The sequence below is a fragment of the Faecalibacterium gallinarum genome (assembly GCF_022180365.1).
GTDB classification, from domain to species: domain Bacteria; phylum Bacillota; class Clostridia; order Oscillospirales; family Ruminococcaceae; genus Faecalibacterium; species Faecalibacterium gallinarum.
Genome location: NZ_BQKV01000007.1, coordinates 1 through 56154 on the forward strand (window position 1 = coordinate 1; position 56154 = coordinate 56154).

The 56154-nt window shown below is 63.8% G+C and carries 53 protein-coding genes, 1 tRNA gene, 1 other RNA gene and 1 riboswitch (1 of these 56 only partly in view); of the genes, 37 read left to right on the forward strand and 18 right to left on the reverse strand.

Annotated features, from left to right (window positions below; all coding sequences use genetic code 11):
* Window positions 1-67: 67 nt before the first annotated feature.
* Window positions 68-153 (reverse strand) — tRNA-Tyr (locus JCM17207_RS00550).
* A gap of 144 nt (window positions 154-297) precedes the next feature.
* A complete protein-coding gene (locus JCM17207_RS00555) occupies window positions 298-1161 on the reverse strand; it encodes a patatin-like phospholipase family protein (RefSeq protein WP_238315504.1) in 864 nt (287 codons plus the stop codon).
* A gap of 364 nt (window positions 1162-1525) precedes the next feature.
* Between JCM17207_RS00555 and JCM17207_RS00560 the strand changes: the two genes are divergently transcribed.
* Window positions 1526-2119, forward strand: a complete 594-nt coding sequence (locus tag JCM17207_RS00560; protein ID WP_238315505.1) for a xanthine phosphoribosyltransferase — start codon at window positions 1526-1528, stop codon at window positions 2117-2119.
* 1 nt (window position 2120) lies between these two features.
* Here the strand turns inward: JCM17207_RS00560 and JCM17207_RS00565 are convergent, their stop codons facing one another.
* Window positions 2121-3998 carry a peptidoglycan D,D-transpeptidase FtsI family protein gene (locus tag JCM17207_RS00565; RefSeq protein WP_238315506.1) on the reverse strand — a complete coding sequence of 626 codons (1878 nt, stop codon included), beginning with the start codon at window positions 3996-3998 and terminating at the stop codon, window positions 2121-2123.
* 144 nt (window positions 3999-4142) lie between these two features.
* Between JCM17207_RS00565 and JCM17207_RS00570 the strand changes: the two genes are divergently transcribed.
* From JCM17207_RS00570 to JCM17207_RS00585, 4 genes are all read left to right on the forward strand, one after another.
* On the forward strand, window positions 4143-5303 hold the full coding sequence (locus JCM17207_RS00570; protein ID WP_282449807.1) for an FtsW/RodA/SpoVE family cell cycle protein: 1161 nt from the start codon (window positions 4143-4145) through the stop codon (window positions 5301-5303).
* Window positions 5304-5442: 139 nt separating this feature from the next.
* Complete coding sequence (locus JCM17207_RS00575; protein ID WP_238315507.1) at window positions 5443-6699, forward strand: UDP-N-acetylglucosamine 1-carboxyvinyltransferase; 1257 nt, start codon at window positions 5443-5445, stop codon at window positions 6697-6699.
* A 175-nt stretch (window positions 6700-6874) separates the two neighbouring features.
* Complete coding sequence (ftsZ, locus tag JCM17207_RS00580) at window positions 6875-8023, forward strand: cell division protein FtsZ (RefSeq protein ID WP_238315508.1); 1149 nt, start codon at window positions 6875-6877, stop codon at window positions 8021-8023.
* 46 nt (window positions 8024-8069) lie between these two features.
* The gene (locus JCM17207_RS00585) at window positions 8070-8696 is read left to right on the forward strand and encodes a hypothetical protein (protein WP_238315509.1); all 627 of its coding nucleotides are present in this window, start codon (window positions 8070-8072) and stop codon (window positions 8694-8696) included.
* 68 nt (window positions 8697-8764) lie between these two features.
* Here JCM17207_RS00585 and JCM17207_RS00590 read toward each other — a convergent pair whose 3' ends face one another.
* The 9 genes from JCM17207_RS00590 to JCM17207_RS00630 form a co-directional block, all read right to left on the reverse strand.
* Window positions 8765-9346 carry a hydrolase gene (locus JCM17207_RS00590; RefSeq protein WP_238315510.1) on the reverse strand — a complete coding sequence of 194 codons (582 nt, stop codon included), beginning with the start codon at window positions 9344-9346 and terminating at the stop codon, window positions 8765-8767.
* 1 nt (window position 9347) lies between these two features.
* A complete protein-coding gene (locus JCM17207_RS00595; protein WP_238315511.1) occupies window positions 9348-9578 on the reverse strand; it encodes a YdbC family protein in 231 nt (76 codons plus the stop codon).
* A 110-nt stretch (window positions 9579-9688) separates the two neighbouring features.
* The gene (locus tag JCM17207_RS00600) at window positions 9689-10135 is read right to left on the reverse strand and encodes a hypothetical protein (protein WP_238315512.1); all 447 of its coding nucleotides are present in this window, start codon (window positions 10133-10135) and stop codon (window positions 9689-9691) included.
* 123 nt (window positions 10136-10258) lie between these two features.
* Window positions 10259-10732 (reverse strand): peptidoglycan-binding domain-containing protein, encoded by a 474-nt coding sequence (locus JCM17207_RS00605; protein ID WP_238315513.1) that lies wholly within the window; start codon window positions 10730-10732, stop codon window positions 10259-10261.
* A 58-nt stretch (window positions 10733-10790) separates the two neighbouring features.
* Complete coding sequence (locus JCM17207_RS00610) at window positions 10791-11447, reverse strand: stage II sporulation protein R (protein WP_238315514.1); 657 nt, start codon at window positions 11445-11447, stop codon at window positions 10791-10793.
* An 80-nt stretch (window positions 11448-11527) separates the two neighbouring features.
* The gene (ispE, locus tag JCM17207_RS00615) at window positions 11528-12421 is read right to left on the reverse strand and encodes a 4-(cytidine 5'-diphospho)-2-C-methyl-D-erythritol kinase (RefSeq protein ID WP_238315515.1); all 894 of its coding nucleotides are present in this window, start codon (window positions 12419-12421) and stop codon (window positions 11528-11530) included.
* Between the two features lie 21 nt (window positions 12422-12442).
* Window positions 12443-13618: a DUF362 domain-containing protein gene (locus JCM17207_RS00620; protein WP_238315516.1), complete on the reverse strand. Its 1176-nt coding sequence runs from the start codon at window positions 13616-13618 to the stop codon at window positions 12443-12445.
* The gene (locus JCM17207_RS00625; protein ID WP_238315517.1) at window positions 13615-14802 is read right to left on the reverse strand and encodes a pyridoxal phosphate-dependent aminotransferase; all 1188 of its coding nucleotides are present in this window, start codon (window positions 14800-14802) and stop codon (window positions 13615-13617) included. Before JCM17207_RS00625 ends, JCM17207_RS00620 begins: the two co-directional genes overlap by 4 nt.
* Window positions 14802-15275 (reverse strand): Lrp/AsnC family transcriptional regulator, encoded by a 474-nt coding sequence (locus JCM17207_RS00630; protein ID WP_238315518.1) that lies wholly within the window; start codon window positions 15273-15275, stop codon window positions 14802-14804. The genes JCM17207_RS00625 and JCM17207_RS00630 overlap by 1 nt, the downstream gene beginning before the upstream one ends.
* 233 nt (window positions 15276-15508) lie before the next feature.
* On the opposite strand from JCM17207_RS00630, the gene JCM17207_RS00635 reads away from it, so the two are divergent.
* The 3 genes from JCM17207_RS00635 to JCM17207_RS00645 all read left to right on the forward strand — a co-directional run bounded on the left by JCM17207_RS00635 (window position 15509) and on the right by JCM17207_RS00645 (window position 17438).
* Window positions 15509-15778, forward strand: coding sequence for an ACT domain-containing protein (locus JCM17207_RS00635; protein WP_238315519.1), 270 nt, complete (start codon window positions 15509-15511; stop codon window positions 15776-15778).
* A 17-nt stretch (window positions 15779-15795) separates the two neighbouring features.
* Window positions 15796-17163: a PFL family protein gene (locus JCM17207_RS00640; RefSeq protein ID WP_238315520.1), complete on the forward strand. Its 1368-nt coding sequence runs from the start codon at window positions 15796-15798 to the stop codon at window positions 17161-17163.
* Window positions 17164-17231: 68 nt separating this feature from the next.
* Entirely contained in the window at window positions 17232-17438 is a 207-nt protein-coding gene (locus JCM17207_RS00645) for a DUF378 domain-containing protein (RefSeq protein ID WP_238315521.1), read from the forward strand.
* 69 nt (window positions 17439-17507) lie between these two features.
* Here the strand turns inward: JCM17207_RS00645 and JCM17207_RS00650 are convergent, their stop codons facing one another.
* The 3 genes from JCM17207_RS00650 to JCM17207_RS00660 all read right to left on the reverse strand — a co-directional run bounded on the left by JCM17207_RS00650 (window position 17508) and on the right by JCM17207_RS00660 (window position 18863).
* Complete coding sequence (locus JCM17207_RS00650) at window positions 17508-18185, reverse strand: AhpC/TSA family protein (protein ID WP_238315522.1); 678 nt, start codon at window positions 18183-18185, stop codon at window positions 17508-17510.
* Window positions 18186-18331: 146 nt separating this feature from the next.
* Window positions 18332-18536: non-coding RNA, 6S RNA (gene ssrS, locus JCM17207_RS00655), on the reverse strand.
* 12 nt (window positions 18537-18548) lie between these two features.
* Complete coding sequence (locus JCM17207_RS00660; RefSeq protein WP_238315523.1) at window positions 18549-18863, reverse strand: DUF1292 domain-containing protein; 315 nt, start codon at window positions 18861-18863, stop codon at window positions 18549-18551.
* Between the two features lie 262 nt (window positions 18864-19125).
* On the opposite strand from JCM17207_RS00660, the gene JCM17207_RS00665 reads away from it, so the two are divergent.
* Window positions 19126-19854 (forward strand): peptidylprolyl isomerase, encoded by a 729-nt coding sequence (locus JCM17207_RS00665; RefSeq protein ID WP_238315524.1) that lies wholly within the window; start codon window positions 19126-19128, stop codon window positions 19852-19854.
* Between the two features lie 73 nt (window positions 19855-19927).
* Here the strand turns inward: JCM17207_RS00665 and ruvX are convergent, their stop codons facing one another.
* Entirely contained in the window at window positions 19928-20359 is a 432-nt protein-coding gene (gene ruvX, locus JCM17207_RS00670) for a Holliday junction resolvase RuvX (RefSeq protein WP_238315525.1), read from the reverse strand.
* A gap of 147 nt (window positions 20360-20506) precedes the next feature.
* Here ruvX and JCM17207_RS00675 point away from each other — a divergent pair, with 147 nt between their 5' ends.
* From JCM17207_RS00675 to JCM17207_RS00795, 25 genes are all read left to right on the forward strand, one after another.
* Window positions 20507-23881, forward strand: a complete 3375-nt coding sequence (locus JCM17207_RS00675) for a PD-(D/E)XK nuclease family protein (protein WP_238315526.1) — start codon at window positions 20507-20509, stop codon at window positions 23879-23881.
* Window positions 23878-27558, forward strand: coding sequence for a UvrD-helicase domain-containing protein (locus JCM17207_RS00680; RefSeq protein WP_238315527.1), 3681 nt, complete (start codon window positions 23878-23880; stop codon window positions 27556-27558). The genes JCM17207_RS00675 and JCM17207_RS00680 overlap by 4 nt, the downstream gene beginning before the upstream one ends.
* Before the next feature lie 232 nt (window positions 27559-27790).
* Entirely contained in the window at window positions 27791-28351 is a 561-nt protein-coding gene (gene infC / locus JCM17207_RS00685; protein WP_238315528.1) for a translation initiation factor IF-3, read from the forward strand.
* 20 nt (window positions 28352-28371) lie between these two features.
* Entirely contained in the window at window positions 28372-28575 is a 204-nt protein-coding gene (gene rpmI, locus JCM17207_RS00690; RefSeq protein ID WP_238315529.1) for a 50S ribosomal protein L35, read from the forward strand.
* Between the two features lie 63 nt (window positions 28576-28638).
* The gene (gene rplT, locus JCM17207_RS00695) at window positions 28639-28989 is read left to right on the forward strand and encodes a 50S ribosomal protein L20 (protein WP_238315530.1); all 351 of its coding nucleotides are present in this window, start codon (window positions 28639-28641) and stop codon (window positions 28987-28989) included.
* 157 nt (window positions 28990-29146) lie between these two features.
* The gene (locus JCM17207_RS00700; protein ID WP_238315531.1) at window positions 29147-29929 is read left to right on the forward strand and encodes a TrmH family RNA methyltransferase; all 783 of its coding nucleotides are present in this window, start codon (window positions 29147-29149) and stop codon (window positions 29927-29929) included.
* Between the two features lie 11 nt (window positions 29930-29940).
* Window positions 29941-31065: a DNA-processing protein DprA gene (gene dprA, locus JCM17207_RS00705; protein ID WP_238315532.1), complete on the forward strand. Its 1125-nt coding sequence runs from the start codon at window positions 29941-29943 to the stop codon at window positions 31063-31065.
* Between the two features lie 77 nt (window positions 31066-31142).
* Window positions 31143-33230 carry a type I DNA topoisomerase gene (gene topA, locus JCM17207_RS00710; RefSeq protein WP_238315533.1) on the forward strand — a complete coding sequence of 696 codons (2088 nt, stop codon included), beginning with the start codon at window positions 31143-31145 and terminating at the stop codon, window positions 33228-33230.
* A gap of 5 nt (window positions 33231-33235) precedes the next feature.
* The gene (gene trmFO, locus JCM17207_RS00715) at window positions 33236-34624 is read left to right on the forward strand and encodes a methylenetetrahydrofolate--tRNA-(uracil(54)-C(5))-methyltransferase (FADH(2)-oxidizing) TrmFO (RefSeq protein WP_238315534.1); all 1389 of its coding nucleotides are present in this window, start codon (window positions 33236-33238) and stop codon (window positions 34622-34624) included.
* A 21-nt stretch (window positions 34625-34645) separates the two neighbouring features.
* Window positions 34646-35659 (forward strand): phosphate acyltransferase PlsX, encoded by a 1014-nt coding sequence (plsX, locus tag JCM17207_RS00720; RefSeq protein WP_238315535.1) that lies wholly within the window; start codon window positions 34646-34648, stop codon window positions 35657-35659.
* Between the two features lie 57 nt (window positions 35660-35716).
* Window positions 35717-36391 carry a ribonuclease III gene (rnc, locus tag JCM17207_RS00725; protein WP_238315536.1) on the forward strand — a complete coding sequence of 225 codons (675 nt, stop codon included), beginning with the start codon at window positions 35717-35719 and terminating at the stop codon, window positions 36389-36391.
* Between the two features lies 1 nt (window position 36392).
* Window positions 36393-39950, forward strand: coding sequence for a chromosome segregation protein SMC (gene smc, locus JCM17207_RS00730; RefSeq protein WP_238315537.1), 3558 nt, complete (start codon window positions 36393-36395; stop codon window positions 39948-39950).
* Between the two features lie 63 nt (window positions 39951-40013).
* Window positions 40014-40934 carry a signal recognition particle-docking protein FtsY gene (gene ftsY, locus JCM17207_RS00735; RefSeq protein ID WP_238315538.1) on the forward strand — a complete coding sequence of 307 codons (921 nt, stop codon included), beginning with the start codon at window positions 40014-40016 and terminating at the stop codon, window positions 40932-40934.
* 16 nt (window positions 40935-40950) lie between these two features.
* The gene (gene rdgB / locus JCM17207_RS00740) at window positions 40951-41586 is read left to right on the forward strand and encodes an RdgB/HAM1 family non-canonical purine NTP pyrophosphatase (RefSeq protein WP_238315539.1); all 636 of its coding nucleotides are present in this window, start codon (window positions 40951-40953) and stop codon (window positions 41584-41586) included.
* 41 nt (window positions 41587-41627) lie between these two features.
* On the forward strand, window positions 41628-41924 hold the full coding sequence (locus JCM17207_RS00745) for a YhbY family RNA-binding protein (protein ID WP_238315540.1): 297 nt from the start codon (window positions 41628-41630) through the stop codon (window positions 41922-41924).
* The gene (nadD, locus tag JCM17207_RS00750) at window positions 41921-42544 is read left to right on the forward strand and encodes a nicotinate (nicotinamide) nucleotide adenylyltransferase (RefSeq protein ID WP_238315541.1); all 624 of its coding nucleotides are present in this window, start codon (window positions 41921-41923) and stop codon (window positions 42542-42544) included. The genes JCM17207_RS00745 and nadD overlap by 4 nt, the downstream gene beginning before the upstream one ends.
* A gap of 28 nt (window positions 42545-42572) precedes the next feature.
* Entirely contained in the window at window positions 42573-43151 is a 579-nt protein-coding gene (yqeK, locus tag JCM17207_RS00755) for a bis(5'-nucleosyl)-tetraphosphatase (symmetrical) YqeK (RefSeq protein WP_238315542.1), read from the forward strand.
* A 143-nt stretch (window positions 43152-43294) separates the two neighbouring features.
* Window positions 43295-44626 (forward strand): LCP family protein, encoded by a 1332-nt coding sequence (locus JCM17207_RS00760; RefSeq protein WP_238315543.1) that lies wholly within the window; start codon window positions 43295-43297, stop codon window positions 44624-44626.
* Between the two features lie 67 nt (window positions 44627-44693).
* Entirely contained in the window at window positions 44694-45080 is a 387-nt protein-coding gene (rsfS, locus tag JCM17207_RS00765) for a ribosome silencing factor (protein WP_238315544.1), read from the forward strand.
* 121 nt (window positions 45081-45201) lie between these two features.
* A complete protein-coding gene (gene leuS, locus JCM17207_RS00770) occupies window positions 45202-47751 on the forward strand; it encodes a leucine--tRNA ligase (RefSeq protein ID WP_238315545.1) in 2550 nt (849 codons plus the stop codon).
* A 156-nt stretch (window positions 47752-47907) separates the two neighbouring features.
* A complete protein-coding gene (gene rpsU / locus JCM17207_RS00775; protein WP_040917814.1) occupies window positions 47908-48084 on the forward strand; it encodes a 30S ribosomal protein S21 in 177 nt (58 codons plus the stop codon).
* Between the two features lie 115 nt (window positions 48085-48199).
* Window positions 48200-48703: a YqeG family HAD IIIA-type phosphatase gene (locus JCM17207_RS00780; protein ID WP_238315546.1), complete on the forward strand. Its 504-nt coding sequence runs from the start codon at window positions 48200-48202 to the stop codon at window positions 48701-48703.
* Window positions 48700-49572: a TIM barrel protein gene (locus tag JCM17207_RS00785; protein WP_238315547.1), complete on the forward strand. Its 873-nt coding sequence runs from the start codon at window positions 48700-48702 to the stop codon at window positions 49570-49572. Before JCM17207_RS00780 ends, JCM17207_RS00785 begins: the two co-directional genes overlap by 4 nt.
* A 119-nt stretch (window positions 49573-49691) precedes the next feature.
* Entirely contained in the window at window positions 49692-50249 is a 558-nt protein-coding gene (efp, locus tag JCM17207_RS00790) for an elongation factor P (RefSeq protein ID WP_238315548.1), read from the forward strand.
* A gap of 79 nt (window positions 50250-50328) precedes the next feature.
* Window positions 50329-50883: a CD1247 N-terminal domain-containing protein gene (locus tag JCM17207_RS00795; RefSeq protein WP_238315549.1), complete on the forward strand. Its 555-nt coding sequence runs from the start codon at window positions 50329-50331 to the stop codon at window positions 50881-50883.
* 65 nt (window positions 50884-50948) lie between these two features.
* Here the strand turns inward: JCM17207_RS00795 and JCM17207_RS00800 are convergent, their stop codons facing one another.
* Window positions 50949-51248 (reverse strand): hypothetical protein, encoded by a 300-nt coding sequence (locus tag JCM17207_RS00800; RefSeq protein WP_238315550.1) that lies wholly within the window; start codon window positions 51246-51248, stop codon window positions 50949-50951.
* Window positions 51249-51466: 218 nt separating this feature from the next.
* Between JCM17207_RS00800 and JCM17207_RS00805 the strand changes: the two genes are divergently transcribed.
* Window positions 51467-52492: a GDSL-type esterase/lipase family protein gene (locus tag JCM17207_RS00805; protein ID WP_238315551.1), complete on the forward strand. Its 1026-nt coding sequence runs from the start codon at window positions 51467-51469 to the stop codon at window positions 52490-52492.
* A 72-nt stretch (window positions 52493-52564) separates the two neighbouring features.
* Here the strand turns inward: JCM17207_RS00805 and JCM17207_RS00810 are convergent, their stop codons facing one another.
* Complete coding sequence (locus JCM17207_RS00810; RefSeq protein ID WP_238315552.1) at window positions 52565-54226, reverse strand: formate--tetrahydrofolate ligase; 1662 nt, start codon at window positions 54224-54226, stop codon at window positions 52565-52567.
* Between the two features lie 77 nt (window positions 54227-54303).
* Window positions 54304-54387: riboswitch (ZMP/ZTP riboswitch) on the reverse strand.
* 167 nt (window positions 54388-54554) lie between these two features.
* On the opposite strand from JCM17207_RS00810, the gene JCM17207_RS00815 reads away from it, so the two are divergent.
* Window positions 54555-55706 (forward strand): cysteine desulfurase family protein, encoded by a 1152-nt coding sequence (locus JCM17207_RS00815; protein ID WP_238315553.1) that lies wholly within the window; start codon window positions 54555-54557, stop codon window positions 55704-55706.
* Between the two features lie 18 nt (window positions 55707-55724).
* A protein-coding gene (gene thiI, locus JCM17207_RS00820) for a tRNA uracil 4-sulfurtransferase ThiI (protein WP_238315554.1) crosses the window boundary here: on the forward strand, window positions 55725-56154 show its start. Its footprint extends 767 nt past the window's final position; 430 of the gene's 1197 nt are visible here — the first part of the coding sequence; it begins with the start codon at window positions 55725-55727; the stop codon falls past the right edge of the window.

Sequence of the window (56154 nt, forward strand, 5' to 3'; positions counted from 1 at the left end):
CCCCGCTTCTGTGATTCTGTAGGTTAAAAACACAAAACCCGATGCTTTTTACAAAGCATCGGGTTTTTGGTGGGCGCGGGTGGATTCGAACCACCGAAGCTGAAAAGCAGCAGATTTACAGTCTGTCCCCATTGGCCACTCGGGAACACGCCCAGATTCACTTCAGGACCGGCAGCGCCGGACCGCCTATACATATTAGCACGGATTTAAACGGTTGTCAACTGTTTTTTGGGACTTTCCACCCGCAAAAACAGGCCCCCGCTGTTTTGGCGGAGGCCTGGCGCAATTTTATATGGATTATTCGGTGGCTTTGGCGCTGGCCAGGAACTCCTGCACCCGATCCAGCTGTTTTTCCGCCACGGCCCGGCCGGTCTCGTAGACCCGGCGCAGCTGGATGGGGTCCCGCTCCACCGCGCCGATCTCCAGGGGTACCGGCGGCCGGATCACCAGGGCGGTGCCCGCCTCTTCCTGCATGGCGATGTAACCGAGGGTTTCGTTGTACCGCTCGTGGCGGTCTGCCGCCGCCGCCAGGAACGCCGGGTACCGGAACAGCCGGGCCTGCATCAGGGGCAAAAGCTTATTCTTCTTTTTCTCGTAGCCCTTGGGCTGGGTCAGGATAATGACGTTCCGCCGGTAGCCGATGGACTCGAAGAACCGCACCGGGATCGAATCGGCCACGCCGCCGTCCAAAAGGGAATAGGGCCCGATTTTGACCACCCGGGCTGCCAGCGGCATGGAGGCCGAGGCCTGCATCCAGCGCAGATCGTCGGCATCGCCGGTGCGGCATTTGTGGTAGATGGGGCTGCCGGTCCGCAGATCGGTGCAGACCACATAGAACTCCATGGGCGAATTGCGGAACGTTTCCGTGTCGAAGGGGTCCAGATGCTCGGGGATCTCGTGGTAGCAGAAGGTCTCGCTGTATACGTCGCCGGTGCGCAGCCAGTTCTTCAAACTGGCGTAACGGCGGTCGTTGCAGTATGCGAGGTTGTAGCGGATGACCCGGCCCGGCTGATGGGATTTGTAGTTGCAGCCGAACACCGCCCCGGCCGAAACGCCCACAGCGCCGTCAAAGGTGACGCCGTGCTCCATCAGTACGTCGGTGACGCCAGCGATGAACATCCCCCGCATGGCGCCGCCTTCCAGAACCAACCCGGTTTTCATGGTTTTTTCCTCCTCCAGTTGTGCCGGCCGGACACCCCGCCGGCCCCGCTGCGCACCGCAGAGCGCAGCCCAAACCGGGCCCCTGGCCCGGATTTTTTGAATGTTGTTTCGAGTATACTCAAAATGCGACAAAAGTACAAGAGATAACAAGCTGAAAATTATTCCCGCCCGGAGGCCGGTTTCTGTAATTTTCGGCAAAGTAAGACTTTTATCCCCCTGGCCTAAAATCCGGGAAAGTTTTATGTCAAATTTAGGCGGATTCCGGTATTGCAAAGACCTGTGCCCATCAAGTATACTGTTGTTATAAATACATCCCTGCACAGACAAATCCAAAAATGGTTTATACCGGGAGGATATAGGATTTATGAAACTGCTCGAAGATCGGATCCGCAAAGACGGCATCATCCGCGAAGGCAACGTGCTGAAGGTGGACAGCTTCATCAACCACCAGATGGATATCGCGCTGTTCCGCGAGATGGCCCGGGAGTGGAAGCGGCTGTTCGCCGGCAAACCCATCAACAAGGTACTGACCATCGAGGCCAGCGGCATCGGCATCGCTGCGGTGGTGGCCAGCGAGCTGAACGTCCCGGTGGTTTTTGCCAAGAAATCCATGAGCATTAACCTGGATTACGACAACTACGAGACTCAGATCCAGTCCTTCACCCACAAGAAGATCTACAACGTCATCGTCTCCAAAAAGTTCCTCACCCCCGAGGATCATCTGCTGATTGTGGACGACTTCCTGGCCAACGGCTGCGCCCTGATGGGCCTTTTGGAGCTGGCCGCCGAGGCCGGAGCCACCGTGGAAGGCATCGGCATCGGCATCGAGAAGGGCTTCCAGGCCGGCGGCGAGCTGGTCCGCAGCAAGGGCGTCCAGCTGGAGTCCCTGGCCATCATTGAGTCTATGGACTCCACCACCGGCGAGATCGTCTTCCGCCCCCAGCCCCACCAGAGCTGATTCAAGCGCCGTAAAAACTGTCCCCGTCGGCGGGCAGCTCGGCCGCCGTCTCGGCGGTGTTCTGGGCTTCGTCCTCAGCGGGGGCCCGGGGCACGCCCTTATAGACCAGGGTCTGTTCCAACACTTCGGCGCAGACCGGGGCCGACAGACTGCCGCCCGCCGTGGTCCAGCTGTGGGGTTCGTCCAGACAGACCAGGCAGAGGAACTGCGGGTCGTCGATGGGCGCCACCGCCACAAAGCTGGCGATCCGGGCGGTTTCGTCCTCGCTGTCCAGCTTTTGGCTGGTACCGCTCTTGCCCCCCACACGATACCCGGCGATTTTGGCGTTCTGACCGCCTCCGCCTTCAACAACGGCCTCCATCATCTTTCGCATGGTGATGGAGGTCTCTTCTTTTATCACCCGGCGGGTGCAGACCGGCTCGATTTTGTCCAGGGTCTCGCCCTCGGGGTCCCGGATTTCGGAGACCACATAGGGCCGCATGAGGTTTCCCCCGTTGACCACGGCGCAGACCGCCGCCGCCATCTCGATATAGGACACCTTGCTGCTCTGGCCGAAGGCACAGGAGGCCAGCTCCACCGGGCCCATCTGCTCGGCGGTGTAATAAAGGCTCTTTTTGGGTTCGGCGGGCAGATCAATGCCGGTGGCCTCCCGCAGGCCGAAGGCCGCGAAGTAATCGCAGAAAGCCTCCTTGCCCAGCCGGGCGCCGATTTGGATGAAACTCTGGTTGCAGGAGTTCATCAGGGCCAGGGTGACGCTCTGGGTGCCGTGGCTCCTGTGGTTGGCGCAGTGGAATTTGGTCCCCGCCACCGAGATGGACTCGCCGCAGTAGAAGGTGGAACCCGCCTGGATTACCCCGGCGTCCAGCCCGGCGGCGCAGGTGATGAGTTTAAAGACGCTGCCCGGCTCGTACAGATCGCTGACGGCTTTGTTCCGCCACTGGGTCTGCTGGGCCAGTTGGAGGGCGGCGGCCCGCTCCTCCCCCGAGAGGGCGTCCACCGCCGCCCGAGTAGCCTCATCGTAGATCACCCGGGGCTGGTTGGGGTCATAGGCGGGGGTGGTGGACATGGCCAGCACCGCCCCGGTGTTCACGTCCATCACGATCCCCACCGCCCGGGCCGCCACATTGTGCTCCTGCACCGCATAGTTCAGGGCGTTTTCCAGATACCGCTGGATGTTGGCGTCGATGGTCAACACCAGGCTGTTGCCCTCCACCGGGTATTGTTCGGTGGCGTAGCTCTGTTCCAGCGTATAGCCCCAGGCGTTGACGGCGGTCAGAACCACCCCGTTTTCCCCGGTGAGCACGTCATCGTATTCCAGTTCCAGCCCCGAAACCCCGGCATTGTCCACGTTGGTGAACCCCAGCACCGAGGCCAGAAACTCCCCTTCCGGGTACCAGCGCTTGGAGTCCTGGTTGATCCGAATGCCGGTGATCTGGTTTTCCTCGCAGAAATCCCGCACCGCGTCGGCCATGGTCCGGTCCACCCGGTAGCGGAGCAGACAGTCGTTGGAGCTGCGCTGCTGGAATTTTTCCAAAAGATCGGCCTCGTCCAGTTCCAGAATTTGGGCGAGTCCCCGGGCGGCCAGTTCCAGTTTATCCTCGGGCATCTCCCGGGGGCTGGCCCGCAGGGTCCAGCAGCTGCTGTTGGCGGCCAATAAGGTGCCGTCGGCGCTGTAAATTTTGCCCCGGTCGGCGGGTACCACCGTATCCTGTAATTGCTGGCCCAGGGCCCGCTCGGAATACCAGCCGCTGCCCACCAGCTGCAAATAAAACAGCCGCACCGCCAACCCTAAAAAGCAGACCGCGCAAAACAGACCGGCCACCAGCCGGGCCCGGGTGCGCAGTGCCCGCTCCGGTACGGGGCGGATCCAATCACCCATAGACAAGACGCCTCCTTTCCCGCAACAATCTATGCGGCCGGGCAGGGGGGATATGCCGGGATGACTAAGCCGGGTTTTTCCTGCGTAAAATACTAGGGGTGCCCGGCCGGGCATCCGGTTTTTTGCGAAAGGAGGCGGCCGCAGATGCAGGAGCCTGTCACGGCCCGCTGGACTCCGCCCCGGAAAAAGCGGGGCTTTATCCGGCTTTCGGTCCAGCCGGCGGTGGACCTGCCCTTTTTGATTCTGGTGCTGACCCTGGTGGCCTTTGGGCTGGTGATGCTGTTCAGCGCCAGCTACGCGGTGGCGCTCTACCGCCGAGGCGACCCGTATACCTATATCCGGCCCCAGCTGCTCTATGCGGCTCTGGGGCTGGCGGCCATGTGGGTGGCCAGCCGGGTGGACTATCATATCTACCATAAACTGGCCTGGCCCCTGCTGGCTTTGTCCCTGGTGCTGCTGGTGGTGGTGCTCTTTATGCCCGAGTACAACGGCTGCAAACGCTGGCTGGTGATCCCCGGGGTGGGCACTCTCCAGCCCAGTGAGATCGCCAAATTTGCGGTGGTGCTCACCTTTTCCCATATCATTTCCCTAAACCATACCCGGATGAAGGAATTCTCGGTGGGGGTGCTGCCCTTTGGTCTGGTGTTGGGGGTGGTGGCGGCCCTGATGCTGCTGGAACCCCACCTCTCGGGCACTCTGCTGATCCTGGGCATCGGGGCGGTGCTGATGTTCGTGGGCGGCACCGGAATCAAATGGTTTTTGATGGCAGGGGCCGGGGGCGCGGCGGCCATCGCCGCGGCGGTGGTCATTATGCCCGACCTGGTGCCCTACGCCGCCGACCGTCTCAACTCCTGGCTGGACCCCTTTGCCGACCCCCTGGGGGACGGCCACCAGACCATCCAGAGCCTTTATGCCATTGGTTCGGGCGGGGCCACCGGCCTGGGGCTGGGCAACAGCCGGCAGAAACATCTCTTTGTGCCGGAACCCCAAAACGATTTTATCTTTTCCATCGTCTGCGAGGAGCTGGGGTTCATCGGGGCCTGCGCGGTGATCCTATTGTTTGTCCTGCTTTTGCTGCGGGGCATCACCCTGGCGGTCAACGCCCCCGACCGGTTCGGGGCTCTGTTGGTGGTGGGGTTTGTGGTCCAGGTGGCCCTTCAGGCGGTGCTGAACATCGCCGTGGTCACCAATACCATCCCCAACACCGGCATCAGCCTGCCCTTCTTTTCCTCCGGCGGAACCAGTTTGATGATGCTGTTGGGGGAGATGGGAATTGTCCTCTCGGTCTCCCGCGGAGAAACCTAGTTTTACCCCCTGAAATTCGACAAATTACACAAGAAATGCGCCCCCGGTTTGTACGGTGGGCGGTTTGTGGTCCATTTGGCACAGAATTCCCCCGTTTTGCATACCGTAGGGTATCTTTTGCGAAACGGGGGATTTTTCTATGAGTGGGACGATGACAGTGGTGGGCGGTCAGCCTTTGTATGGAACAGTGCGGATACCGGCGGCCAAGAACAGTGTGCTCCCGCTGCTGGCGGCGTCCCTCCTCTGTGAGGGGACGGTGCGGCTGTGCGGGGTGCCCCGCCTGTTGGATGTGGAGGCCAGCCTGGCCCTGCTCCGTGGGGTGGGCTGTGAGGCCCGCCGGAAGGGCAGTGATCTGGTGGTGGAGGGGCCGCCCCAGCGCTGCCGCCTGCCCGAACAGGAGGCCGGGCAGATGCGCGCCTCCATCCTGTTTGCCGCCCCGCTGCTGGCCCGGCTGGGCCGGGTGGAGACGGTGTTCCCCGGGGGCTGCTGCATCGGCGCCCGGCCCATTGACCTGCACATCGATGGGCTGCGGCAGATGGGGGCCCAGATGCAGCCCGGCGGAGCAGGGCGGCTGGTGCTGACGGCCCCCGGCGGGCTCCACGGGGTGGAGTACACCCTCCGTCTGCCCAGCGTGGGGGCCACCGAAACGCTGTTGCTGGCGGCGGCCACAGCCCGGGGGCGGACCACCCTGCGGGGGGCTGCCTGTGAGCCGGAAATTGTCGATCTGGCGGATTTTTTGAATCTCTGCGGCGCACGAATCGAGGGAGCGGGCAGCCCGGTGATCCGGGTGGAGGGACGCCGCTGTCTGATGGGGACGGTGTTTGCCCCGCTGCCCGACCGGATTTTTGCCTCCACCATCGCCTGTGCGGTGGCTGCCGCCGGGGGCCGGGTGAAGATGGAGGGCTGCCGCCCGGTCACCTTCCGCCCGGTGCTGGGGCTGCTCAGTCAGATGGGCTGTACCGTGGAGCGGGCCGGCAGCCGGGCGGAGGTCACCGTCGCCCGGCTGGGCCGGCTGCACGGGGTGGGTCAGGTGAGCACCGGGGTCTACCCGGGGCTCGCCACCGACGCGGCCCCCCTGCTGGCGGCAGCCCTTTTGCGGGCCGACAGCCCCAGCAGCATCCGGGACCAGATTTTCGAGCGCCGGTTCGGCTGCGCCGAGGGGTTCGCCCGGATGGGGGCCCGGGTGCGGGACGAGGGGCGGATCCTCCACATCGAACCCACCCGAACCCTCTGCGGCGCCCGGGTGGAAGCGCCCGATCTGCGGGGCGGCGCGGCCCTGGTGGTGGCGGCTCTGGGGGCCCGGGGAACCAGCCGGATTGAGGGAATGGAATACATCCAGAGGGGTTATGCAGATTTGGGGGATACTCTGTCGGCCCTTGGGGCACGAATTGCCTGAGTAACCCCGCCGGGGCCACTTCAATTCAAAAAAAGAATTTCAAAAAGGAAAAAATGGCTTGCAATCAGAGTCAAAAGATGATACGATACAACTATATAGCTGTACTATGATAAAAAATCTGTGCCATTTAGGGGCAGTGCGCAGTTTGCGATATTCTCACATGGAGGACAAAATTATGGCTTTGATGCTTGATGAAGAATTGGACGAAAACGTTACCACAATTAAGGTAATCGGCGTGGGCGGCGGTGGCGGCAACGCTGTGAATCGAATGGTTGCTGACGGTCTGCAGGGTGTTGAGTTCATTGCGATGAACACCGACCAGCAGGCCCTGGCCAAAAACCACGCTACTGTGAAAGTTCAGCTGGGTTCCAAGCTGACCAAGGGCCGCGGTGCGGGCGCAGACCCTGACGTGGGCCAGCGGGCTGCCGAGGAGAGCAAGGACGAGATCGCCAACGCGCTCAAGGGCTCCCAGATGGTGTTTATTACCGCCGGCATGGGCGGCGGCACCGGTACCGGCGCCGCCCCGGTGGTGGCTGAGGTGGCCCACGACCTGGGCATCCTGACGGTGGGCATCGTCACCAAGCCCTTCTCTTTTGAGGGCAAGCGGAAGATGGGCCTGGCCGAGCAGGGCATCGCCAACCTGCTGATGCACGTGGACAGCCTGATCGTGATTCCCAACGAGCGGCTGAAGATGATCAGCCAGGAGAAGATCACCCTGATGAACGCCTTCCAGGCGGCCGATAACGTCCTGCGCCAGGGCGTCGAGTCCATCTCGGCCCTGATCAACGTGCCCGCCTTCATTAACCTGGACTTCGCCGACGTGCGCTCCATCATGAAGGACGCCGGCTACGCCCATATGGGCGTGGGCAGCGCCAAGGGCGCGGGCAAGGCCGAGAACGCCGCCAAGGCTGCTGTTTCCAGCCCGCTGCTGGAGACCAGCATTGCCGGCGCCCACGGCGTCATCATCAACATCACCTCCAGTCCCGACATCGGCCTGGAGGATGTGGAGACCGCTGCCGGCCTGATCACCCAGAGCGCTCACCCCGATGCGAACATCATCTGGGGTACTGCCTTCGATGAGAACCTCTCCGACGAGATGAAGATTACCGTGGTGGCCACTGGCTTTGAGAACAAGGTCAGCGACGCCCTGCGCTCCACCATCAGCAACGCTGTCAGCAGCCAGACTGCGTCTACCGGCGCGGTCTTTACCGCCGACGGCACCGCGCCCGGCTCCGCCAAACCGGCCAGCCAGCCGGTGGAGGAGGAGAGCAGCGACAACCGTTACTACGACGAGCTGCTGGCCATCCTGAACAAGCGCAAGTGATCTGACGCCCGGAGGCGCCTTTGCGGCGAGGCGGGAGGAAATGGCTATGGCACGAGAGGAATTGCGGTTCCGGACGGCGTTGTTCGGCTACCGGAAATACGACGTGATCCGCTGTGTCAGGAACCTTCAGGCCGTCGGCGACGCTGAGCGCCGCCTCGCTCAGGAGAAATTTTCTGCATTGGAGAGGAGGATGGCGTTGGTGGAACAAGAAAACAGCGCGCTGCGGCAGAACCTGGCCCAGCACAACGCGGTAGAGACCATCGCGGCCGCCAATGCAGAGCGTGCCGAGAGCGAGGTTGAGGTCCTGACCCGGAAACTGGCCGCCGCCCAGGCGGAGATTCGCCGGTACCAGACCCAGCTGTTCGCCTACGAGCGGGCGATGCTGTCTCTCCGGCGGGAAAACGCCGAGATGGAGGAGCTTTGCGAGCAGGCCCGGGAACGAGGCGTCTCCCTGAAACAAAAGCAGGAACTGCCCCATTTTGAGGCCATCGAGGAAGAACCGCGCCGTGCGGTGGCGGAACGTGTCGAAACGCCCCGTTGTACCCAGGCTCCGGCGGCCCGGCCCGCAGATTCGCAGACACCGGCCAACAAAAGCGAGCTGGAGGATCTCTCTCTCCAGCTGCTGGACGAGATGGAGCGGCTGATGGAGCAAGAGGGCATCCCCTTACATTAAACGAAACCCAAAATACCCCCCGGCAGCCTTGGGCGCCGGGGGGTATTTTTTGCGTGTTGGGGGGCAGGTCAGCGGGCAGCGCTGGTGCCGTGCTCCATCAGATAGGTGGCCTGAAGATCGGCGATGTGGAGCTTGACGGCCAGGGGGTAGCGGTCGTAAGCCTCTGAGATGGCGTAGCAGCCGCCCCGGGCCGCGTCATCGAAGCCGCCCATATGCCAGCGGATGGCCACAGCCTCCTCGACCCGCAGATGCATGAACCGTTCGATCAGAAAGACGCTCTTCTCCCCGTGGCCATAGGGGAACAGATCCTCTACGGTGTAGGTGGGAACCTTCTCCCACTGGCCGGTGGCCTCGTTTTTGACGTTTCGGGTGCCGGGCTTGTAGTAGTTGGCCTTGCACAGGTCGTGGAGCAGCGCGCAGATGGCGAAGCTCTCCTCGCTGTCTCCCTCCTGGAAGAAGGTGTCGTGCAGCGCATGGTAGACGTTTAAACTGTGCATGCACAGCCCGCCCTCACAGGCCCCGTGGAACCGGGTGGAGGCCGGCGCACGGAAAAAGTCGGTCTTGTTCTCCAGCCAGTACAGCAGCTTGTCGGCCCCGGGGCGGGTGACATGCTGGCGGAAAATCTGGAGGAATTCTTCCCGGTCCGTCATCTCACGGCTCCAGATCGTCCAGGTCGTTGAGGATGCCCTTCAGGATGGCCAGCTCGTCGTGGCTCAGGGAGATTCCCTTGCCCATCCGGGTGCCGTCCGGCGACCAGTCGCGGATGTCATATTTCGGCTCGGCGTCGTTCCAGCTGATGAGATTGAGCTGGCGCTCCCAGCCTCTGGGGCGCTGGGACAGCACAGCGATGCGCTGAACCACTTCGTATTTGATCTCTGCCATAATGCGGTACCTGCCTTTTATTGTGATTTTATATCATAATAAAAGAAGCGCCGCGAGATTGCAACCGGAAAATCAAAATATTCAGAAAAAATTCCTTTCATCCGGCGGTTTTAGCCGTAGGGGGCCTCCTCCCGCCATTCCACCAGCCGCTGGACTGTCTCGTCGTCCTGCTGGGCGGGGCGGGCCCGGCGGGGGTCGGTGTCTTTGGACTCCACCCGGTTGTTCTCCGGCATATAGGCGGCCATGACGCCGGGGGTGGTCCCGGCCAGGAAACTCTCAGCGTTTTTCTGGCGGCTGGCGGCGGGGGTGCCGTCGGTATAGGGCACGGCCCCCCGGGGAATACTGTCCGGCCCGGGGTGAGGGGTCTGCCCGGGCCCTGCCGGGGGATGGGGCGCCGGGGCCGGAGCGCCGCCGGGCTGGTTGGGATCGGCCGGAGCGGCAGAAACCGGGGCCCGGCCCAGGGGCGGGCTGTTGCGGCTGCTGGCGGCCCCTGGGCGGGCCTTGGGGCCGGGCAGGTTGTCCATTTCGTGGCGGATGAATGGGGTCAGAGAATTCATAGCATACACCTCCGCCTTTAGGTTGCCCGGCATACGGGCGGAAATACCCCCGAACAAAAAGGGCCGCGGATGCAGCGCATCCGCGGCCCGCCTGCTCACTCGGAGCAGGCAGAAGGGAAAATCTTAGGCGTAGAGCTTCGCCCAGGTGTTCTGGCCGATGACGCCGTCCACACTCAGACCATTGATGCTCTGGAAGTTGCGGACCGCCGTAGTGGTTTTGGAGCCGAACTTGCCATCGGCGCTCAGGGTGGCGCCCTTGAGGTTCAGCCGCTGCTGGGCGCTCTTAACAGTGGCGCCGGCCTGGCCGTTCCGCATGGCGATGCCGGGGTACTGCTCGGCGCTGCTGTGGTTCTGGATGTACCGGTTGTACAGTGCATTCCAGGTGTTCTGGCCTACTTTTCCGTCTGCGGTCAGGTTGTTCTGGGTCTGGAACTGGCGGACCGCGTCGTTGGTTTTGGAGCCAAAGCCTCCGTCCACGGTCAGAACCGGGTAGTTGAGGCAGTTGCCCCGCACGCCGTTCAGCCAGATCTGGACCAGAGCGACGTCGGGGCCGTTGGAGCCGTTTTGAAGCATTGCGTAATATTCAGGTTTTGCCATAGTGTAAACACACCTCCTATGCCCCAGTGTATGCGGGGCCGGGGCGGGATGTGCCGATTCACTCCACCACCAGGAGGGGACGGTCTTCCCGGGAGGCGGTCAGGCTCTGCCACCAGTCCACCACCCGGAACCGGATAACATAATCCCCGCAGACCAGATCGTTCTCGGCGGGGGTGTCGTAGCTGGCGCAGGCCGAGAGGCAGAGCCCCGGGTAGAGCACACACCACCAGTTCCGGCCGTAGGTGTCCGGGGCACCCAGATCCACCCGCAAAGCGTCGTACCGCCCCGCCGGCAGCCGGAAGCTGCCGTAATCCGCGGCGTCAAAGTACATGTTCTGGAGAGAGACTTTCACCGGTACTGATACCCCCAGCCGGGCCAGGGCATGGCGGGCAGTCAGCTGGAACCGAACCAGGTTCCGGGAGGCACAGATCAGTGCCTCCTGCTGGGTGTCTGCATCCCCCCAGAGGGTTTCGGTGAGCTGGAGCAGGGCGTCCCGCACCATCAATTTAAGGGTCTGGTCCCGCACCCCGTCGCTGTCGGCCCGGACGTGGAGCCGGAGGGTGTCGGCCCGGAGCGCTTCGCCGGTGGATTGCTGGGCCGCAAACCAGCGGCCCGGGGCGGCTGCCAGCAAAAGACCCAGCAGCAGGGATGTACATAAAAGACCCATCTGCCTGCGGGACAGAAGGTGGGAGGAATCAAAGGGCAGAGCAAACATAAAAACGGCAGATCCTTTCTTCGGTGTTGTTACCGAAAGTCTGGGTCTGCCGTTTGGGCTTTATACAATTTCTGGAAATTTCAGCGCCCGGCGCGGTACGCCCGCAGAACCCGGGCCCCGCCCCGGTCGGGCCGGGCGATGTACACCTGAGGGTATTGTTTTTTCAGCTGTTCCGCTGCGGCCCGGGCCTGGGACTCCTGGGCGAAGATGCCAAACACCGCTGCGCCGCTGCCGGTCATTAGGGCGGTGAGGGCGCCGTTTGCCCGCAGGGCGGCCTTGATGGCGGCGGTATCCTTAGCGCCGCTGCACTCTTCCAGGGCGTTGCCCGCGGCCTCACAGAGCCCGGCCAGATCCCCGGCCCGGATGGCGGCTTCCTGAGCGGCGCAGTCGGGGTGGACCGAGGAGCCCACCCGGTCATAGGCCGCGAACGCCTCGGGGGTAGAGATGCCGTAGTCGGGCATAACGACGGTGAACCAGCAGTCGGGGCAGGGGGGCAGAGGTTTCAAAAGATCTCCCAGCCCCTGGACCCGGCAGGTGCCCCCCATCAGGGCAAAGGGAACGTCTGCCCCGATCCCCGCGCCCAGGGCGCAGAGCTCGCTCATGGAGAGGCCCGCCCCATACAGGGCGTTCATCCCCACCAGCACGGCGGCGGCGTCGGCGCTTCCGCCGGCCATCCCCGCCCGCACGGGGACGCTCTTATAAATGGTAATGTCCACCCCGGCCAGCAGTCCGGTGTAGTGGAAGAAAGCCATGGCCGCCTTGATGGCGGTGTTCTTGTCGTTGACGGCCACCCGGCTGCCCGGCATCTGCAAGGTCAGGTTCTGGCTGCGGTGCAGGTTGACCCGCTCATAGAGGGTGATGGCCTGCATGGTCATGTCCAGGTCGTGGTAGCCGCTGGGCAGAAGGCCCACCACGTCGAGAGCCAGGTTCAGCTTGGCGGGGGCCAGCACGGTGACGCTTTGGCAGGGTTTCATAGAGGGGCCTCCTTTGGCGGTTTAATGGCGGAAGATGCTGCTCTGCTGGACGGCGATGGCCTTGACGGGGCACATCTCGTGGCAGCAGAAGCAGCGGATGCAGTCCCGGGAGCGGATGTGAGCCCGGCCGTTCAGGATGCGGATGGTGTGCTGGGGGCAGATCTCGGCGCACTTGCCGCAGCCGATGCACTTGTCCGCCCGGATCACCGGGTGGGGGGCCAGCAGATGCTCGGCGGCCTTGGCCGCCGGGCGGAGCAGCCCCGGGAATCGCATGTCGGCAAAATCGGTGCTCCCTTCGCCCCCCTGGGCGAAGCTGACGGGCAGCTTCCAGGCCGGGGTGGGGGGAACAAAGGCGGCGGTGTCCCCGGCCAGCTGGCCGGGCTCAAAGGCGGTACCGCAGAGCCCCCGCCGCTGGGCGGCCGCCAGATAGGGCACCCGCATGGGGTCCAGGCCGATCAGATAAGCCGCCGCCAGGTCCAGGGCGGGCAGGTCCTCGCTGGCCAGCAGCAGACCCAGAGAGCGGGGCTCGCCTCCTGAGGGGCCGTCCCCCTCCATCCCCACGACGGCGTCCAGAAGGGCCATCCGGGGCTTGACGGTCTCCAAAAGGTCGATCAGCATCTCACCGAACCGCTCCCGGTCGGGGTAGCGCATATGCCACTCGGCCTTTTTGAGGCCGGGAATCACCCCGAACAAATTTTTGCAGGCGGCGGTCAGGCCGGTCATCACATGGGTTTTCAGCTTGGGCAGATCGATGATGAAATCTGCCTGGGCCACCGGCCGCAGAATCTCGAACTGCTGGGCCGCCTTGCCCTGGGCGGGGACGATCACCGTCTCGCAGGTGGTGTAGGCGCAGACCCCTTCTTCGGCGCAGACGTCGGCCAGCCCGCTGACCCGGTAGAGGGCCTCCATCTGGCCGGGGTTATAGATGCCGCCGGCCGAGTCGGCCACCGTGATATTCTCGCACAAAGCGCCCCGCCGCTTGCAGGCTCGGATCACCGCCCGCACAATCTCGGGGTGAGTGGTGACGGCCTGGTCGGGGTCGGCCTTGGCCAGGAGGTTCGGTTTCAGCAGGATTTTGGTCTCGGGGCCGATCTCCCGGGTGCAGTCCAGGGAGGCAAAGAGGGATTCCACCGCCGCCTCACAGAGGGCGGGGTCGTACCGATCCGCCCTCTGGACCCATACCGGCGCGCCGGTCATTGCTCTGCGCAGGGGGCGCCGATCTCCTGCAAAAATTCGCCGATCCGTTTCAGGGCTTCTTTCAGGTGCTCCACCGAGTAGGCGTAGGACACCCGGCAGTACCCCTCACCCGAGTCGCCGAAGGCGTCGCCGGGCACCAGGGCCACATGCTTTTGTTCCAGCAGCCGAGTGCAGAACTCCTGGCTGGTCATGCCGGTGGACTGGATGCAGGGGAAAGCGTAGAACGCGCCCTTGGGCTCAAAGCAGGTCAGGCCCAGGTCGTTGAACCCCTTGACCACCAGGCGGCGGCGCATGTTGTACTCGTCCCGCATCTGCTCGATTTCCTTGTCGCACTCTTTCAGGGCCACGATGGCGGCGTACTGGCTGGTGGTGGGGGCGCTCATGATGGCGCTCTGGTGGATCTTGGTCATGATCTGGATGATGGGGGCCGGGCCGCAGGCGTAGCCCAGCCGCCAGCCGGTCATGGCGTAGCTCTTGGAGAAGCCATTCACCACCACCGTCCGCTCCTTCATCCCGGGCAGGGAGGCAATGGAGATATGGCGGTTGGCGCCATAGGTCAGCTCCGAATAGATCTCATCGGACAGGACGATCACATTGGTGCCCCGCAGCACCTCGGCAATGGCCTCCAGGTCCTCCCGCTCCAGCACTGCGCCGGTGGGGTTGTTGGGGAAGGGCAGGATCAAAAGCTTGGTGCGGGGGGTGATGGCCTGGCGCAGGGCCTCGGCGTTCAGGCGGAACTCATCCTCCAGCCGGCAGGGCAGGTGGACCGGCACACCCCCGGACAGGGTGGTGATGGGCTCATAACAGACAAAGCAGGGCTCGGGGATGATGACCTCGTCCCCCGGGCTCACCAGGGCCCGGACGCACATATCAATGGCCTCGCTGCCGCCCACCGTGACCAGCACTTCGTGAAGGGGATCATAGTCCAGCTCGAACCGGCGCTTGAGGTAGCGGCAGATCTCCACCCGCAGCTCTTTCAGGCCGGCGTTGGAGGTATAGCGGGTGCGGCCGTGTTCCAGACTGTCGATGCCCGCTTCCCGGATGGCCCAGGGGGTTTTGAAATCCGGCTCGCCCACCCCCAGGCTGATGCACTCAGGCATCTCGGCGGCCAGATCAAAGAATTTGCGGATGCCGGAGGGGCGCATGGCCGCCGCAGCAGGCGCAATCAATTTTTCGTACTCCATTACAGCAGCTCTCTTTCGTCAATTTCATCCATCTGATACAGCTTGCCCTCCCGCTTGTAGGTGCGGAGCACAAAGTGGGTGGCGGTGGACAGAACGTCGTCCAGGGGGGACAGGCGCTTGGCCACAAAGAGGGCGATCTCCTGGAAGGTCTTGCCCTTGATGACCAGCTGCAAGTCGTAGCCGCCGCTCATCAGAAGGACGCTCTCCACTTCGTCGAAGGAGGCGATGGTGTTGGCGATCTCATCAAAGCCGCGGCTCTTTTTGGGGGAGACGTGGAGCTCGATGACGGCCTCCACCCGGTCGACGCCGGCCTTCTCCCAGTCCACCAGGGTCTTGTAACCCTTGATCAGGCCCTGGGCCCGGGCCAGGTCCATCATGGCCGAAACCTCGGCCGGGGATTTGCCCAGCATGGCGGCGATATCCTCCACAGGGAGCCGGGCGTTGTTTTCCAGAATCTTCAAAAGCTGTTCCATAGCACAAACACTCCTTGTATTGCATCGATCGTATGCCCCAGTATAACACAGCCCGCGCGGGATTGCACCCCCTGTTTTTAGGAGCATGAAGCGGCGATCCGCGCTTTTTTCCAAAAAGAGTGTTCAAAATTCGTCAAATCTGCTATACTGTAAAGACATGGGGCGGGCCCCATGCCAAAGCCGCAGAACATCTCGCCGTTACAGGCCCAAAAAACAGAAAAGGGATGGGAATTATGAAAGCGTTTATTACCGTTGTTGGCCGTGACACCGTGGGTGTCGTTTCCAGGGTGTCCACCCTGTGCAGTGAGCTGAACATCAACATCGAGGATATCTCCCAGAGCATTCTGCAGGGGATGTTCGCCATGATTATGCTGGTGGATCTGGCCGGGTGCAACGTCACCCACGAGGAGCTGCGGGCCCGGGTGGAGGCTCTGGGCCAGGAGATGGAGATGCAGATCAACCTCACCCGGCAGGAAGTCTTTGACGCGATGCACACCATTTGAGGGAGGGCACAGAAGGAATGAGCATGTTTAACAAGGGGGACATCCTCGAAACCATCGAGATGTTCACCCAGGAGAATTTGGACGTCCGGACCGTGACCATGGGCATCAGCCTGCTGGACTGCATTGACCCGGACCCCGAAAAAGCCTGCCAGAAAATTTACAATAAGATCATCGCCAAGGCCGCCAACCTGGTGCCCGCGGTGGAGCACATCAGCGCCGAGTACGGCATCCCCATCATCAACAAGCGGATCAGCGTCACCCCCATCGCCATGCTGCTGGGGGCCTGCCCCGACGCCGACCCCGTCAACTTTGCCAAGGCTCTGGACGCCGCCGGCAAGAAAGTGGGGGTCAACTTTGTGGGTGGCTACACCGCCCTGGTCCAGAAGGGTTTCTCGGCCGGCGACCTGCGGCTGATTGATTCCATCCCCCGGGCCCTGGCCCAGACCGACATTGTGTGCAGCTCGGTGAACATCGGAGCCACCAAAGCCGGTCTGAATATGGACGCCGTCAAGCGGATGGGCCAGGTGGTCCGTCAGACCGCCGAGATGACCGCCGACCGCCAGTGCATCGGCGCGGCTAAGTTGGTCATCTTCTGCAACGCGCCGGAGGATAACCCCTTTATGGCGGGTGCTTTCCACGGCCCCGGCGAGCCCGACTGTGAGATCCATGTGGGTGTCTCGGGGCCCGGCGCAGTCCGCGCCGCTCTGGCCCGCCTGCCCAAGGACGCCCCGGTGGACCAGGTGGCCGAGCTGGTCAAGCGGACGGCCTTCAAGATCACCCGGGTGGGCCAGCTGGTGGCCCGGCTTGTCTCCCAGGAGCTGGGAGTGCCCGCCGGCATCATCGACCTGTCCCTGGCCCCCACCCCGGCCATCGGCGACAGCGTGGCCAACATTCTGGAGGAGATGGGCCTGGCCCAGTGCGGCTGCTGCGGCACCACCGCCTGCCTGGCCCTGCTGAACGACGCCGTCAAGAAGGGCGGCGTCATGGCCTCCAACCATGTGGGCGGCCTGTCCGGCGCCTTCATCCCCGTCAGTGAGGACGAGGGGATGATCCGGGCCGCCGAGTCCGGCAGCCTGACCATCGAAAAGCTGGAAGCCATGACCGCCGTGTGCAGCGTGGGCATTGATATGGTCATCATCCCCGGCGACACCAGCGCCGCCGTTATCAGCGGCCTGATTGCCGACGAGGCGGCCATCGGCATGGTCAACTCCAAGACCACTGCCGTCCGCGTCATTCCTGCCATCGGCCGGAAAGCCGGCGAGGTGCTGGACTTCGGCGGCCTGCTGGGTTACGGCCCCATCATGCCGGTGAACCAGCGTGACCCCTCGATCTTTATCAACCGGGGCGGCCGTCTGCCCGCCCCCATGCAGTCCCTGAAAAACTAACCGCTCGGCGGCAATGAATAAACTTCCTTCCCCCAGGGTATCCTATCTGCGGGAAGGAGGTCTTTTTTGTGCAGACCTTTTATAAAATTTGTATCCTGCTTACGATCGTCGGCGGCATCAACTGGGGCCTGATCGGGCTGTTCCAGTTCGATTTTGTGGGCTGGCTGCTGGGCGGCAGCGCGTCGGTGTGGTCACGGATCGTGTTCACACTGGTGGGCGTGGCGGCCATCTGCGGCATCCCCACCCTGTTCTCGGAACAAGTCGGCGAGGAATAACAAAAAAACCGGCACTGCCCCACGGCCAGGGGCCGCAGACAGTGTCGGGAAGTACATGGAAAATATCAATCAGAAAAACAGGGAGGACATGGCGTCCGATTCCTCTTCTTCCGGGGAGCGGCCCAGCGCCTGGGCCAGATCGGGCAGGGTCAGGGTTTCGTCCGAGCGGGCGGGGTCGGATTTTTTGCCCGCAGCTTGAGACACCCGGCGCACCTCCTCGCAGATGGAGCGGATGGTGCCGCAGTCTTCGGGCAGGTCGGTGAGGCTGCGGCCGTAGTGGGCGAAAAGGATTTTCCCCTCCGGGCCGATCACCAGGGTCAAGGGCAGCATCTGGGGAGCGTTTTTGTCGTAGGAGAACCCCTGGGCCCGGGCGTTTTTGAAGATCCGCTGGGCCGCAAAACTCCAGCTCTGGAGGATGCCCGCCTGTTCCACCCCCATAAAGTTATACAGCACCCCCTGGCCGTCGCAGATCAGCGGGAAGGGGAAGTCCCGCCCTTCCAGCACCGAGGCAACCTCCTGGGAGCTGGAGCGCACCACACAGGCCAGCCGCACCCCTTTGAGCTGGCCGAGGCTTTTCAGGTAACGGGCGATGTACTCCCGGGCGATGGGGTGGCCGAAGGCAGGCAGGAAGATCATGGCCAGCAGCTCGCTGCCCTGGCACAGGGCATAGAAATCGTTGCCCGGCGCAAGGGGAGTGTCGTAGGTGAAACGGGGGATGGATGTACCGATCAGGTGTTCTGACCGCATGGCCTTGCACTTCCTTTCCGGCCTGCGCCGCCGCAACCGGGCGCGGGCCGCCATATTATAAAAAATCCGTCCAAAACTCCCGGGGAGCCTTCGACGGGTTCCGAGTCAAAAGGTACAGAAACAACAAAAAAACAAACAAATAAAAAGAAAATCCCGCCCGGTCGTCTGCGGCTAATCAAACCTACCCTTACGGACAGGTGGGTGCCCTGCCGCCGGTTTCGCGCTTCCTCATCGAGCCTCTAGGGTCGAGCCCTAACGGGGAGGTCTGCAATCTGCCGGCGGACGCCAAGCTCCCAATGATTGATTAGTAGGATCATATAAACCGCAACAAGTCGAGCCGGGCAGGATTCTGCCATAGGGATGTTACTCGATATCGAAGTTCTCGCTCAGACGCTGCTCAAACAGCTTGCTGACCTCGATCAGAGTTTCGTCGTCTTCCACGACGTCGAGATATTCGCCGTTCTCGTCCTCGCCGACGCTCAGGATAACCAGCTGAGCATCCTCGTCGAGCTGGGATTCATCTTCCACATACTCGACCACGGCCAGGTAATGGACGCCTTTGTGGTCCAGCGCGTCGATCACCTCAAAGGTGACCTCGTTGCCGTCCTCGTCTTCCAGCGTCATGAGATCGGGCTCGTATTCCTCTTCGGGAGTGATATTCTTGTTTTCCTCTGCCATAAGACAATTCTCCTGTCCTTGTGGGGGATTGGGCCTTTGGCCGGCCCCTGTTACGAGTATAGTGTAGCGTTTTTTGTTCCGCTCGTCAAGATGGGAATTGCGGAAAAACCGGCCCTCAAATTTTACCGGGACAGACCCTCGCGTCCCACCGTTTTTTATGCTATACTAAAAAATACACCGGCTTTGCGGGGCGCTCCCGCCGGGCCGGGCGGGTCCGCTTTCTGGCGGACACAATACAAGGATATGAAGCAAGGTGAAAATTATGCATCCTAAAATTCGCTGGCTGGCCCTGGGGCTGGCCCTGGCGGCGGCGCTGGCCCTGGCCGGCTGCGGCAAAACCAGCGAGGGGAATACCAAGATCGACCGCCCGACGGTCCAGTCCGCCGAGCGCCAGTTCGCGGGCCCGTCGGCGGGGGATACCATCGCCATTTTTGATACTTCGGCGGGGCAGTTCCGGGCGGTGCTCTACCCGGATCTGGCGCCCCAGGCCTGCGAAAACTTCATCGGCCTGGCCCAGGGGGGCTACTACAACGGCCTGACCTTCACCCGCACCGAATCGGGCTTTGTGATTGGGGCCGGGCAGACCGCCGACGGCCAGGTGACCACCCTTTGGAACGGCAAGGGTTACCCGGTGGAGGCCACCGACCAGCTCCACCACTATTCGGGGGCCCTCTGTGCGGCCACGGCGGAGGACGGGCTGGGGTACAGCGTCTTTTATGTGATGCAGACCCTGCCCGGCGGGCTGGATCAGGAACTCACCGACCAGATGACCGCCCAGGGCTACCGGCAGGAGGTCATGGACGCCTACCAGGCCGCGGGGGGCGCGCCTTATCTCGATTACACCGACACCGTTTTTGGTCAGGTATATGAGGGGATGGAAGTGGTGGACGCCATCGCCCAGACCCAGCTCCAGACCGATGAGTCGGGCCAGACCACCGGGGTGGTCACCATCAACAGCGTGACCATCGCGTCCTATCAGCCCGAAGGATAACAAAAGACAAAGCAAGGGGCCGCCTGGTGAATTTTCCACCGGGCGGCCCCTTGTTGGTTGAAAAAAGCTGGGGTTATTCCTCGCCGGGGTGATTCTTCCGCCAGGCGAGATAATTTTCCAGGATGACCGAGGCGCTCACCGCGTCCAGAATGGCCTTCCGTTTTTTGCCAAAGGTGCCGTTCTCGCTCAGGATGCCTGCGGCGGTGATGGTGGTTTGGCGCTCGTCCCACATCCGGACGTGCAGGCCGCTCATCTCTTCCAGCATGGCCCCCAGTTTCCGGCTCTTTTGGGCCCGGGCGCCCTCGGTGCCGTCCATGTTCCGGGGCAGGCCCAGAACGATCAGCTGGGCCCGGTTTTCCTTGGCGGCCTCGCAGACCTTGGCGGCCACCTTGGCCATGGATTTTTCTTCAATCTGGGGTTTCAGGGGGGTGGCCAGCAGCTCGCTGGGGTCGCACACCGCCAGCCCGGTGCGGCTGTCGCCGTAATCTACTGCTAAAATCTTCATGGATGTCCTTTCTGTCGCTGCCGTTGCGGCGGGGGAAATATAGTTTTATCTTACCACAGATAAGCCCCGGGTGCAAAGAAAAACGGGTGTTTTTCTCCGCTTTGTGGTACAATAGGGGCCGAAATTGATTTCTCAGGGAGGGCTGTTATGTTAAAACTGGTTTTGGGCGGGTCTGGCAGCGGAAAAACCACCCACCTCTACGCCCAGCTGCGGGCCCGGGCCGAGGCGGGGCAGCCCAGCATCCTGCTGGTGCCCGAGCAGTTTACCTCCAGCACCGAGGCCCGGCTCTACCGGGAGCTGGGGGACGAGCTGTCCGGCTGGGTGGAGAGTTTCTCCTTCACCAGCCTGGCGGAGCGGATTCTGGAACAGGAGGGCGGCGCGGCGGTGGAAACCCTGACCGACGCGGGCCGGGCGGTGCTGGTGCGCCGGGCGCTGGAGGAATTGCAGGACAACGTCCACTACTACTACCGTCACCGGCGGAGCGCAGCCTTCTGCCAGATGGCGGCCCAGACCATCGACGAGCTGAAAAGTGCCGGGCTCACCGGGGGCCAGCTCTACGATCTGGCCCAGAACTGCGGCGCCGAAAAAACCAAACTCACCGAACTGGCCCTCATTTTCCAGGGATACGAAACCTTACTCTCCCAGACCGGCATGGACCCTTCCGACCGGCTGGAGTTGGCCGCCCAGCGGCTGGAGGATGCGGCGGGCCGGGGTCAGCTGCCCGAATTCCTCGAAGGGCGGGCGGTATTCATCGATGAGTTCGATACCTTCAACGCCCCCAAAAAGCGACTGATGGGGGCCATGCTGGCCGCCCTGCCCGAGGTGACGGTGGCCCTCTGCGACGATGGCGCCCCCCTGGCCGAGGGGGACCTGAGCCTTTTCTCGGGGGCCAAGCGGGTGGCGGCCCAGCTGAAAACCCTGGCCCGGAAAAACGGGGCCGAGGTGGCCGCTCCCCTCTGCCTGCGGGAGGATCTGCGCCACAGAGAGGCCCCCGGTCTCGCGGCAGTGGGCCAGCTGATCGCCTGGGACAGCTGCAATCCCGTCCCCACCCCGGCGAAGGAGATCCGGCTCTACCCGGCCCCCAGCCGGGAGGAGGAAGCCCGGGCCGCCGCCGGGGCCATCCGCCGTCTGATGCGGCAGGGGGTTCGGTGCGGCAAGATTGCGGTGGTCTGCCGGGATCTCGAAAAATACCGGGCCGCCCTGCGGTATGAGTTCCGGATGGCGGAGATCCCCCTCTATTGTGACGAAGCCACCACCCCCGAATTCAGCGCCCCGGCCACGGCGGTGCGGGCGCTGCTGGATCTGGTCCGGGGGATGGATTACACCGAAAATCTCACCGCTCTGGCCAAAACCGGCCTGTGCAAGCTGGAAGAGGCCGAGGTCTGCGCCCTGGAAAACTACGCCTATACCTGGTCCCCCGGCGCAGCGGCCTGGCGCCAGCCCTTCGAGAAAAATCCCCGGGGCTTTGGGGCGGCGGACAACCTGACCGAAGAAGAACTCGAAACCCGGGACGCCGCCGAAAGAGCCCGGGCCTTCCTCATCGAGCCGGTGGAGCAGCTGCGGGCCAAAGCCAAAAACGGCAACGCCGAGCAGTTGAGCCGGGCGCTCTATTTCTGCCTGACCGCCCTCGGGGCCGAGGAGCAGCAGGCTGCCCAGGTAGAGGAGATCCGCCGCCTGCGAGGGATTCCCGCCGCCGAGGAGGCCGCCCGGGAGTGGAACGTGGTAATGGGCCTGCTCAACCAGATGGCGGGCCTGCTGGGGAGCCAGACCGTGACGGTGGCCGAGTACGCCGATTTGTTCGGGCTGCTGCTCCGATCCTCCGACCTCGGGCACATCCCCCAGAGCCTGGACGCAGTGATCCTGGCCTCGGCGGGCAAGATGCGGCTGGACGAGCCGGACTATGTCTTTGTGTTGGGCCTGGCGGAGGGGGAATTCCCCGCTGCCCCGGGGGAGAGCGGCCTTTTGGGCCACGCCGACCGGGACGCCTTAATCCGCCAGCAGATCGAGCTGCCCGACTGCTTTGAAAACCGGGTGGTCCGGGAACAGGTCTGTTTTTACAAGGCCCTCACCGCCCCGGCCAAGGGGCTCTGGCTCAGCTGGCCCCAAGGGGCCGGGCTGACCCTCTGCGCGGCGGCCCAGCCCATCGTGGAGACCCTGGCCCCGCCGGCCCCGACTCTAGAATTAACGGACATGACGGCCACCCCCGCCGCGGCTCTCGACTGCCTCGGGGGTGGCTGGCCCCTGGCGGGGGGCGAAAAGGCCAGCCTCACCCAGGCGCTGGAGGAATACGCCCCCGCCCGGGCGCGGGCGGCCTCGGGCCTCGCCATGCTCCGCCGGATGGAGGAGAACCCGCCCCGCCGGGTCCAGAACCTGCCGGCTCTGGCGGGGCTTTTGGGGAGCCGGATGCAGGTTTCCCCCAGCCAGATGGAACAATATTACAGCTGCCGCTACGGCTATTTTCTGCGGTATGTGCTGGGCTTGCGCCCCCGCAAACGGGCTGAGCTCTCCGCCGACCAGAGCGGCACCCTGATGCACTGGGTGCTCCAGATGGCCCTGGACCCCGACCCCCATCCCGGCCCCGACGGCCCCTGCGAGACCCGGCGGCCCGGTCCTTTTGCTGAATTGGACGACGGCCAGATTGCCGATCTGGCGGCGGCCCTGGTGGAGGAATACGCCCGGAAGTTTCTGCCCGAGGACACCGCCCGGCTGCGGTATCTGCTCTCCCGTCTGGTCAAGAGCATGGCCTCGATTCTCTGCTACCTGCGGGACGAGCAGCGCCAGAGCGGCTTTGCCCCGGTGGCCTGTGAGCTGAAAATCGGGGAGGGGGGCGTCACCCCCCAGGTTTACCAGCTCTCCAACGGCCGGACGGTCCGGCTGGTGGGCACCGTGGACCGGGCCGACGAGTGGGTGGAGGCCGACGGCACCCGCTGGGTGCGGGTGGTGGATTATAAAACCGGCACCAAAAAGCTGGACCTGAAAGAGGTCTACTGCGGCCTGAACTGCCAGATGCTCCTGTATCTCTTCAGCCTGACGAGGGACGAGAGCGGACGGTTCACCGGCGCACAGCCTGCGGGGGTGCTGTATCTCTTGGCAGACCCCGCCCCCAAACTGGCCACCCGGGCGGATGCGGCCCGGGCCGGGGGCTGCGAGCTGGACGGCCTTTTGCTGGACGAGACCAAAATCTTTGAGGCCATGGACGCCGACCAGACCGGCCGGTATCTGCCTTTCAGCTGCAAGGACGGCAAACCCAGCTCCCACCCCAGCCACAAGGCCAAGCGGGCCGACAGCGCCAAGCTCGGCCGGATCGAGGAACACCTGGACGAGCTGGTCCGCCAGATGGGAGAGCAGCTCTACGGCGGTCAGATCGAGGCCGCCCCCCTGGTGGGGAGCCGTTCTCCCTGTGCCTGGTGCGATTACAGCTTTATCTGCTGCCACGAGGAAGGGGTGGGCGAGCGGGAGCTGAACGCCCCCGACCATCCCTTTGAGATTACACCCGAGACGGAGGAGGAAAAACAGCCATGAGCACCCCCAACTGGACCCCCGCCCAAAAGGCTGCCATCGAGGACCGGGGCGGCGCGCTGCTGGTCAGCGCAGCGGCGGGCAGCGGCAAGACGGCGGTGCTCACCGAGCGGGCCGTCCGCCTCATCACCGACCCGGAGCGCCCTCTGGACGCCGACCGGCTTTTGATCGTCACCTTTACCAACGCCGCCGCCGCCGAGCTCCGAGCCCGGATCGGCGAGGCGCTGTTTCAGCGCAGCCTGGCCCAGCCCGGCAGCGCCTGGCTCCGCCGCCAGCGGATGCTCTTGCAGCGGGCCCCCATCTGCACCATTGACGCCTTTTGTTTGGATTTGCTCCGCCGGTACTTCCAGGCCCTGGACATCCCCCCGGACTTTACCCCCGCCGACCCGGGCAGTGTCCAGACCCTGCGGGCGGCGGCCCTGGCCGACACCCTGGAACAAGCCTACCAGGACCCCGACTTCTGCGCCTTTGCCGACCTCTACGGCAAGGGCCGCACCGACCGGGCAGCCGGGGAGGCCGTTTTGCAGGTCTACGATTTCCTTCGGGCCCTGCCCGATTACCGCCGGAGGTTAGAGGAATACCTGGCTCCCTGGCAGGCGGAAAACGGCTTTTCTTCCACCGGCTGGCACGACCTGCTTTTAGCCGAGGCGGCCCGGTGCGCCCGAGCTGGGGGCGAGCTGGTGGCAGCGGCCCTGGCCGACTGCAAGATGGATTTCGCCCAGGCTCAGCTGGACGCCGCCGAGAGCAAAAAGACCCCCGCCGCCAAGGAGAAAGCCGTCCGGGCCGAGAACGAGCGGTTCGCCGAGCCCCTGGAACGGCTGGAAGCAGCCCAGCAGCTTCTGGGCCGGGTGGCCCGGCTGGCGGAGGGGGGCCAGTGGGAGGAGCTCTACGATCTGTTGACCCCCTATGTGCTGGGGATGAACCCCCTGCCGGGGCTGAAAGGGATGAAAAAGCGGCTGGTCGGGGAACACAAAAACGCCGTGAAAACCCGGGCCGAAGAGGCCGCCGGGCTGTTCGGCCAGATTCTCGAGCTGATCCCCTGCAGCCTGACCGAGGCCGAGGCCGACCGTCAGGCCGCCCTGCCCCGGCTGCGGGCCCTCTTCGCCGCGGTGCGGGATTTCGACGACCGCTTCACCGCCAAAAAGCGGGAGCGGAAACTATTGGAGTTCAGCGACTTCGAGCACCTGGCCCTCCGGCTTTTGCGGGGGGAGGACGGCCAGCCCACCCCCCTCTGTGGAGAGATCCGGGCCGGGTTCGGCGCGGTGATGGTGGACGAATACCAGGACACCAACGCTTTGCAGGATGCCATTTACCGGTGCCTCGCCAGCCCCTCGGGAGATAACCGCTTTTTGGTGGGGGACCTGAAACAGAGCATCTATCGCTTCCGCCAGGCCGACCCCAGCATCTTCCGGGAAAAACTGGATTCCTGGCCCCTGCTGCCCGGGGGCTTGGCCCGGCCCCGCCCGGCGGAGGGGACAGAGGGCGAAAACGCCCTGCTGGCCCTGGACGCCAACTTCCGCTCGGCCCCCCGGGTAGTGGCCGGGGTGAACTATTTCTTCGAGCAGCTTATGAGCCCCGAGCTGGGGGACACCGCCTACGGCGACGGCCAGCGGCTGGTCTGCGGTGCGCCGGGGGAATACACCGGCGGGGTGGAGGCCCAGTTCCTGCCCGACGACACCCCCGAGACCGACGCGGCCTGGATTGCCGACCGGATCGCCGCTCTGGTGGCGGAGGGATTCCCGGTGCGGAGCGGGGGCTCTACCCGCCCGGTCCAGTACCAGGACTGCTGCATCCTGCTGGCGGCCCGGGGAGAGTTCGCCGCCTACACCTCGGCGCTCGAGGCCCGGGGGATCCCGGTCTATGCCGACACCCGGGAGAACCTGATGGAGGCGGCCCACATCCGGCCCCTGATCGCCCTGCTGCGGGTCATCGACAACCCCGCCCAGGACGTGTATCTGGCGGCGGCCATGCTGGGGCCTTTGTTCGGCTTCACCGAGGACGATCTGGTCCGGCTGCGGGCTGCCCGGCGGAAAACCAGCCTCTACGGCGCGGTGGTCCAGCTGGCCCAGCAGGAGGACCCTGACCCCTTCGCCGAAAAAATCCGCATCTTTTATGAGCGACTGCGGGAGCTTCGGCGGCTCTCCCACAGCGTCCCCATGGAGCGGCTTTTGGAGGAGATCTTCGCCTCCACCGGCTACCTGGCGGCCCTGGGGGCCATGCCGGACGGCATCCGCCGCCGGGAGGACGCCCGCCGGTTCGCAGCCTTCTGCGCCGGGACCGGCGCCGGGGGCGTGCCCGCTTTAGTGCGGGCCATCGATGCCGCCGAGGCCGCTGGGGGCGAGACCGGCCAGGACACCACCCCCGGTTCGGCCCGGCCCGGCTGTGTCACCATCATGACCATCCACCGTTCCAAGGGGCTGGAATTCCCGGTGGTGTTCCTGGCCAACACTGGCCGTCGGTTCAACAGCGCCGACACCCGCCAGCCGGTGCTGCTCCACCGGGAATATGGCGTGGGCCTGCGCCTTCGCCCCGAGGAAGGGGAGGGCCTTTACAAAACAGCAGCCTATACCGCCCTTTCCGCCGTCCACACCCGGGAGCTCAAGAGCGAGCAGATGCGGCTTTTATATGTGGCCCTGACCCGGGCCAAGGACCGGCTGATTCTCACGATTCCTCTGGGCATCTCGAAGGCCGCGAACCCCCTGGCGAGGGCGGCGGCCTTCCTGGCGGCGGGGGCCGGGCCCACCCTCTACCAGCAGGGGAATAGCTTTGCCGACTGGCTCCGGGTGGCGTTGCTGGTCCACCCCTGCGGCGGCAAACTGCGGCGGCTGGCCGAGGACCTGGAACTGTCTTTTGTCCGCACCGACAGCGTCATCGAGATCACGGTGCAGGAGGACGCCGCCGAGCCCGGGGAAGAAGCCCAGCCCGCCGCCCCCGAGCTGGCCCCCGCAGACCCGGCCCTGACCCGGGCACTGCTGGAGGGCTTCGGCTGGCAGTACCCGGCGGCGGGGTTGGCCCAGGTGCCCGCCAAGGTCAGCGTCACCAGCATCGTCCACGCCGCCGACGAGACCACTCTGGAGCGCCCGGCCTTCCTCTCGAAAGACGGCCTCACCGCCGCCGAGATGGGCACCGCCCTCCACGCCTTTTTGGAGCACGCCGACTTTTCCGCCCTGGCGGCGGGGCTGGCGGGCGGCCCCGAGGCCCTGGCGGAAGCCATCCGGGCCGAGGGGGAGCGGCAGGTGGCCGAAAAGCTTACCCCGCCCCAGATCGCCGAAAAGCTGGACGAAAAACGGATCGCCGCCTTTGTCCGCAGCGAGGCCTTCGACCGGATTCGCTCGGCGGAAAAGGTGTTACGGGAATATGCCTTCATCACCGCTCTGCCCGCCCCGGCGGTGCTGGCGGCCCAGGGCAAAGAGCCCCCCGTCGGGGCCGAGGGGGCCCGGGTGCTGGTCCAGGGCATCGCGGATCTGTTGCTCATCTACCCCGACCACCTGGAACTGTTGGACTACAAGACCGACCGGCACAAGACCGAGGCGGAGTTCCTCGCCGCCTACCGCCCCCAGCTGAACCTCTACGCCCTGGCCATTGAGAAGCGTTTTGCCCCCAAAAAGATCACCTACAAGGGGATCTACGCCTTCTCCCTGGGGCGGCTGATCGATGCGGGCGGCCCGGCGGAGGAATAAACAGCGATTTTTGGCCGCAGAACAGCAAAAAAGCCCTTGACAGAGCGTGCCCGGCGTGGTAAAATCATCGGGTAAAGAAAGCAGCTACGGCCTCTGCCGCGCTCGCCTTGTGGGTTCCATCGCCCCGGGCTATACCGAAATGACAGCCTCTTGAGGCTGCACTTTTCTGTGAATTTTGTGCGCGGCTGCCCGTTTTGTGGGTGGCCGCGTTTTCTATGCCAAGAAAGCAACTATGGATTCATTGTTTGGAGGTGCATTTACAATCGCTACCACTGGAAAGTCGAAGGAACTGGAAATCAACGGTCAGATCCGTGATCGTGAAGTTCGCCTGATCGGTACCGACGGCGAGCAGAAGGGTGTGGTCACCATTCAGGCGGCCATGCGCGCCGCCGAGGAGGCTGGCCTCGATCTGGTCAAGATCGCGCCGCAGGCAGTTCCGCCTGTATGTAAGATCCTGGATTACGGCAAGTATCGCTTTGAACAGCAGAAGAAGGAGAAGGAAGCCAAGAAGAACCAGAAGGTGGTCGAAGTTAAGGAGACCCGCCTCTCGCTCAACATTGACACCAACGACTTCAACACCAAGGTGAACCAGACAGCCAAGTTCCTTGCTGCGGGCCACAAGGTGAAAGCCTCGATCCGCTTCCGTGGCCGCGAGATGGCGCACAGCGCCCTGGGCGCCGATGTGCTCAAGCGCTTCGCCGAGGCGCTGCCCCAGGCGAGCATGGATAAGCCGCCGGTGCTCGAAGGCCGGACAATGTCCATTCTGCTGATCCCGAAACCCAATAAGGACTAATCTTTAGGAGGAAACTTAAAATGGCTAAAATGAAACTGAAGACGCATTCCGGCGCAAAGAAGCGCTTTAAGCTCACCAAGAACGGCAAGGTCAAGCGCGGCCATGCGTTCCGCAGCCATATCCTGACCAAGAAGACCACCAAGCTGACCCGCGGCTACCGCCAGCCCAGCTATGTGGACAGCACCAACGTCGCTGCCCTGAAGAAGATGCTGCCCTACGGCTAATCTTTCCGGAATCTGAGCGACTACACACCAACACAGACAGTTACGTTAAAGGAGATATAAAAAATGGCACGTATTAAAGGCGCTACGATGACCCACAAACGTCGTAAGAAGATTCTGAAGCTGGCCAAGGGCTTCTACGGCTGCAAGAGCAAGCATTTTAAGATGGCCAAGCAGCAGGTCATGAAGAGCGGCAACTACGCTCTGGCTGGCCGCCGCATGAAGAAGCGTCAGTTCCGCAACCTGTGGATCTGCCGCATCAACAACGCAGTTCGTCCTCTGGGCATGAACTACTCCACCTTTATGAACGGCCTGAAGAAGGCTGGCATCGAGCTGAACCGCAAGATGCTGAGCGAGATGGCGATCAACGATCCCAAGAGCTTTGCCGCTCTGGTCGAGTCCGTCAAGAACGCCTGATAAATGATCCTGACCGACGCCCGCGCGTGTATACACGCGGGCGTCCCTTTTGTATATGGGCCACGCGGCAGGCAAACACGAGGGGCAGCGCCCTGCCGCGGGTTTTTTCCGCATGGCAGACGCGGCCCCTTTTTGTTTTGCAGGCAGGAGGTACAGCATGGACGAGATCATCACCAGCCGGGAAAATGCCAAAATCAAATACGCCTGCCGTCTGGCTTCCAGCGCGGCGTTCCGCCGCAGCGAGGGGCGGTTTTTGGCCGAGGGTCGGAAACTCTGCCCCGAGCTGGCCAAGGGCGCACAGCTGGAGACTTTGTTCTATACCGCCCAGGCCGCCGAAAAATGCCCCGAGCTGGCTTCCCTGCCCGGGGAGCACTACCGGGTGGAGGACCATGTGGCCGATAAACTGGCCGATGTGGGCACCCACCAGGGGGTGTTCGGGGTGTTCTGCACCCCGGCCCATACCCTGGAGGAGGTCCGCCCCGGCGGGCGTTATCTGGCCCTCGAGCGGGTGCAGGACCCCGGCAATGTGGGGACCCTGGTGCGCAGCGCGGCGGCCTTCGGCTTCGACGGGGTGATCCTGTCGGAGGGGTGCGCCTCTCCCTTTGCCCCCAAGACCCTCCGGGCTTCCATGGGGGCGGCGGTGCGGCTGCCGGTCATCGAGACCGGGCCCATGCCCGGGGCGGTGGCCGCCCTGCGGGCCAAGGGAATCACCTGCCTGGCGGCAGCTCTTTATAATTCCCAGCCCCTGAGCCAGGCGGCCAGCCGCTACCCCGGCGGGGTCTGCGTGGTCATCGGCAGCGAGGGCCAGGGCCTGGCGGAGGAAACCATCGCCGCCTGTGACGCCGCCGTCCGCATCCCCATGACCGACCGGGTGGAGAGTCTGAACGCCGGCATTGCGGGCAGCATCCTGCTCTGGCATTTCCGGGAGGAAACCCTGTGACCGGCGGGCGGATGAATTTCTATCCGCCGGAGGAGCAGCCCGACCCCCTTTTGTGCTGGCTCTGGCTGGTCCATACATTGGGCTATGCCAGCCCCTGCGCCGGGCGGGTGCTGGAAACCTTCGGGGATGCCCAGACCGCCTGGGAAGAGCGGGCGGGCCCGGAGTTCCGCCGGGCGGCGGGGGCCGCGGCCACCCAGCGGGCCAACCAGCCGGGCAATACCCCGGAATCCTGCCGCCCCCTGGCGCTTCGGTGCCGGGCCGCCGGGGTGAAAATCCTGACCTATGCCGACGAGGATTACCCCCTGGCCCTGATCCGCACCCCCGATCTGCCGCCGGTGCTCTACTGCACCGGGGACACGGCCTACTTAAACGCCCCCGGCGCGGTGGGGGTGGTGGGCAGCCGCCGCCCCGACGGTTACGGCATCCAGGCGGCGGGGAACTTTTCCCGGGCGCTGGCCCAGCAGGGGGCGGTGATCGTCAGCGGCCTGGCCGACGGGCTGGACAGCGAGGCTCACCGGGCCGCGGTGGAAGCCAGCGCCCCCACCATCGGGGTGCTGGGAGTCTCCATCGACCGGACCTACCCTGCATCCAACCGGCTTCTCCGCCGGAAAATCGAGGATTGCGGCTGTGTCATCAGCGAGTATGGCCCCGGCGAGGTGGTCCAGCCCCGGGCGGGCTTTTTGCAGCGCAACCGGCTGATCGCCGGGCTGTCCAAGGCGCTGCTGGTCATCCAGGCCCGGGAAAAAAGCGGCACTATGTCCACCGTGGGCCACGCCGAGCGGTATGGCCGGCCCATCTTCGCCCTGCCGGGGAATGTCTTTTCCGACTACTGTACCGGCACCAACGGGCTGATTCAGTCGGGACGGGCGAAACTGGCCCTCCGGCCGGGGGATCTGTTCGAGACCCTGGGCCTCGGCGACCGGCCCGCCGCGGCGGTGGCCCCGGCCCAGCCCAGGAAAGAACTCTCTGACCGGGAACGCCGGGTGCTGGGCTGCATGGGGGCCGAGCCCGCCAGTGTAGAAGAACTGGCCGCCCGCAGCGGTCTGCCCACGGCGGCCCTTTTGAGCGCCCTCATGACCCTCCAGCTGGGGGGCCGGGTGCGGGCTCTGCCCGGGCAGCGGTATATTTTGCGCTGAAAGGGCGAACAACACTGGGGAGCCGCCCCGGTGGGGGCAGAAAAGCCCCGATCAATCATGACAGAGGATGATAAAGCATGGCAAAACTGGTTATTGTGGAGTCGCCCGCAAAGGCGAAAACCATTGGCAAATATCTGGGCAAGGACTATGAGGTCACGGCCAGCATGGGCCATATCCGGGACCTGCCCGCCTCCCAGCTGGGCATTGACGTGGAGCACGGCTACGCGCCCCAGTATATCAGCATCAAGGGCAAGGAAAAACTGATCCGGGAGCTCAAGAGCAAGGCCAAAGCCGCCGACGGCGTCCTGCTGGCCACCGACCCGGACCGGGAAGGCGAGGCCATCAGCTGGCACCTGGCCAACATCCTGGGCCTCGACCCCAAACAGCCCAACCGGATCACCTTCGACGAGATCACCAAGAAGGGCGTGCAGGAGGGCATGGCCCACCCCCGGGCCATCAACGAGGATCTGTTCAACGCCCAGCAGGCCCGGCGGGTGCTGGACCGTCTGGTGGGCTACAAGCTCAGCCCCTTCCTTTGGCGGAAGGTCCGGCGGGGCCTGTCGGCGGGCCGGGTTCAGAGCGTGGCTGTCCGTCTGATCGACGACCGGGAAAAAGAGATCGAGAACTTTAAACCCGAGGAATACTGGAACGTGGACGCCGTGCTGGGCGCCGGGAACAAGAAGTTTACCGCCCGGCTGGCCACCGACGCCGCGGGCAAAAAGCTGCTGCCCCGCACCGAGGCCGAGGCCCGGGCCATTGAGGCTGGGCTCCAGGGCGCGGAGTACACTGTGGGCGAGCTGAAACGGGGCAAACGGGCCAAACAGCCCACCCCGGCCTTTATCACCAGTACCCTCCAGCAGGAGGCCTCCCGCCGGCTGGGGTTCACGGCCACCCGCACCATGCGGGCCGCCCAAACCCTCTACGAAGGCGTGGACATCGCGGGCCACGGCACTATGGGTTTGATCACCTATATGCGTACCGACAGCCTGCGGATCTCGGACGAGGCCGTGGCTGCAGCGAAGGAGTATATCGCCGGGGCCTATGGCGAGGCCTATATCTGCCCCTATAAGCGTACCTGGAAGACCCGCAGCGCCACCGCCGCCCAGGACGCCCACGAGGCCATCCGCCCCTCGGTGCCCAGCTTGACCCCCGACGAGGTGGACAAGAGCATCAGCGGCGACACCGCCAAGCTCTACCGGATGATCTGGAGCCGCTTTATGGCCAGCCAGATGGCGGACTGCCAGCAGGACACCGTCTCGGTCACCGTCTACGCGGGGGATTACCGGTTCAAGGCCAGCGGCTATACCGTGACCTTCGACGGCTTCACCGCCCTGTACGAGGAAGCCACCGACGAAAAAGAGAAGAAAGAGACCAGCCTGCCCCCTCTGGAGCAGGGCCAGGTCCTGAAATTAAAGGAGCTCAAGAGCGAGCAGAAGTTCACCCAGCCCCCCGCCCGGTACACCGAGGCAACCCTGATCAAGGCGCTGGAAGAGAACGGCATCGGCCGCCCCTCCACCTACGCCCCCATCATCACCACCATCATCGACCGGGGCTATGTGGAGCGGGACAACAAAAAGCTGAAACCCACCCTGCTGGGCCGGACGGTGGACGGCCTGATGCTGGAACAGTTCCCCCACATTGTGGACGTGGATTTCTCCGCCGAGATGGAGAAAAACCTGGATAAAGTCGAGAGCGGCCAGGCCGACTGGCGCAAGACGGTGGACGACTTCTACCAGAGCTTCGACGCCAGCCTGAAAGCCGCCGAGAAGAATATGGAGGGCAAAAAGGTCAAGGTGCCCGATGAGCCTTCCAGCGAGGTGTGCGATCTCTGTGGCCGCCCCATGGTCATCAAGGTGGGCAAGTACGGCAAGTTCCTGGCCTGCAGCGGCTTCCCCGAGTGCAAGGGCACCAAGCGTCTGGTGAAGGACACCGGCGGCATCTGCCCCAAGTGCGGCCAGGGCCGGATGCTGGAGCGGAAGAGCTCCAAGGGCCGGATCTACTACGGCTGTGAGCGGTACCCCGACTGCGATTTTATGACCTGGGATACCCCGGTGGCCACCAAGTGCGAAAAGTGCGGCTCGACTCTGTTCCGCAAGGGGCAGAAGCTCTACTGCGCCAAAGAGGGCTGCGGCTTCGAGATGCCGGTGCCCAAGAACAACGGGTGAAATGAATGAATCAGACACAACTTCATGTCAAAGTCCTGGGCGCGGGCCTGGCGGGCTGCGAGGCTGCCCTCTGGCTGGCGGGCCAGGGGGTCCAGGTGGACCTCTACGAGCAGAAGCCGGTCCACTTCTCCCCGGCCCATAAAAGCGAGGGCTTCGCCGAGCTGATCTGCTCCAACAGCCTGAAAGCCGAGCGGCTGGACTCCGCTTCCGGCCTGCTGAAAGAGGAGATGCGCCGGATGGGCAGCCGGCTCCTGAAGGCCGCCGAGACCGCCCGGGTGGCGGCGGGCGGTGCTCTGGCGGTGGACCGGGACGCGTTCAGCGCCGAGGTCACCCGGATGGTCTGCGACTGCCCGGGGATTACCGTTCACCGGGAGGAGGTCACCTCCATCGACGAGTCCGAGCCGGTGCTGGTGGCCACCGGCCCCCTGACCGAGGGGGCCCTGGCGGACGAGATCGGTCGGCTGACCGGGGACGAGCGGCTGCATTTTTATGACGCAGTGGCCCCCATCGTCACCGCCGAGAGCCTGGACTACGACAAGGTCTTTGCCGCCTCCCGCTATGGCCGGGGGGAGGCCGACTACCTGAACTGCCCCTTTAACAAGGCAGAATACGAGGCGTTCTACGAGGCCCTGGCTTCGGCCGAGCGGGCCCCCTTGCACGACTTCGACGAGGGGGCCGAACAGGCCCAGCCCGACCCGGACGCCCACGGCAAAAAGGCCGACACCGTCACGGTTTACGAGGGCTGTATGCCCATCGAGATCATGGCGGCCCGGGGGGCGGATACCATGCGGTACGGCCCCCTGCGTCCGGTGGGCCTCACCGACCCCCGCACCGGCCACCGCCCCTGGGCCAACGTCCAGCTGCGGGCCGAAAATCTGGAGCGCACCCTCTATAACATCGTGGGCTTCCAGACCAACCTCAAGTGGGGGGAGCAGAAGCGGGTTTTCTCCATGATTCCGGGCCTCGAGCACGCCGAGTTTGTCCGGTACGGCGTCATGCACCGGAATACCTTTTTGGATTCCCCCCGGGTGCTGACGGCCCAGCTCTGCCTCAAGGAGCACCCCAATGTTTTCTTTGCCGGCCAGATCACCGGCTTTGAGGGGTATATGGAGAGCGCGGCCTGCGGCCTGCTGGCAGCCCGGAGCATCTACGCCCGGCTCACCGGCCGCACCCTGCCCCCGCCCCCGGCGGACACCATGTGCGGCGCTCTGGTGCGGCACCTGACCACCGAGAATAGAAACTTCCAGCCCATGGGGGCCAATATGGGCATCCTGCCCCCGCTGGAAAACCGCCCCCGGGACAAACGGCTGCGGTACATGGCCCAGGCCGAGCGGGCGGTGGCCAGCTTCCAGCGGTGGGTGGAGGAGAACGCCCCCACACAAGAGAGCCTGTAAACAGGCGGAAAGGAACGGCATATGAAGATTATTCTGGATATGATGGGCGGCGACAACGCGCCGCTGTCCAACCTCGAGGGCGCGGCCCAGGCCGTCAAGGAATACGGCGTGGAGATCATCGGCCTGGGCGACGAGGCCGCCTGCCGCAAGGCTGCCGCCGAGAAGAATATTTCTCTGGACGGCATCCAGCTGGTGAACTGCACCGAGAACATCGAGATGTGCGATGAGCCCGCCCGGGCCGTCCGCACCAAAAAGGACTCTTCCATCGTGGTGGGCCTCAATATGCTGAAAGAGGGCAAGGGCGACGCCTTTGTCTCGGCGGGCAGCACCGGCGCCCTCCATGTGGGCGCCAGCCTGATCGTCCGCACCCTGCGGGGGGTCAAGCGCCCGGCCCTGGCCACCATCATCCCCGCCAAGAATAAGGCCTATATGCTGCTGGACAGCGGCGCCAACGTGGAGTGCCGCCCCGAGATGCTGGCGGCCTTTGCGGTCATGGGTTCCTGCTATATGGCCCGGGTGGAGGGGCGGAAAAACCCCACCGTGGCCCTGGCCAACAACGGCGCCGAGGAGAGCAAGGGCACTCCCGTCCTGCGGGAGGCTCATCAGCTGCTCAAGACCACCCCGGGCATTAACTTCGTGGGCAACATTGAGCCCCGGGATGTGCCCAATGGCGACGTGGACGTGGTGGTCTGCGACGGCTTCACCGGCAATGTCATCCTCAAGCTCACCGAGGGCGTGGCCAAGATGATCCTAGGGATGCTCAAGGAGATGTTTATGGCCAATGTGGGCAGCAAGCTGGCGTATCTCCTGCTCCGCAGCGGGGTGGCTGACCTGAAAAAGAAGATGGACAGCGAGGAATACGGCGGCGCACCCTTCCTGGGCGCGCGGCAGCCGGTGATCAAGGCCCACGGCTCCTCCAAGGCGAAGGCCATCAAGAATGCCATCCGCCAGGCCAAGATCTGTGTGGACAACGATCTGTGCGGCACCATGCAGGCCGCACTGGACGAGCTGGCCGCCCAGTCGGCCGGGGAATAAGCCACATACAGCGGGGCGGCCCTCGGGCTGCCCCGCGCCGGAAAGGGAGCAAACACCATGCGTCATCCACTGGAAAAAATCATCGGATATACCTTTAAGAACCCCGAGCTGCTCACCACGGCCCTGACCCATACCAGCTACGCCAACGAGAGCCGCACCCGGGTGCAGCACAACGAACGGCTGGAGTTTCTGGGGGACAGTGTGCTCCAGATCGTCTCGGCGGACTATCTCTTCCACGCCTACGCCGACCGGCCCGAGGGCGATCTGACCCGCATCCGGGCCAGCCTGGTCAGCGAGGGGGCCCTGTTCCAGTTCGCCCAGGAGATCGGCCTGGGGGACTACCTCCGCCTGGGCAAGGGGGAAGAGCGGTGCGGCGGCCGCACCCGGCCCAGCGTCGTTTCGGACGCCTTTGAAGCGCTGATCGCCGCCCTCTATCTGGACGGCGGGATGGAGGTGGCCCGGAGTTTCATCCTGCCCTTCATCACTGAGCGCAAGCACGCCGAGGCCGACTACAAGACCCGTTTGCAGGAGATTGTCCAGCAGAACCCCGAGGAAAAGCTGAGCTATGTGGTGGAGCAGGAATCCGGCCCCGACCACGACAAGCACTTCGTGGTGGCGGTGCGGTTCAACTCCGACTGTGTGGCCCGGGGCGAGGGCCGCAGCAAAAAAATGGCCGAGCAGCACGCCGCCCGGGAGGCCCTCAAGCTGCTGGGCGTGATTAAGGAACGCTGAAATGGTATTAAAAGCGCTGGAGATCCAGGGATTCAAGAGTTTCCCGGATAAAGTCAAAATCACCTTCGGCGCAGGGGTCACCGGGGTGGTGGGGCCCAACGGCTCGGGCAAGTCGAACCTGTCGGACGCGGTCCGCTGGGTGCTGGGCGAGACCAGCACCCGGGAGCTGCGGAGCGCCGGCAAGATGGAGGATGTCATCTTCGGGGGCACCCGCCGCCGGGGGGCCATGGGTTATGCCTCGGTCCGCCTGACGGTGGACAACCGCGACCACGCCCTGGACCTGGACGCCGAGGAGGTCACCATCGGGCGGAAGTATTACCGCTCCGGCGAGAGCGAGTACAGCATCAACGGCAAGGTCTGCCGTTTGAAAGATGTCTACGAGCTCTTGCTGGACACCGGCATCGGCCGGGACGGCTATTCCATCATCGGCCAGGGCCGGATCGCCGAGATCGTGGCGGCCAAAGGGGCCGAGCGGCGGGAGATCTTTGAGGAAGCCTGCGGCATCGCCAAATACCGCTACCGCAAAAACGAGGCCGAGCGCCGCCTGGCCGCCGCTCAGGAAAATCTGGAGCGGCTGCGGGATATCCTGGACGAGCTGGAAAGCCGGGTGGGCCCTTTGGAAAAGGAGAGCCAGAAGGCGGAAAAGTTTTTAAAACTGGCCGCCCGGCGCAAAAGCCTGGAGGTGACCCTCTGGGTGGAGGAAGTCCACGCCGCCCGGGAGAACGCCCGCCGCCAGCAGCGGGACTATGAGACCGCCGAGGCCGAGTACCAGCGGTTCGACCGGGCCGAAAAAGCTGCTCAGCAGGAGGCTGAGGAGATCCGGATGCAGGCGCAGCGGCTGACCGTGGCCGTCGAGCGCCTGAATGGGGATATCCGCAGTATCACCGAGCAGATCAGCGCCAGCGAGAGCCGGGTGGCGGTGCTGGAAAACGACATCGAACACGGCCTGCGGAACATTGAGAGCCTGCAAGCCGAGCTGAACGAAGGGGCCGCCGCCCAGGCGGCTGAGGCCGATGCCTTGGAAAAGGCCCAGGCTCAGGCCCAGCGGCTGGAACAGGAAGCCGAGGCCCTTTCCGCTGAGATCGAGGCCTTGAGCCAAAAGCTGGAGGAGATCCAGACCGAGACCGCCGCCTCGGGCACCCGGCAGGAGAAACTGCGGGCCGCCCTTGCCGAAAAGACCGCCCGCCAGACCGAGGCCCGGGTGGCCGCCGCTGCCGCCGAGGCTGCCGCCTCTGCCGCCCGGGAGCGGCTGCCCGCCCTGCGGGAGAGCGCCGCCGCCGGGGCCGCCCAGCGGGCCGAGCTGGAAGAAACCTTGGCCGACACCGAAAAATATCTGACCCTGCTGGCCGAGAACGAAAAGCGGCTGGCCAACATCCGGGCGGGGCTTGAACTGAAACTCCAAACCCGGAAAAATCATCTGGCCCAGGCCGACGAGGCCGAGCAGAAACTGAGCCGGGCCCTGGATGGCGCCTCCCAGCGGCTGGCCGTCCTCCGGGAGCTGGAAAAAAACATGGACGGCTACCAGAACTCGGTCAAAGCCGTCATGCGGGCTGCCGCCAGCCGCCGCCTGCGGGGAATCATTGGGCCGGTGTCCTCCATCCTTACGGTGGAGCCCGGCTGCGAAGTGGCGGTGGAAACCGCCCTCGGGGGGGCGCTCCAAAATATCGTGGTGGAGAACGAGGCCGCCGCCAAAGCAGCCATCGCCATGCTCCGGGCCGACGGCGCAGGCCGGGCCACCTTCCTGCCGCTGGACACCGTCCAGCCCGGGGTATTCCGGGGGCAGCTAACCGGCACCGCCCGTCTGGCCAGTGAGTTGGTCGGGGCGGACAAGCGGTACCAGAACATTGTCTCGAACCTCTTGGGCCGGATCGTGGTGGTGGAGGAGATCAACGAAGCCTCCAAGGTCGCCCGCTCCCTCGGCTACCGGAACCGGGTGGTCACCCTGGACGGCCAGGTCATCAACGCGGGGGGCAGCTTCACCGGCGGCAGCGTCCAGCGGTCGGCGGGGCTTTTCACCCGAAAACAGGAGATTGAACAGCTCCACAGCCAGATTGCCCGGCTGGAAAAAGACTACGCCGCCGCCCAGGACCGCACCGACGAGTGTAAGGCCCAGGCGGATGCCCTGGCCGCGGAATTGACCGCCACCAGCAGCGAGCAGATCACCGCCGGGGGCGACCGGGTCCGGGCCGAGGCGGAACAGAAGCGGCTGACCGCCGCTCTCGCTGAGGCACGGGAAACCGCCCGCCAGCGGGCCGGGGAGATCGCCGCCCTGGAAAACCAGGCAGCCGCCCAGACGGCGGCTGCCGAAAAGGCCGAAGCCCTCTGCAAAAAGCTGGAAGAAGAGATTCAAGACCTCTCCGATCAGCTCACCCGGCTGGCCCAGGGGGACGACGGCTTCTTAGCCGCCCGGAGCCGCCTGGCGGAACAGCTGGCGGCCAAACGGCTGGAACAGCTGGCCCGGCAGAAGGACGCCGAGCTCTGCCGCAGCCGGATCGAAGCGGCCCGGCAGCACACCCAGGAACAGGACGCCCGCCGGGCCGGGCTCGAGGAGAGCATCCGGGCCCAGGAAGCCCAGAACGAAGCCAGCCGGGCCGCCATCCAGGCCATCCGGCAGGAAAACGAGGCCAGCCGGGCGGCCATCCAGGAAAAAGAGGCCGCCATCCGCCAGAGTACCCAGCAGCGGCTGGAACGCCAGAAGGCAGAGACCGAGGCCCAGATAGCCGCCCGCCACGCCGCCGAGAGCCGGGAGGAGCTGGCCCGGGAGATGGCGCGTCTTTCGGAGCGGAAAACCGCCGCCGAGGCCGAGTACGACCAGAGCATCGCCCGCCTGTGGGACGAATATCAGCTCACCCTCACCGGGGCCGAGGCTCTCTGTGTGGACTATACCAGCCTGCCCGCCCTGCGGGCCCAGGTGGCCGAGGTGCGGGGCAGCATCCGGGCCTTGGGCAGCGTCAATGTGGGCGCGGTGGAGGAGTACAAAGAGGTCAAACAGCGGTACGACACCCTGAAAGCCCAGGTCGAGGACGTGGAGGGGAGCAAAAACCGTCTGACCCGGATGATTGCCGAACTCAGCGGCCAGATGCGGGAGATCTTCTCCGACAGTTTCCGGGCCATCAACGAGCACTTCAGCCAGACTTTCCGGGAGCTGTTCGGCGGGGGCGAGGCCCATCTCACCCTGGAGGACCCCGAGGACGTATTGACTGGGGGCATCGAGATCCATGTGGCCCCGCCGGGCAAGGTCATCAAAAACCTGGAAGCTCTCTCGGGCGGCGAGCGGGCCCTGGTGGCCATCAGCATCTATTTCGGGATTCTGGCGGTCAACCCCGCGCCCTTCTGCATCCTGGACGAGATCGAGGCCGCGCTGGACGACGCCAACGTCACCCGCTTTGCCCAGTATCTGCGGCGGATCAGCGATAAAACCCAGTTCATCGTCATCACCCACCGCCGGGGCACCATGGAGGCCGCCGACGTGCTCTACGGGGTGACCATGCAGGAGGACGGCATCTCGAAACTTCTGAAACTGGATCTGGAACAGGTTGACGCGACCCTGATTTCCTGATACCATAAAACTGAAAAATTGCCGCCATACGTATTACTTTGAGAAAACAAACAGGAGACCACTATGGGTTTGTTTGGCAGAAATAAAGACAAAATGCAGAACGGCCTCAAAAAGACCCGCACGGGTTTTTGGGGCAATATCTTCAACACCCTCACCGGGGCCGAGATCACCGACGATCTCTACGACGATCTGGAAGAACAGCTGATCCTGGCCGATGTGGGCGCCGACATGGCCCTGCGTCTGGTGGAGCGGCTCCGCCGTGAGGTGGCAAACCAGCACCTCAAGACCGGCCCCCAGGCCATGGATGCCCTGCGGGAGATCCTGCGGGAAGAGATGGAGCCCTTCGGGGATATGGAGCTGGACGGCCATCCGGCGGTGATCCTGGTCATCGGGGTCAACGGGGTGGGCAAGACCACCAGCATCGCAAAGCTGGCCAACTACTACCGCAGCCAGGGCCGCAAGGTCATGCTGGCAGCGGGCGATACCTTCCGCGCCGCAGCCAGCGAACAGCTGGACATCTGGGCGGGCCGGGCCGGGGTGCCCATCGTCAAGGCCGGCGAGGGCGCAGACCCGGCGGCGGTCATCTTCGACACCGTCAAATCCGCCCAGGCCCGGGGCTACGATATGGTCATCGCCGACACGGCGGGCCGCCTGCACAACAAGGCCAACCTGATGGCGGAGCTGGCCAAGATCAGCCGCAGCGTCCACAAGGCCGCCCCCGAGGCGAGTCTCGAAACCCTGCTGGTGCTGGACGCCATCACCGGCCAGAACGCCATCAGCCAGGCCCGGGAGTTCTGCAAAGCCGCCAACGCCTCGGGCGTCATCCTGACCAAGCTGGATGGCACCGCCAAGGGCGGCTGCGTGGTGGCGGTCAAGCAGCGTCTGGGCCTGCCGGTCCGGTTTATCGGGGTGGGCGAGGGGATCGACGATCTGATCCCCTTCGATCCCGCCAGCTTTGCCGAGGAACTTCTGCCCCGGCAGTAAAAGGAGGAGCTGCACCATGAAAATCTGTGCTGCAACCGGCAACCCCGGCAAGCTCAAGGAGCTGCGCCGGATTCTCGAGGCCCAGGGCCACCAGGTCCTGAGCCAGAAAGAGCTGGCCCTGGATCTGGAACCGGAGGAGACCGGCACCACCTTTGCCGAAAATGCAAAGATCAAGGCTGAGACCCTCTGCAAGGCCAGCGGCCTGCCCACCGTAGCGGATGACTCCGGCCTCTGTGTGGAGGCCCTGGGGGGCGCGCCGGGGGTGTACAGCGCCCGGTACTGCGGCCGCCACGGGGACGATGAGGCTAACAACGATAAACTCCTGGCCGAAATGGCGAACGTCCCCGCCGGGCAGCGGGGGGCCAAATTCGTCTCGGCGGTCTGCCTGATGCTGCCGGACGGCCGGAGCCTGACCTGCCTGGGGGAGTGCCCGGGCCGGGTGGCCTTTGAGCGGTTGGCGGGGGATTACGGGTTCGGATACGACCCGCTTTTTATCCCCGACGAGTGCGGCGTGCCGGGGGGCAAGCGCCCCAACACCGAGGGCCGCAGCTATGCCCAGCTGACCCCCGACGAAAAGGACGCCATCAGCCATCGGGGCCGGGCCATGGAACAGCTGGAAGCCCGGCTGCCGGGCTTTCTGGCTGAAAAGTAAATAAAATCAATCCATTCGATCAAAACTAGAGGAGAATTCTTATGCTGACGAGCAAACAGCGCGCGATTCTGCGCGGCAAAGCAAATACCATGGAGCCTGTTTTCCAGGTGGGCAAGGGCGAAATCGACGAGACCCTGATCCAGGGCGTCAAGGACTGCCTGGCCGCCCGGGAACTGATTAAAGTGAAAGTGCTGGAAAACAGCATGTACAACGCCCGGGAGGCTTCCATCCTGCTGGCCGAGGCCACCGGCGCCGACTGCGTCCAGGTCATCGGCTCCAAGTTCGTGCTGTACCTCCAGAAAAAGAAGGACAGCGCCTACGCCGATCTTCTGAAATGAGGCTGCTGCTCTACGGCGGCACCTTCGACCCGCCCCACAACGGCCATTTAAACAATCTGGCCGCGGCGGCGGCGCGGGTGGCGCCGGATCAGGTGGTGGTGATGCCCGCCGGGGTGCCCCCCCACAAGCGGGCCAGCGCCACCCCGGCGGATCTCCGGCTGGAGATGTGCCGCTGCTTTTACGCTCTGGCCCAGGGGCCGAACCCCGTGGTGCCCCGGCTGGAAGTCAGCCGGTGGGAGATCGACCAGGCCGAGGCCGGGCGGCGGAACTACACCGTCCTGACCCTGGAAATGCTGACCCAGGCTTACCCGGGGGCGGAGCTCTATCTCGCAGTGGGCAGCGATATGCTGCGTACCTTTGACGAGTGGTACCGCTGGCAGGATATCCTGCATCTGGCCCGTCTGGTGGTGGTCAGCCGGGAGATCGGGGACGACATGACCCTCCACGCCGCCGCCCGGCGGCTGGACCCCATGGGCGGGCGGATCCTCTTTGCGCCGGTGCAGGCGCTGCCCATGGCCAGCAGTCAGCTGCGGGCCCGGCTGGCAGCGGGGGAGGAGTGCGCCGAGGCCCTGCCTGAGGAAGTGCGGCAGGTGATCCGCCGCGACGGGCTTTACCGGTGAACTGAAAACATCCAAGGGGGAATGGAAGATGGATCTGAAAGAGGCGAAAGCCCTCGCCCGGAGCCGGATGGGGGACAAGCGCTTTGAACACACCCTGAACGTAAAGAAGATGGCCGTCAAGATGGCCAAACACTATGGCGTAGACCCGGACCAGGCCGCCCTGGCGGCCCTGCTCCACGACACCGCCAAGGAGATGCCCGCCGCCCGGCAGCTGGAGCTGCTGCGCAGCCACCCGGACCTGGCCGAGGACGCCGAGAACCGGCCCGCCCCGGTCTGGCACGGCATCTGCGCGGCCATCCTGGCCCGGACCGAGTGGGGCATCACCGACGAGGCGGTGCTCTCGGCCATCGGCTGCCACACCACCGGCAAACCCGGCATGGGGGCGCTGGATAAAATTATCTTCCTGGCCGACATGACCAGCGCCGAGCGCAGCTGGGAGGGGGTCGAGGAACTGCGGAGGCTGGAGATGGTGGACCTGGACGAGGCCATGCTCTCGGCACTGGAACAGACGGTGGGGTATGTGATCCGCTCGGGCAAGCCGGTGGACCCCATGTCGGCCCGGACCTATGAAGATTTGAAACGTACATTCGCGCCGGCCGCGCGCTGAGAGGGCGGGGTTTTTGCCGCCCGGCCGCGAAAACCGATTGCGGATTCTGCCCGGGAATGTTATACTAATGCGTATGACGCAAAAGATCCGGGCGCCCGCCGGGCTGCCCGGCGGAATACAAAAGATCTGGAGGACACAAAACCATGAGTGAAACGCCGCGTCACATCAAGACAGACCGGTCGCTGGGCGGCTCCTACGCCCCAGCCGGGGGCGCAGGCTCGCCTCGGGGCGGGCCGGGCCGGGGCCGCAGCGGCGGCGAACCCCCGCGCCGTCGGCGCAAGAAGAAACGCAGCCCCCGCTGGGTGCCGCTGGCGGTCACCCTGGCGGTGATCGCGGTGGTTTCCTGCGCGGTGGTCTACGCGGTGCAGTATGTGGCCCGGGTGGAGGAGAGCATCCGCCCCGAGTCGGACGCGCCCTCCATTGTTGAGGAGATCCAGACCATCGAGGAGTACAAGGGGGATGTGGTAAACATCCTGGTCTGCGGCCTGGACTATGAAGAGGGCCGCAACTACTCCGACGACCCCACCAGCAACGACGGCATGACGGATATGATCCTCTACTGCCAGTTCGACATCAAGGGCGGGGCGCTGCGGATGCTCCAAATTCCCCGCAATACCCTGGTGACTACCAAGAACCGCACCGTCACCCTCTCCAGCGGCAAGACCTATGCCGCCTCCAACTACCAGATCAACTCGGTGGCCCTGTCCAATGGCGGCAGCATCGCCGCCCTGGCGGAGGTCATCTACGACCAGTACAAGCTGCCCATCGACTACTATGTCACCATCGACATGCAGGCCCTCAAAGAGGTGGTGGACAACTTCGGCGGCATCGAGGTCTATATCCCCCACGATATGGAGTTTGCGGGCAGCTTCCTGGCGCAGGGGTACCGCAACCTGGACGGCGCATCGGCGGAGTTCTTCGTCCGCAACCGCCACGGCGAGGGCTACCAGAACTCGGACATCGACCGGCTGAACATGCAGCGGTATTTCTACGCGGGCCTGTTCAAGCGGGCGCGGTCCATGTCGGCCACCGATATCCTCAACCAGATGCCCATTATCTTCAATAACTATATCCACACCGATATGGATCTGGTCACCCTGGGCAAGCTGGCCATGTCCTTCCTCAAGATTGACAGCGCCAACATCATGATGGCCCAGACCCCGGTGTTCATGGGCGGGGATATCCCCTATGTGGGCGCCACCGACAGCTTCGCGGGTTACTCCTGCGTGGTGCCGGACGCTGGCTCCATCGCCGAGCTGCTGAACACTTATTTCCGCAACTATACCGGGCCGGTGAGCGCCGAGGAGCTCAACCTCTGCACCGACGACTGGCCCCACGGCAGCTACTCCACCAACGCCAATGTGCAGTTTGTGGGTCAGCTGGATAAAGAGGCCGACGACGCCATCCTGGAGGGCAACACCGACGTGGAGGGCGCTGTGACCACCGACGGCCAGGCCGCAGGCGGCCAGCCGTAAACCCCGCTTATCCCGGCCGCCCTGGGGGCGCCGGTACATTTGCTGAACATGACAAGGAGCAACACAAATGGAAAAGCAGATTGACAGCAAAACCCTTGCCATTGAGATCGCCAAGATCCTGGACGGCAAAAAAGCCCAGGACGTGCGGGTGCTCAAGGTCGAGGATCTGACCGTTCTGACCGATTATTTCGTCATCGCCTCCGGCACCTCCACCACCCAGGTGGCGGCGCTGGCCGATGAGGTGGACTACCAGCTCTCCCAGCGGGGGATCAAGCCCTACAACACCGAGGGCTTTGACTCCAAAAACTGGGTGCTGCTGGATTATTCCAGCGTGATTGTCCATGTGTTCGTGCCCAACACCCGCACCTATTACGATCTGGAGCACCTGTGGGCAGACGGCGAGCCGGTGGATATTTCCGCCTACCTCAAGCCCGAGGAGGGCGCTGCGGAATAACCCCCGCGCCCCGAAAAGAAAAAAACGAATTCCTCCCCGCCGCCTTTCTGGCGGCGGGTTTGGGTTGCGGCGGGGCAGCCCCTGCCGCAGTGATAGAAAAAAGTCTGGAGCTGATAACGAGATGAAATACGATTACAAGGCCGTTGAGGCCAAGTGGCAGAAGGTCTGGGAAGACGAAAAGACCTTCCACGCCGAGATCGACCACAAAAAGCCCAAATTCTACGCCCTGGTGGAGTTCCCCTACCCCTCCGGCGCGGGCCTGCATGTGGGCCACCCCCGCAGCTATACTGCGCTGGACGTGGTCTCCCGCAAGCGCCGTCAGTGCGGCTACAACGTCCTGTACCCCATGGGCTGGGACGCTTTCGGCCTGCCCACCGAGAACTTCGCCATGAAGAACCACATCCACCCGGCCATCGTGACCAAGCAGAATGTGGACCACTTCCGCAGCCAGCTCAAGGCCCTGGGCTTCTCGTTCGACTGGGACCGCGAGGTCAACACCACCGACCCCTCTTACTACAAGTGGACCCAGTGGATCTTCCTCCAGCTGTACAAGCACGGCCTGGCTTACAAGAAGGAAATGAACGTCAACTGGTGCACCGGCTGCAAGTGCGTTCTGGCCAACGAAGAGGTGGTCAACGGCGTCTGCGAGCGGTGCGGCAGCGAGGTGGTCCACCGGGTCAAGAGCCAGTGGATGCTCAAGATCACCGAGTACGCCGACAAGCTGATCGACGGCCTGGACGGCCTGGATTACATCGAGCGGGTGGCCACCCAGCAGAAGAACTGGATCGGCCGCAGCTACGGCGCCGAGGTCAACTTCACCACCACCTCCGGCGATACCCTGACCGTCTACACCACCCGGTGCGACACCCTGTTCGGCGCCACCTACATGGTCGTCTCCCCCGAGCACAAGCTGGTCAAGGAGTGGCTGGAAAAGGGCGTCATCAAAAATGCCGACGAGGTCAAGGCCTACCAGGCCGAGGCCGCCCGCAAGAGCGACTTTGAGCGCACCGAGATCAACAAGGAAAAGACCGGCGTCAAGCTGGAGGGCGTCCGGGGCATCAACCCGGTGAACGAGACCGAGATCCCCATCTTCATCTCGGACTACGTCCTGGCCACCTACGGCACCGGCGCCATCATGGCCGTGCCCGCCCACGATACCCGCGACTGGGAGTTCGCCAAGAAGTTCGGCCTGCCCATCGTGGAGGTCGTCAAGGGCGAGACCCCCTCGAACCTCGATGAGGCCGCCTTTACCGACGTGGCCACCGGCACCCTGGTGAACTCCGGTTTCCTGGACGGCCTGTCCGTCACCGACGCCAAGGCCAAGATGGTGGCCTGGCTGGAAGAGACCGGCAAGGGCCGCGAGAAGGTCAACTACAAGCTCCGTGACTGGGTGTTCAGCCGCCAGCGTTACTGGGGCGAGCCCATCCCCATGGTCTACTGCGAGAAGTGCGGCTGGCAGCCCCTGCCCGAGAGCAGCCTGCCCCTGACCCTGCCCGACATCACCGACTTTGAGCCGGGCCCCGACGGCGAGAGCCCCCTGGCCCGCCACACCGACTGGGTCAAGACCACCTGCCCCTGCTGCGGCGGCCCCGCCACCCGCGAGACCGACACCATGCCCCAGTGGGCTGGCTCCTCCTGGTACTTCCTGCGGTATATGGACCCCCACTGCGAGGACGCCCTGGCCTCCAAGGAGGCCCTGGAGTACTGGTCCCCGGTGGATTGGTACAACGGCGGCATGGAGCACACCACCCTGCACCTGCTGTACAGCCGGTTCTGGCACAAGTTCCTCTATGACATCGGTGTGGTTCCCACTGCCGAGCCCTACCAGAAGCGGACGGCCCACGGCATGATCCTGGGCCTGAACCCCCACAGCTTTGTCAACCTGCCCGCCGAGGAGAAGGAGCAGCTGCTGGCCCAGTACGGCAGCCAGAAGGCCGCCGAAAAGGCCCTGGAGGAGAAGTACGGTGAGATGGTCCGCCACCCCATCGTCAAGATGTCCAAGAGCCTGGGCAACGTCATCAACCCCGACGAGGTGGTGGACACCTACGGCGCCGACACCATGCGTCTGTATGAGATGTTCATGGGCGACTTCGAGCAGGCTGCCCCCTGGCAGACTTCCGCCATCGCGGGCTGCAACCGGTTCCTGGACCGCGTCTGGGCTCTGTCTGAGAAGCTGGTCCCCGGCGAGGGCTACCGCCCCGAGATCGAGACCCTGATGCACCAGACCATCAAGAAGGTCAGCGCCGACATCGAGGGCCTGAAGATGAACACCGCCATCGCCCAAATGATGACCCTGGTGAACGCCCTGTACGACAACGGCGGCGCCACCAAGGCCGAGTTCGAGACCCTGGTTCAGCTTTTGAACCCCTTCGCTCCCCACATGACCGAGGAGCTGTGGGAGAAGCTGGGCCACAGCCACAATGAGCAGCTGGCCTACTACCCCTGGCCCACCTACGAGGAGGCCAAGTGCGTCGAGGCCATGGTGGAGATCGCCGTCCAGGTCAACGGCAAGGTCAAGGCCCGCCTGAAGGTGCCCGCCGACGTGACCTCGGAGGCCGCCATCGCTGCCGCCAAGGCCGACCCCGCCGTGGCTGCCGCCCTGGAGGGCAAGACCCTGGTCAAGGAAATTTACGTCAAGGGCCGCCTGGTGAACCTGGCTGCCAAGGGCTAAGCGCATCGCCCCGGATCGTTCACGGAATTTTTAAAATTATACTCCAAAAATCTTTCCAAAAAGGTTGACGAACCAAAGAAAATGCGCTATACTGTCTACTGTTAGTTACCATGTAACAACGAAATTCCTGCCTCACGGTCCAAGGGAGGGAATAAGATGTCGGAAATTCGTGTTAAAGAGGGCGAGTCGCTGGAAAGCGCACTGCGTCGCTTTAAGCGCAGCACTGCTCGCAGCGGTGTGCTCGCAGAGGTTCGTAAGCGCGAGGCTTACGAGAAGCCCTCTGTTCGCCGCAAGAAGAAGTCTGAAGCAGCCCGCAAGCGCAAGTTCAAGTAATTGAACCCTTCGTTGCTTTTAGATCCTTCGCGTTGCTAACGCCGATGTGGGAGAACCTGTTCAGGTTCTCCCATTTTTGTTTCTAAGCCCCACAGTCTGGAAGGAGCTTATCTCTATGCTGATTACCCCGGAATATGTTTTCAAGGACGTCACCCGCATCACCCCGGCCTTTCTGGCCGAAAAGGGAATCACCGCCCTGGTGCTGGACATTGACAACACCCTCACCGGCGACGGCAGCCAGGAGCTGACGGATGATGTGGCCGCCTGGCTGGAAGAAATGAAAGCCGCCGGCATCGGTCTGACCCTGGTCTCCAACGGCGCTCCCAAGCGGGTGGCGCCCTTCGCCAAAAAGCTGGGCATGCAATACGTCTGCAGGGCGGCCAAACCTCTGACCCTGGGCCTGCGTGTGGCCCGGCGACGGCTGGGGGTGCCCCGGAAGCAGATGGCCATGGTGGGGGACCAGCTCTACTGTGACCGGCTGGCCGCGGCCCTCTACGGCATCCCGGCCTTTATGGTGGTGCCCCGGGGCCCGGACATCGGCCCCCAGGTCAAGCTGAAACGCAAATGGGAGCGCCGCCACTGGCAGGAGTACTACGACCGGGGAGGGAAGCTGCTGTGAGCGGAACAGACTGGAAGATTCGATTCGGCACCGCCGGCGAGAGCGACAGCTTCGCCGCCCAGGGGTACAAGACCAGCCTGGACATCCCCGCCTATACCGCCGGGATGGGGCTGGACGCTTTCGAGTACCAGTGCGGCCACGGCGTCCGCCTGGGGGTGGAAAAGGCCGGCAAGATGGCCGCTGCCGCCCGGGAGAGGGGGATCCTCTTCAGCGTCCACGCGCCCTATTATATCAGCATGTCCAGCCTGGAGGAGGAGAAGCGTCTCAACAGCATCCACTATCTGCTCCAGAGCTGCGAGGTCTGCCGGGCCCTGGGAGGCCGCCGGGTGATCTTCCACTCGGGCAGCTGCGGCAAGCAGAGCCGGGAGGCCGCCCTGGAAAAAGCCCTGGACACCATGCGCCGGGCCGTGGAGGCCCTGGACGAGGCGGGCTATGGGGATATGACCCTCTGCCCTGAGACCATGGGAAAGATCGGCCAGCTGGGCACCCTGGAAGAAGTGCTGGCCCTCTGCGGGGTGGACAAACGGATCACCCCCTGCATCGACTTCGGGCACCTGAACGCCCGCACCCTGGGGGGCATCCAGACCAAAGCGGACTACGCCGCCATCCTGGACAGGCTGGGCGAGGCCCTGGGGGATGAGCGGGCCGCCCGGTTCCATGTCCACTTCTCCCGCATTGAGTATTCCGCCGGGGGCGAAAAACGCCACTGGACCTTTGCCGAGACCCAGTTCGGCCCCGAGCCTGAGCCCCTGATGGAGCTTTTGGCCCAGCGGGGGCTGGAGCCAGTGGTGATCTGTGAGAGCGCCGGTACCCAGGCCGAGGACGCCCAGACCATGCAGGCGCTCTACCGGGCCGCTTTAAAGGGTTGAAGGAATGCTGCTTTTCCCGCTTTTTTGCCCAAACCCCTTGCCAAACCGAGCGTGATTGGGTAAAATAAATTAAGATATGCGTAAGCATCAGACACTAACACTTAATGGAGGAATTCCGTATGATTTCTGCAGGCGAGTTTCGCAATGGCGTGACCTTTGAGCAGGACGGCCAGGTTCTTCAGGTCGTTGAGTTCCAGCACGTCAAGCCCGGCAAGGGCGCTGCCTTTGTTCGCACCAAGACCAAGAACGTGATTACCGGCTCTGTGGTTGAGACCAGCTACAACCCGACCGCTAAGTTCCCCCAGGCTTTCATCGAGCGCAAGGACGTCACCTACAGCTACGCTGACGGCGATCTGTACCACTTCATGGACAACGAGACCTACGACGATATCCCCGTCAACGCCTCCGATGTGCCCGATAACTTCAAGTTCTGCAAGGAGAACGAGGTCTGCAAGCTGCTGAGCTACAAGGGCAAGGTCTTCAGCGTTGAGATCCCCAACTTCATCGAGCTGACCGTCACCGCTACCGAGCCGGGTGTCCGCGGCAACACCGCCACCAACACCCTGAAGCCCGCTACTGTGGAGACCGGTGCAGAGCTGCGCGTGCCCCTGTTCATCAACGAGGGCGACGTCATCCGCATCGACACCCGCACCGGCGAGTATATGGAGCGCGTCTAATTGGAATCCCGAACCGGGCCGACGGGGTGCCGTCTGCCCGGTTTTTTAAAATCAATCACTTTTTTGGGAGGAACAGAGTATGGAACTGACCGAAAAGGCTGCCTATCTGAAGGGGCTGATCGAGGGCCTGGGCGTGGATGACTCCACCAAGGAGGGCAAAATCATCCGGGCGATGAGCGAACTGCTGGGCGAGATGGCCGCGTCCATCCATGAGATCGACGACGACCTCAGCCAGGTGTACGACGATGTGGATGCTCTGTGCAACGAGGTGGAGGATCTGGAAGCCGACCTCTACGAGGATGAGGACGAGGACGACGAGGATGACGATTCCACCGACCCCTGCTATGAGGTGGATTGCCCCCACTGCGGCGAGACCGTCTATGTGACCGAGGAAGATCTGGAAGAGGGCGAGGCCTTCTGCACCAGCTGCGGCAAATCTTTTGAGATTGCCCTGGCCCCGGACGACGAGGACGAGGAAGAAGCCGAGGAGGCCGACGAGGAGCCGGCCCGCTATGAGGTCACCTGCCCCAGCTGCGGCGCCGTAACGGTCCTGGACGAGGATACCCTCATGGAGGGCAAGGCCTTCTGCTCCGGCTGTGGCCAGCCCCTGGAGCTGGAGGTCACCGAGGAGTAATTCCTCCGCCTTGCAACAAAACCCACAAAAAAGAACCCCTGCCGTTTGGCAGGGGTTCTTCTGGTTTATTTGGCAGGCTGCGAGGATTTGATGGCTTTTTCCAGCCAGATGCCGCCGATGTCCAGCGCGTTGTACAGGCCGTGCTTGGTGGTCTGGCGGGCGATGCGCTCCTGCGGGGCCTTGGTGGTGTCGGTGGAGAGCAGCATCAGATGCACTTTGTCGGCTACCTGCTGGTCGCCCATGGAGGCCGTGGTTAAAATCTGCAGGTAGAGCACATACGGATCGGTCATCTTGCCGTAATACAGCTCGTTGTCCTTGCGGACCAGGGGCTTGCCTTTATAAGTCAATTTCGGAGTAAATGGCATCGAAAAAACCTCCCTGTCATAAAGATTCTTTTCTAGTATAACATAAAACAAAGAGTAATACAAACTTAAATTTGGCCCGCCGCTGGGCAGACTGTGAAGTTTTTCCTTATCTCTTGAAGGGTACCGGGGGGTGCTGTATAATGGTTATACTAAGACCGGGCGGGCCGGCTGTGCCCCGGCGCAGCCGGCCCCCACCCCCCAAAGGAGGTTTGTCTGCCATGGCGGATTATCAGGAATATCGTCGCCGGGTGCTGCACCGGCGCTGGCGCAGAATGTTTATGTCGGCAGCTTTGTTTTTGGTGCTGCTGCTGCTGGTGATGCTGGCGTTATTGTGGCGCCGGTTTTTCCCGGTGCGGCTCCACTCGGCCCAGGCGGAACAGACTCTGCTGGCCCGGACGCTGCCCAGCAGCGACTGGAGCACCCTCGACTACACCCGGCAGGAGGGGCTGGTGGTCCAAACTCTGGCCGACGGCTCTACGGCGATGGATTTCCGGCTGGCGTCCCTGCCGAAGAACGAGGGGGAGCCGGTGGATCTGAGCTATTTCAACGACGTGACGTTTTTGGGCGACAGCCTGACCCAGGGGTTCCAGATCTATGACACCGGGCTGCCTAACGCCCACTACTGTGCCTACCGCGGGGTGGGCCCCAACGCAGTGGTCAACGGGACAACCTGTACCCGGGTGGACGGCCAGACCGAGATTCCCATGGAGGCCCTGGTGGCCAGCCAGCCCAAGGCGGTTTATATCCTGCTGGGCACCAACGTCCTCACCCGGGACACCGATTATTCGGGCTTCCTCTCCTACTATGGCCGGATGCTGGATATGATCCGCCAGGCTCTGCCCGATGCGGTCATCTATGTCCAGTCCATCACCCCGGTCCGGCCCGAGGTCCGCACCAAGGAGAACCACGACGGAATGTACGGCGAGCGGTTCTGCCGGGTGAACAATGACCTGGCGGCCCTGGCCCTGGAAAAGGGATGTATCTTCCTGAATCTGTGGGAGTTCCTGGCCGACGAGAGCGGGAACTTGAAGGTGGAGTACGCCCAGCCGGACGGCTACCATCTGACCAGCGCCGGCTACGCCGCCTGGGTGGAGTACCTGCGGACCCACGCCGTCCCTCTGCCCACCGCCAGCGCTCCGGCCCCGAATTTAGGGGGCTCTGCGCTGGATGAGACCAACCTCGAGCAGGCAGCTTCCGCAGACGCTGCGGCCTCTGCGGCGGCCAGCAGTTCAGCGGCGGCCTAACTGAAAACACAAGAGGGCAGCCCCCACTTCGGGGGCTGCCCTCTCTTTATGGGTAATTTTTCAGAAACAGGATCAGAACAGGCCGCTGATCTTACCCTCGGCGTCCACGTCGATGTTGACGGCAGCGGGCTTCTTGGGCAGGCCGGGCATGGTCATGATGCTGCCGCAGATGACCACCACAAAGCCGGCGCCGGCGGACAGCCGCACCTCCCGCACCTCCATGGTGAAACCGGTGGGGGCGGCCAGGAGCTTGGCGTTATCCGAGAAGCTGTACTGAGTCTTGGCGATGCAGACGGGCAGGTTGCCGTAGCCCATCTCGGTCAGTTCGGCCAGGGTCTTGCTGGCGGCGGCGCTGTAATTGACCCCGTCGGCCCGGTAGATCTTGGTGGCCACCGCGTTGATCTTGTCCTTCAGGGACATTTCCAGGGGGTAGGTGTACTGGATGGGCCGGTCCTCCATGATCTCCAGAACCTTCTCGGCCAGAGCCTTGCCGCCCTCGCCGCCCTTGGCGAAGACCTCGCTCAGGACACAGGGCACGCCCTGCTCGGCGCAGTACTGCTCGACGAAAGCCTGCTCCTCAGCGGTGTCGGTGGGGAAGGCGTTGATGGCCACCACCACCGGCAGGCCAAAGCCGTTTTTCAGGTTGTCAATGTGGCGGCCCAGGTTGGCGATGCCCTTCTGAACGGCCTCCAGGTTGGGGGTGTTCAGGTCGGCCTTGGCCACCCCGCCGTGGCTCTTGAGGGCCCGGACGGTGGCCACCAGGACGCAGGCCGAGGGGGCAATGCCCGCGTAGCGGCACTTGATGTCCAGGAACTTCTCTGCGCCCAGGTCGGCGCCGAAGCCCGCCTCGGTGATGACGTAGTCCGCCAGAGAGAGGCTCAGTTTGGTGGCCAGCACGCTGTTGCAGCCGTGGGCGATGTTGGCGAAGGGGCCGCCGTGGATGATGGCGGGGTTATTCTCCAGGGTCTGGACCAGGTTGGGGTCGATGGCGTCCTTCAGCAGGGCGGTCATGGCGCCCGCTGCGCCGATCTCACCGGCGGTCACCGGCTTGCCGTCGTAGGTGTAGGCGCAGACGATCCGGCTCAGCCGCTCTTTCAGGTCGGAGATGCTGGTGGCCAGGCAGAAGATGGCCATAATCTCGCTGGCCACGGTGATGTCAAAGCCGTCCTCCCGGGGGGTGCCGTTAACCTTGCCGCCCAGGCCGTCCACGATGAACCGCAGCTGCCGGTCGTTCATGTCCATGCAGCGCTTCCAGGTGATCCGGCGGGGGTCGATGTTCAGGGGGTTGCCCTGCTGGATGCTGTTGTCGATCATGGCAGCCAGCAGGTTATTGGCGGTGCCGATGGCGTGCAGGTCGCCGGTGAAGTGGAGGTTGATGTCCTCCATGGGGACAACCTGGGCGTAGCCGCCGCCGGCCGCGCCGCCCTTGATGCCGAAGACAGGGCCCAGCGAGGGCTCACGCAGGCAGAGCATGGTCTTTTTGCCCAGGGCGCACATGGCGTCGGCCAGGCCCACGCTGGTGGTGGTCTTGCCCTCGCCGGCGGGGGTGGGGCTGATGGCCGTGACCAGGATCAGCTTGCCCTGCTTTTCGGCCGAGTGGATCAGCCGGTGGTTGATCTTTGCCTTATAGCGGCCGTAAGGGATCACGTCCTCGTCCTTGAGGCCGAGGCAGGCAGCGATCTCGGTGATGGGTTTCATGGTGGCTTCCTGTGCGATCTGGATATCGGATTTCATAGGGGCAGTTCTCCTTTCCATCGGCCGGGGGCGGGCCCGGCGGCACGAAAAAAGGGCAGCTTTACGCACTTACGGCGTAAGGCTGCCCAGACGGTCGACATTGAATCAAAAACCCTCCCCGCACTGTGGTGCTCCACAAGATTCCGTCAGCGGGCCAGAGTTCCTTACAGGACTAAGATAGCATAGTTGGGCCGAATTTGTCAAGGAGAATTCTGCCGGGAAAAAGCCCCGCCCCTTTTGCATTTTCCGGCGTTTGTGCTATACTTATATACTAAGAAATTCTGCGGATTTTCAAACCCAAGAGAAGAATAAGAAAGCGGAAAACACTATGCTTTATAACCCTGAGTTACATTATCTGGACAACGCGGCCACCACCATTGTCGCCCCCGAGGTGGCGGACGTGATCGACAAGGCCATGCGGGAGCACTGGGCCAACCCCTCCAGCCTGTACGGCCCCGGCGCCCGCAGCGAGGAGGCCCTAAACGCCGCCCGGGCCGCCGTGGCCCGGACCCTGGGCTGCAAGAGCCGGGAGCTGTATTTCACCTCCTGCGGCTCAGAGTCCAACAACCTGGCCATCTTCGGCGGGGTGCAGACCAAGACCTTCGGCAAAGGGGTGGTGGTCTCGGGCTTTGAGCACCCCAGCGTCCAGCGCCCTATGGAGCGGCTGGCCGAGATGGGCTACGATGTGACCGTCGTCCCCCCCGAGCCGGACGGGCGGCTGAACGTGGACAAAATGCTGGCCCACGTCAACCGCTCCACCGTCCTGGTGGCCTGCATGATGGTCAACAACGAGACCGGCGCCCGCTGCGATGTGGAAAAGCTGGCCGCCGGGGTCAAGAAGATCAGTTCCCGGACCATGGTCCATGTGGACGCCGTCCAGGCCTGGATGCGGCTGCCCATCAAGCTGGCCAACATCGACTCCATGGCCATCAGCGGCCACAAAATCCACGCCCCCAAGGGGATCGGCGCGCTGTATCTCAGCGACAGCCTGGCCCAGAGCTTCCGGCCGCCCTACCTCGGCGGCGAGCAGGAGCGGGGCAAGCGCCCCGGCACCGAGAACCTGCCCTATGCGTTGGGCCTGGCTGCGGCGGCCACTCGTCTGGCCGGGAACATGAAGGCCCGGCAGGAGAAGGTCCGGTCCCTGAATGAACAGCTCCGGGCGGGGCTGGCGGCCTTCCCTGAGATCGAGATCAACAGCCCCGAGGGATCGGTGCCCGAGGTGCTGAATTTCAGCGAGAACTGCATCAAGAGCGAGACCATGCTGGCCTTCCTGGCGGAGAAACAGATCTATGTCTCCTCGGCCAGCGCCTGCGGGCGGGGCCAGCCCAGCCACACCCTGGCCGCCATGGGCCGCTCGCCCCTGGCCATCGACACTGCCATCCGGGTGTCTTTCTGCGCCGACAACACCCCCGAGGATGTGGACGCCTTCCTCAACCGGCTGGAGGACGGGATGAAGCACCTCCAGAGAATCCACAAGTAAACATTCAGGAGAAATACCATGCATGAAGTGATTATGGGCTACCAGGGGGAGATGTCCCTCAAGGGCCTCAACCGCAACCAGTTTGAATCGGCGCTGATGAAGATTCTGCGCTACCGCCTCAAGACGGTGGGACAGTTCAAGATCTACTGTGCCCAGTCCACCTTCTATATGGAGCCAGAGGAAGAGGGCATCGACATGGACCTGGCCTTCGAGCGGGTGTCCAAGGTATTCGGCCTGGCCGCCGTCAGCCGCAGCGTGGTCTGTGAGAAGGACTTTGACACCATCTGCCGGACGGCGGAGGAATACCTGGGGGAGAGCCTGCGGGGCATCCGCACCTTTAAGGTGGAGGCCCGCCGGGCGGACAAAACCTTCCCCATGACCAGCCCCGAACTGATGCGGGAGCTGGGCGCCTATCTGCTGGGCAAACACAACTACCTGCGGGTGGACG

Coding starts and splice junctions, on each gene's coding strand:
- JCM17207_RS00570 (WP_282449807.1), top strand. CDS start 4,143: ATGCAGGAGCCTGTCACGGCCCGCTGGACTCCGCCCCGGAAAAAGCGG.
- JCM17207_RS00605 (WP_238315513.1), bottom strand. CDS start 10,732: ATGGCAAAACCTGAATATTACGCAATGCTTCAAAACGGCTCCAACGGC.
- JCM17207_RS00815 (WP_238315553.1), top strand. CDS start 54,555: ATGCTTTATAACCCTGAGTTACATTATCTGGACAACGCGGCCACCACC.
- nadD (WP_238315541.1), top strand. CDS start 41,921: ATGAGGCTGCTGCTCTACGGCGGCACCTTCGACCCGCCCCACAACGGC.
- ftsY (WP_238315538.1), top strand. CDS start 40,014: ATGGGTTTGTTTGGCAGAAATAAAGACAAAATGCAGAACGGCCTCAAA.
- JCM17207_RS00555 (WP_238315504.1), bottom strand. CDS start 1,161: ATGAAAACCGGGTTGGTTCTGGAAGGCGGCGCCATGCGGGGGATGTTC.
- JCM17207_RS00625 (WP_238315517.1), bottom strand. CDS start 14,802: ATGGAGTACGAAAAATTGATTGCGCCTGCTGCGGCGGCCATGCGCCCC.
- JCM17207_RS00630 (WP_238315518.1), bottom strand. CDS start 15,275: ATGGAACAGCTTTTGAAGATTCTGGAAAACAACGCCCGGCTCCCTGTG.
- rpsU (WP_040917814.1), top strand. CDS start 47,908: ATGTCGGAAATTCGTGTTAAAGAGGGCGAGTCGCTGGAAAGCGCACTG.
- JCM17207_RS00635 (WP_238315519.1), top strand. CDS start 15,509: ATGAAAGCGTTTATTACCGTTGTTGGCCGTGACACCGTGGGTGTCGTT.
- leuS (WP_238315545.1), top strand. CDS start 45,202: ATGAAATACGATTACAAGGCCGTTGAGGCCAAGTGGCAGAAGGTCTGG.
- yqeK (WP_238315542.1), top strand. CDS start 42,573: ATGGATCTGAAAGAGGCGAAAGCCCTCGCCCGGAGCCGGATGGGGGAC.
- rdgB (WP_238315539.1), top strand. CDS start 40,951: ATGAAAATCTGTGCTGCAACCGGCAACCCCGGCAAGCTCAAGGAGCTG.
- JCM17207_RS00590 (WP_238315510.1), bottom strand. CDS start 9,346: ATGACGGACCGGGAAGAATTCCTCCAGATTTTCCGCCAGCATGTCACC.
- smc (WP_238315537.1), top strand. CDS start 36,393: ATGGTATTAAAAGCGCTGGAGATCCAGGGATTCAAGAGTTTCCCGGAT.
- JCM17207_RS00680 (WP_238315527.1), top strand. CDS start 23,878: ATGAGCACCCCCAACTGGACCCCCGCCCAAAAGGCTGCCATCGAGGAC.
- JCM17207_RS00780 (WP_238315546.1), top strand. CDS start 48,200: ATGCTGATTACCCCGGAATATGTTTTCAAGGACGTCACCCGCATCACC.
- JCM17207_RS00595 (WP_238315511.1), bottom strand. CDS start 9,578: ATGGCAGAGATCAAATACGAAGTGGTTCAGCGCATCGCTGTGCTGTCC.
- JCM17207_RS00795 (WP_238315549.1), top strand. CDS start 50,329: ATGGAACTGACCGAAAAGGCTGCCTATCTGAAGGGGCTGATCGAGGGC.
- rpmI (WP_238315529.1), top strand. CDS start 28,372: ATGGCTAAAATGAAACTGAAGACGCATTCCGGCGCAAAGAAGCGCTTT.
- rnc (WP_238315536.1), top strand. CDS start 35,717: ATGCGTCATCCACTGGAAAAAATCATCGGATATACCTTTAAGAACCCC.
- JCM17207_RS00585 (WP_238315509.1), top strand. CDS start 8,070: ATGGCACGAGAGGAATTGCGGTTCCGGACGGCGTTGTTCGGCTACCGG.
- ftsZ (WP_238315508.1), top strand. CDS start 6,875: ATGGCTTTGATGCTTGATGAAGAATTGGACGAAAACGTTACCACAATT.
- trmFO (WP_238315534.1), top strand. CDS start 33,236: ATGAATCAGACACAACTTCATGTCAAAGTCCTGGGCGCGGGCCTGGCG.
- JCM17207_RS00805 (WP_238315551.1), top strand. CDS start 51,467: ATGGCGGATTATCAGGAATATCGTCGCCGGGTGCTGCACCGGCGCTGG.
- rsfS (WP_238315544.1), top strand. CDS start 44,694: ATGGAAAAGCAGATTGACAGCAAAACCCTTGCCATTGAGATCGCCAAG.
- JCM17207_RS00600 (WP_238315512.1), bottom strand. CDS start 10,135: ATGAATTCTCTGACCCCATTCATCCGCCACGAAATGGACAACCTGCCC.
- JCM17207_RS00675 (WP_238315526.1), top strand. CDS start 20,507: ATGTTAAAACTGGTTTTGGGCGGGTCTGGCAGCGGAAAAACCACCCAC.
- infC (WP_238315528.1), top strand. CDS start 27,791: ATGGATTCATTGTTTGGAGGTGCATTTACAATCGCTACCACTGGAAAG.
- dprA (WP_238315532.1), top strand. CDS start 29,941: ATGAATTTCTATCCGCCGGAGGAGCAGCCCGACCCCCTTTTGTGCTGG.
- JCM17207_RS00610 (WP_238315514.1), bottom strand. CDS start 11,447: ATGTTTGCTCTGCCCTTTGATTCCTCCCACCTTCTGTCCCGCAGGCAG.
- JCM17207_RS00565 (WP_238315506.1), bottom strand. CDS start 3,998: ATGGGTGATTGGATCCGCCCCGTACCGGAGCGGGCACTGCGCACCCGG.
- JCM17207_RS00620 (WP_238315516.1), bottom strand. CDS start 13,618: ATGACCGGCGCGCCGGTATGGGTCCAGAGGGCGGATCGGTACGACCCC.
- ispE (WP_238315515.1), bottom strand. CDS start 12,421: ATGAAACCCTGCCAAAGCGTCACCGTGCTGGCCCCCGCCAAGCTGAAC.
- JCM17207_RS00800 (WP_238315550.1), bottom strand. CDS start 51,248: ATGCCATTTACTCCGAAATTGACTTATAAAGGCAAGCCCCTGGTCCGC.
- JCM17207_RS00650 (WP_238315522.1), bottom strand. CDS start 18,185: ATGCGGTCAGAACACCTGATCGGTACATCCATCCCCCGTTTCACCTAC.
- JCM17207_RS00810 (WP_238315552.1), bottom strand. CDS start 54,226: ATGAAATCCGATATCCAGATCGCACAGGAAGCCACCATGAAACCCATC.
- efp (WP_238315548.1), top strand. CDS start 49,692: ATGATTTCTGCAGGCGAGTTTCGCAATGGCGTGACCTTTGAGCAGGAC.
- JCM17207_RS00745 (WP_238315540.1), top strand. CDS start 41,628: ATGCTGACGAGCAAACAGCGCGCGATTCTGCGCGGCAAAGCAAATACC.
- JCM17207_RS00700 (WP_238315531.1), top strand. CDS start 29,147: ATGGACGAGATCATCACCAGCCGGGAAAATGCCAAAATCAAATACGCC.
- JCM17207_RS00665 (WP_238315524.1), top strand. CDS start 19,126: ATGCATCCTAAAATTCGCTGGCTGGCCCTGGGGCTGGCCCTGGCGGCG.
- JCM17207_RS00640 (WP_238315520.1), top strand. CDS start 15,796: ATGAGCATGTTTAACAAGGGGGACATCCTCGAAACCATCGAGATGTTC.
- JCM17207_RS00575 (WP_238315507.1), top strand. CDS start 5,443: ATGAGTGGGACGATGACAGTGGTGGGCGGTCAGCCTTTGTATGGAACA.
- JCM17207_RS00560 (WP_238315505.1), top strand. CDS start 1,526: ATGAAACTGCTCGAAGATCGGATCCGCAAAGACGGCATCATCCGCGAA.
- rplT (WP_238315530.1), top strand. CDS start 28,639: ATGGCACGTATTAAAGGCGCTACGATGACCCACAAACGTCGTAAGAAG.
- ruvX (WP_238315525.1), bottom strand. CDS start 20,359: ATGAAGATTTTAGCAGTAGATTACGGCGACAGCCGCACCGGGCTGGCG.
- JCM17207_RS00760 (WP_238315543.1), top strand. CDS start 43,295: ATGAGTGAAACGCCGCGTCACATCAAGACAGACCGGTCGCTGGGCGGC.
- plsX (WP_238315535.1), top strand. CDS start 34,646: ATGAAGATTATTCTGGATATGATGGGCGGCGACAACGCGCCGCTGTCC.
- topA (WP_238315533.1), top strand. CDS start 31,143: ATGGCAAAACTGGTTATTGTGGAGTCGCCCGCAAAGGCGAAAACCATT.
- JCM17207_RS00660 (WP_238315523.1), bottom strand. CDS start 18,863: ATGGCAGAGGAAAACAAGAATATCACTCCCGAAGAGGAATACGAGCCC.